General features: G+C 46.8%; 61 protein-coding genes (2 of these 61 only partly in view). 21 read left to right on the top strand and 40 right to left on the bottom strand.

The annotated features are described in order from the left end of the window. Positions 1-467: the 5' portion of a UDP-N-acetylmuramate dehydrogenase gene (gene murB, locus L7D49_RS02475; RefSeq protein ID WP_238079233.1), read on the bottom strand. 445 nt of this gene lie to the left of the window's left edge; only the first 467 of its 912 coding nucleotides appear in the window; it begins with the start codon at positions 465-467; its stop codon lies beyond the left edge, outside the window. Between the two features lie 295 nt (positions 468-762). Continuing rightward, positions 763-1,467 (bottom strand): DsbA family oxidoreductase, encoded by a 705-nt coding sequence (locus L7D49_RS02480; RefSeq protein WP_238079234.1) that lies wholly within the window; start codon positions 1,465-1,467, stop codon positions 763-765. 167 nt (positions 1,468-1,634) lie between these two features. On the opposite strand from L7D49_RS02480, the gene L7D49_RS02485 reads away from it, so the two are divergent. Both L7D49_RS02485 and L7D49_RS02490 read left to right on the top strand, forming a co-directional pair. Beyond that, on the top strand, positions 1,635-3,011 hold the full coding sequence (locus L7D49_RS02485) for an FAD-dependent oxidoreductase (protein WP_238079235.1): 1,377 nt from the start codon (positions 1,635-1,637) through the stop codon (positions 3,009-3,011). Between the two features lie 66 nt (positions 3,012-3,077). Further along, positions 3,078-3,866, top strand: coding sequence for an AAA family ATPase (locus tag L7D49_RS02490; RefSeq protein WP_238079236.1), 789 nt, complete (start codon positions 3,078-3,080; stop codon positions 3,864-3,866). A 49-nt stretch (positions 3,867-3,915) separates the two neighbouring features. On the opposite strand, the gene L7D49_RS02495 is transcribed toward L7D49_RS02490, so the two are convergent. After that, positions 3,916-4,842 (bottom strand): manganese-dependent inorganic pyrophosphatase, encoded by a 927-nt coding sequence (locus L7D49_RS02495; RefSeq protein WP_238079237.1) that lies wholly within the window; start codon positions 4,840-4,842, stop codon positions 3,916-3,918. Between the two features lie 40 nt (positions 4,843-4,882). Then, a complete protein-coding gene (locus L7D49_RS02500; protein WP_238079238.1) occupies positions 4,883-5,326 on the bottom strand; it encodes an RrF2 family transcriptional regulator in 444 nt (147 codons plus the stop codon). Between the two features lie 164 nt (positions 5,327-5,490). Between L7D49_RS02500 and hmpA the strand changes: the two genes are divergently transcribed. Then, positions 5,491-6,678 (top strand): NO-inducible flavohemoprotein, encoded by a 1,188-nt coding sequence (gene hmpA, locus L7D49_RS02505; RefSeq protein ID WP_238079239.1) that lies wholly within the window; start codon positions 5,491-5,493, stop codon positions 6,676-6,678. Between the two features lie 43 nt (positions 6,679-6,721). Here the strand turns inward: hmpA and L7D49_RS02510 are convergent, their stop codons facing one another. The 3 genes from L7D49_RS02510 to L7D49_RS02520 all read right to left on the bottom strand — a co-directional run bounded on the left by L7D49_RS02510 (position 6,722) and on the right by L7D49_RS02520 (position 9,200). Next, positions 6,722-7,777, bottom strand: coding sequence for a YkvI family membrane protein (locus tag L7D49_RS02510; RefSeq protein ID WP_238079240.1), 1,056 nt, complete (start codon positions 7,775-7,777; stop codon positions 6,722-6,724). A 241-nt stretch (positions 7,778-8,018) separates the two neighbouring features. Continuing rightward, positions 8,019-8,534: a type 1 glutamine amidotransferase domain-containing protein gene (locus L7D49_RS02515; protein ID WP_238079241.1), complete on the bottom strand. Its 516-nt coding sequence runs from the start codon at positions 8,532-8,534 to the stop codon at positions 8,019-8,021. Between the two features lie 72 nt (positions 8,535-8,606). Continuing rightward, on the bottom strand, positions 8,607-9,200 hold the full coding sequence (locus tag L7D49_RS02520) for a DNA-3-methyladenine glycosylase (protein ID WP_418895845.1): 594 nt from the start codon (positions 9,198-9,200) through the stop codon (positions 8,607-8,609). Positions 9,201-9,305: 105 nt separating this feature from the next. On the opposite strand from L7D49_RS02520, the gene L7D49_RS02525 reads away from it, so the two are divergent. Together L7D49_RS02525 and L7D49_RS02530 are read left to right on the top strand one after the other, a co-directional pair. Continuing rightward, the gene (locus L7D49_RS02525) at positions 9,306-9,605 is read left to right on the top strand and encodes a nucleotide pyrophosphohydrolase (protein ID WP_238079242.1); all 300 of its coding nucleotides are present in this window, start codon (positions 9,306-9,308) and stop codon (positions 9,603-9,605) included. 119 nt (positions 9,606-9,724) lie between these two features. Continuing rightward, positions 9,725-10,642 carry a serine hydrolase domain-containing protein gene (locus L7D49_RS02530; RefSeq protein ID WP_238079243.1) on the top strand — a complete coding sequence of 306 codons (918 nt, stop codon included), beginning with the start codon at positions 9,725-9,727 and terminating at the stop codon, positions 10,640-10,642. 108 nt (positions 10,643-10,750) lie between these two features. Here L7D49_RS02530 and L7D49_RS02535 read toward each other — a convergent pair whose 3' ends face one another. From L7D49_RS02535 to L7D49_RS02610, 16 genes are all read right to left on the bottom strand, one after another. After that, entirely contained in the window at positions 10,751-12,457 is a 1,707-nt protein-coding gene (locus L7D49_RS02535; RefSeq protein WP_238079366.1) for an ABC transporter ATP-binding protein, read from the bottom strand. A 35-nt stretch (positions 12,458-12,492) separates the two neighbouring features. Beyond that, entirely contained in the window at positions 12,493-13,011 is a 519-nt protein-coding gene (locus tag L7D49_RS02540) for an AAA family ATPase (RefSeq protein WP_238079244.1), read from the bottom strand. A 3-nt stretch (positions 13,012-13,014) separates the two neighbouring features. Further along, on the bottom strand, positions 13,015-13,659 hold the full coding sequence (locus tag L7D49_RS02545; protein ID WP_238079245.1) for a uracil-DNA glycosylase: 645 nt from the start codon (positions 13,657-13,659) through the stop codon (positions 13,015-13,017). Between the two features lie 14 nt (positions 13,660-13,673). Beyond that, positions 13,674-14,621: a phosphotransferase enzyme family protein gene (locus L7D49_RS02550; RefSeq protein WP_238079246.1), complete on the bottom strand. Its 948-nt coding sequence runs from the start codon at positions 14,619-14,621 to the stop codon at positions 13,674-13,676. Continuing rightward, the gene (locus L7D49_RS02555; RefSeq protein WP_238079247.1) at positions 14,611-14,973 is read right to left on the bottom strand and encodes a DUF6054 family protein; all 363 of its coding nucleotides are present in this window, start codon (positions 14,971-14,973) and stop codon (positions 14,611-14,613) included. Before L7D49_RS02555 ends, L7D49_RS02550 begins: the two co-directional genes overlap by 11 nt. 84 nt (positions 14,974-15,057) lie before the next feature. After that, positions 15,058-15,702, bottom strand: a complete 645-nt coding sequence (locus tag L7D49_RS02560) for a hypothetical protein (protein WP_238079248.1) — start codon at positions 15,700-15,702, stop codon at positions 15,058-15,060. 86 nt (positions 15,703-15,788) lie between these two features. Continuing rightward, positions 15,789-16,862 (bottom strand): hypothetical protein, encoded by a 1,074-nt coding sequence (locus L7D49_RS02565; protein ID WP_238079249.1) that lies wholly within the window; start codon positions 16,860-16,862, stop codon positions 15,789-15,791. 450 nt (positions 16,863-17,312) lie between these two features. Next, entirely contained in the window at positions 17,313-18,455 is a 1,143-nt protein-coding gene (locus tag L7D49_RS02570; protein WP_272493159.1) for an MFS transporter, read from the bottom strand. 194 nt (positions 18,456-18,649) lie between these two features. Then, positions 18,650-19,789 carry a FapA family protein gene (locus tag L7D49_RS02575; protein ID WP_238079251.1) on the bottom strand — a complete coding sequence of 380 codons (1,140 nt, stop codon included), beginning with the start codon at positions 19,787-19,789 and terminating at the stop codon, positions 18,650-18,652. A 160-nt stretch (positions 19,790-19,949) separates the two neighbouring features. Beyond that, a complete protein-coding gene (locus L7D49_RS02580) occupies positions 19,950-20,909 on the bottom strand; it encodes a siderophore ABC transporter substrate-binding protein (RefSeq protein ID WP_238079252.1) in 960 nt (319 codons plus the stop codon). A 23-nt stretch (positions 20,910-20,932) separates the two neighbouring features. Continuing rightward, positions 20,933-21,694 (bottom strand): iron ABC transporter ATP-binding protein, encoded by a 762-nt coding sequence (locus L7D49_RS02585; RefSeq protein ID WP_238079253.1) that lies wholly within the window; start codon positions 21,692-21,694, stop codon positions 20,933-20,935. Then, positions 21,691-22,641 carry an iron chelate uptake ABC transporter family permease subunit gene (locus L7D49_RS02590; protein ID WP_238079254.1) on the bottom strand — a complete coding sequence of 317 codons (951 nt, stop codon included), beginning with the start codon at positions 22,639-22,641 and terminating at the stop codon, positions 21,691-21,693. The genes L7D49_RS02585 and L7D49_RS02590 overlap by 4 nt, the downstream gene beginning before the upstream one ends. Beyond that, positions 22,634-23,584 (bottom strand): ABC transporter permease, encoded by a 951-nt coding sequence (locus L7D49_RS02595; RefSeq protein ID WP_184208998.1) that lies wholly within the window; start codon positions 23,582-23,584, stop codon positions 22,634-22,636. The genes L7D49_RS02590 and L7D49_RS02595 overlap by 8 nt, the downstream gene beginning before the upstream one ends. A 523-nt stretch (positions 23,585-24,107) precedes the next feature. After that, positions 24,108-24,959 carry a DUF6612 family protein gene (locus tag L7D49_RS02600; protein ID WP_238079255.1) on the bottom strand — a complete coding sequence of 284 codons (852 nt, stop codon included), beginning with the start codon at positions 24,957-24,959 and terminating at the stop codon, positions 24,108-24,110. 265 nt (positions 24,960-25,224) lie between these two features. Continuing rightward, a complete protein-coding gene (gene hflX / locus L7D49_RS02605) occupies positions 25,225-26,496 on the bottom strand; it encodes a GTPase HflX (protein WP_238079256.1) in 1,272 nt (423 codons plus the stop codon). A 29-nt stretch (positions 26,497-26,525) separates the two neighbouring features. After that, positions 26,526-27,224 carry a VOC family protein gene (locus tag L7D49_RS02610; protein WP_238079257.1) on the bottom strand — a complete coding sequence of 233 codons (699 nt, stop codon included), beginning with the start codon at positions 27,222-27,224 and terminating at the stop codon, positions 26,526-26,528. A gap of 144 nt (positions 27,225-27,368) precedes the next feature. Here L7D49_RS02610 and L7D49_RS02615 point away from each other — a divergent pair, with 144 nt between their 5' ends. Genes L7D49_RS02615 through L7D49_RS02625 form a run of 3 tightly spaced genes read left to right on the top strand, consistent with a single transcriptional unit; the run spans position 27,369 to position 30,662 of the window. After that, positions 27,369-28,211 carry a response regulator gene (locus L7D49_RS02615; RefSeq protein ID WP_238079258.1) on the top strand — a complete coding sequence of 281 codons (843 nt, stop codon included), beginning with the start codon at positions 27,369-27,371 and terminating at the stop codon, positions 28,209-28,211. Then, entirely contained in the window at positions 28,208-29,251 is a 1,044-nt protein-coding gene (locus L7D49_RS02620) for a HEAT repeat domain-containing protein (protein WP_238079259.1), read from the top strand. Before L7D49_RS02615 ends, L7D49_RS02620 begins: the two co-directional genes overlap by 4 nt. Beyond that, positions 29,244-30,662: a glycosyltransferase family 2 protein gene (locus tag L7D49_RS02625; RefSeq protein ID WP_238079260.1), complete on the top strand. Its 1,419-nt coding sequence runs from the start codon at positions 29,244-29,246 to the stop codon at positions 30,660-30,662. The genes L7D49_RS02620 and L7D49_RS02625 overlap by 8 nt, the downstream gene beginning before the upstream one ends. Positions 30,663-30,714: 52 nt before the next feature. On the opposite strand, the gene L7D49_RS02630 is transcribed toward L7D49_RS02625, so the two are convergent. Both L7D49_RS02630 and putP read right to left on the bottom strand, forming a co-directional pair. Then, positions 30,715-33,804 carry a hypothetical protein gene (locus L7D49_RS02630; RefSeq protein ID WP_238079261.1) on the bottom strand — a complete coding sequence of 1,030 codons (3,090 nt, stop codon included), beginning with the start codon at positions 33,802-33,804 and terminating at the stop codon, positions 30,715-30,717. Positions 33,805-34,305: 501 nt separating this feature from the next. After that, on the bottom strand, positions 34,306-35,790 hold the full coding sequence (gene putP / locus L7D49_RS02635; protein ID WP_238079262.1) for a sodium/proline symporter PutP: 1,485 nt from the start codon (positions 35,788-35,790) through the stop codon (positions 34,306-34,308). Between the two features lie 157 nt (positions 35,791-35,947). Here putP and L7D49_RS02640 point away from each other — a divergent pair, with 157 nt between their 5' ends. Both L7D49_RS02640 and L7D49_RS02645 read left to right on the top strand, forming a co-directional pair. Next, positions 35,948-36,418, top strand: a complete 471-nt coding sequence (locus tag L7D49_RS02640) for a nucleoside deaminase (RefSeq protein WP_238079263.1) — start codon at positions 35,948-35,950, stop codon at positions 36,416-36,418. Positions 36,419-36,467: 49 nt separating this feature from the next. Next, on the top strand, positions 36,468-36,833 hold the full coding sequence (locus L7D49_RS02645; RefSeq protein ID WP_238079264.1) for a DUF2188 domain-containing protein: 366 nt from the start codon (positions 36,468-36,470) through the stop codon (positions 36,831-36,833). A 64-nt stretch (positions 36,834-36,897) separates the two neighbouring features. Here L7D49_RS02645 and L7D49_RS02650 read toward each other — a convergent pair whose 3' ends face one another. Together L7D49_RS02650 and L7D49_RS02655 are read right to left on the bottom strand one after the other, a co-directional pair. After that, entirely contained in the window at positions 36,898-38,538 is a 1,641-nt protein-coding gene (locus tag L7D49_RS02650) for an AMP-binding protein (RefSeq protein WP_238079265.1), read from the bottom strand. 132 nt (positions 38,539-38,670) lie between these two features. Next, positions 38,671-40,230 carry an FMN-binding glutamate synthase family protein gene (locus L7D49_RS02655; protein ID WP_418895843.1) on the bottom strand — a complete coding sequence of 520 codons (1,560 nt, stop codon included), beginning with the start codon at positions 40,228-40,230 and terminating at the stop codon, positions 38,671-38,673. 84 nt (positions 40,231-40,314) lie between these two features. Between L7D49_RS02655 and nfsA the strand changes: the two genes are divergently transcribed. The 5 genes from nfsA (at position 40,315) to L7D49_RS02680 (ending at position 43,359) form a co-directional block, all read left to right on the top strand. Beyond that, the gene (gene nfsA / locus L7D49_RS02660) at positions 40,315-41,046 is read left to right on the top strand and encodes an oxygen-insensitive NADPH nitroreductase (RefSeq protein WP_238079266.1); all 732 of its coding nucleotides are present in this window, start codon (positions 40,315-40,317) and stop codon (positions 41,044-41,046) included. Further along, on the top strand, positions 41,043-41,426 hold the full coding sequence (locus L7D49_RS02665; RefSeq protein WP_238079267.1) for a hypothetical protein: 384 nt from the start codon (positions 41,043-41,045) through the stop codon (positions 41,424-41,426). The genes nfsA and L7D49_RS02665 overlap by 4 nt, the downstream gene beginning before the upstream one ends. Positions 41,427-41,508: 82 nt before the next feature. After that, positions 41,509-42,678 (top strand): class I SAM-dependent methyltransferase, encoded by a 1,170-nt coding sequence (locus tag L7D49_RS02670; RefSeq protein WP_238079268.1) that lies wholly within the window; start codon positions 41,509-41,511, stop codon positions 42,676-42,678. A gap of 126 nt (positions 42,679-42,804) precedes the next feature. Continuing rightward, complete coding sequence (locus tag L7D49_RS02675; protein ID WP_238079269.1) at positions 42,805-43,131, top strand: nucleoside triphosphate pyrophosphohydrolase; 327 nt, start codon at positions 42,805-42,807, stop codon at positions 43,129-43,131. Between the two features lie 33 nt (positions 43,132-43,164). Continuing rightward, the gene (locus tag L7D49_RS02680; RefSeq protein ID WP_238079270.1) at positions 43,165-43,359 is read left to right on the top strand and encodes a hypothetical protein; all 195 of its coding nucleotides are present in this window, start codon (positions 43,165-43,167) and stop codon (positions 43,357-43,359) included. Between the two features lie 50 nt (positions 43,360-43,409). Here the strand turns inward: L7D49_RS02680 and L7D49_RS02685 are convergent, their stop codons facing one another. From L7D49_RS02685 to L7D49_RS02705, 5 genes are all read right to left on the bottom strand, one after another. Then, positions 43,410-43,964 carry an integrase gene (locus L7D49_RS02685; protein WP_238079271.1) on the bottom strand — a complete coding sequence of 185 codons (555 nt, stop codon included), beginning with the start codon at positions 43,962-43,964 and terminating at the stop codon, positions 43,410-43,412. A gap of 138 nt (positions 43,965-44,102) precedes the next feature. Further along, positions 44,103-44,666, bottom strand: a complete 564-nt coding sequence (locus L7D49_RS02690; RefSeq protein ID WP_238079272.1) for a hypothetical protein — start codon at positions 44,664-44,666, stop codon at positions 44,103-44,105. Positions 44,667-44,670: 4 nt separating this feature from the next. Further along, positions 44,671-45,240: a hypothetical protein gene (locus L7D49_RS02695; RefSeq protein ID WP_238079273.1), complete on the bottom strand. Its 570-nt coding sequence runs from the start codon at positions 45,238-45,240 to the stop codon at positions 44,671-44,673. Continuing rightward, positions 45,237-45,866 carry a tetratricopeptide repeat protein gene (locus L7D49_RS02700; protein WP_238079274.1) on the bottom strand — a complete coding sequence of 210 codons (630 nt, stop codon included), beginning with the start codon at positions 45,864-45,866 and terminating at the stop codon, positions 45,237-45,239. The genes L7D49_RS02695 and L7D49_RS02700 overlap by 4 nt, the downstream gene beginning before the upstream one ends. Positions 45,867-45,888: 22 nt before the next feature. Then, positions 45,889-46,563 carry a Dph6-related ATP pyrophosphatase gene (locus L7D49_RS02705; RefSeq protein ID WP_238079275.1) on the bottom strand — a complete coding sequence of 225 codons (675 nt, stop codon included), beginning with the start codon at positions 46,561-46,563 and terminating at the stop codon, positions 45,889-45,891. A gap of 349 nt (positions 46,564-46,912) precedes the next feature. Here L7D49_RS02705 and L7D49_RS02710 point away from each other — a divergent pair, with 349 nt between their 5' ends. From L7D49_RS02710 to L7D49_RS02720, 3 genes are all read left to right on the top strand, one after another. Then, positions 46,913-47,410: an RNA polymerase sigma factor gene (locus L7D49_RS02710; protein WP_238079276.1), complete on the top strand. Its 498-nt coding sequence runs from the start codon at positions 46,913-46,915 to the stop codon at positions 47,408-47,410. After that, positions 47,407-48,273, top strand: a complete 867-nt coding sequence (rsiV, locus tag L7D49_RS02715) for an anti-sigma-V factor RsiV (RefSeq protein WP_238079277.1) — start codon at positions 47,407-47,409, stop codon at positions 48,271-48,273. Before L7D49_RS02710 ends, rsiV begins: the two co-directional genes overlap by 4 nt. Positions 48,274-48,605: 332 nt before the next feature. Then, positions 48,606-48,890: a hypothetical protein gene (locus tag L7D49_RS02720; RefSeq protein ID WP_238079278.1), complete on the top strand. Its 285-nt coding sequence runs from the start codon at positions 48,606-48,608 to the stop codon at positions 48,888-48,890. A 40-nt stretch (positions 48,891-48,930) separates the two neighbouring features. On the opposite strand, the gene L7D49_RS02725 is transcribed toward L7D49_RS02720, so the two are convergent. Beyond that, positions 48,931-49,464, bottom strand: coding sequence for a DinB family protein (locus L7D49_RS02725; protein WP_238079279.1), 534 nt, complete (start codon positions 49,462-49,464; stop codon positions 48,931-48,933). A gap of 202 nt (positions 49,465-49,666) precedes the next feature. After that, on the bottom strand, positions 49,667-50,278 hold the full coding sequence (locus L7D49_RS02730; protein WP_238079280.1) for a GntR family transcriptional regulator: 612 nt from the start codon (positions 50,276-50,278) through the stop codon (positions 49,667-49,669). A gap of 145 nt (positions 50,279-50,423) precedes the next feature. On the opposite strand from L7D49_RS02730, the gene garR reads away from it, so the two are divergent. From garR to L7D49_RS02745, 3 genes are read left to right on the top strand one after another with little or no spacing between them, the layout of a single operon-like run. Beyond that, positions 50,424-51,317: a 2-hydroxy-3-oxopropionate reductase gene (garR, locus tag L7D49_RS02735; protein WP_238079281.1), complete on the top strand. Its 894-nt coding sequence runs from the start codon at positions 50,424-50,426 to the stop codon at positions 51,315-51,317. A 2-nt stretch (positions 51,318-51,319) separates the two neighbouring features. Continuing rightward, complete coding sequence (locus L7D49_RS02740; protein ID WP_238079282.1) at positions 51,320-52,738, top strand: four-carbon acid sugar kinase family protein; 1,419 nt, start codon at positions 51,320-51,322, stop codon at positions 52,736-52,738. A 19-nt stretch (positions 52,739-52,757) separates the two neighbouring features. Continuing rightward, the gene (locus tag L7D49_RS02745) at positions 52,758-54,107 is read left to right on the top strand and encodes a GntP family permease (protein WP_238079283.1); all 1,350 of its coding nucleotides are present in this window, start codon (positions 52,758-52,760) and stop codon (positions 54,105-54,107) included. 46 nt (positions 54,108-54,153) lie between these two features. On the opposite strand, the gene L7D49_RS02750 is transcribed toward L7D49_RS02745, so the two are convergent. From L7D49_RS02750 to fumC, 6 genes are all read right to left on the bottom strand, one after another. After that, a complete protein-coding gene (locus tag L7D49_RS02750; RefSeq protein WP_238079284.1) occupies positions 54,154-55,086 on the bottom strand; it encodes an NAD-dependent epimerase/dehydratase family protein in 933 nt (310 codons plus the stop codon). A gap of 53 nt (positions 55,087-55,139) precedes the next feature. Continuing rightward, the gene (locus L7D49_RS02755) at positions 55,140-55,706 is read right to left on the bottom strand and encodes a TetR/AcrR family transcriptional regulator (RefSeq protein ID WP_238079285.1); all 567 of its coding nucleotides are present in this window, start codon (positions 55,704-55,706) and stop codon (positions 55,140-55,142) included. 70 nt (positions 55,707-55,776) lie between these two features. Next, entirely contained in the window at positions 55,777-56,127 is a 351-nt protein-coding gene (locus tag L7D49_RS02760) for a YrdB family protein (protein ID WP_238079286.1), read from the bottom strand. Positions 56,128-56,255: 128 nt separating this feature from the next. Continuing rightward, the gene (locus L7D49_RS02765) at positions 56,256-56,759 is read right to left on the bottom strand and encodes a PCYCGC domain-containing protein (protein WP_238079287.1); all 504 of its coding nucleotides are present in this window, start codon (positions 56,757-56,759) and stop codon (positions 56,256-56,258) included. Positions 56,760-56,822: 63 nt separating this feature from the next. After that, positions 56,823-57,242, bottom strand: a complete 420-nt coding sequence (locus tag L7D49_RS02770; RefSeq protein WP_238079288.1) for an HIT family protein — start codon at positions 57,240-57,242, stop codon at positions 56,823-56,825. Positions 57,243-57,244: 2 nt separating this feature from the next. Then, positions 57,245-57,544: the final stretch of a class II fumarate hydratase gene (gene fumC / locus L7D49_RS02775; protein ID WP_238079289.1), read on the bottom strand. It continues 1,083 nt past the right edge of the window; 300 of the gene's 1,383 nt are visible here — the last part of the coding sequence; the start codon falls outside the window, past its right edge; the stop codon is at positions 57,245-57,247.

Consider the following 57,544-nt stretch of genomic DNA (forward strand, 5'->3'; position numbering starts at 1 on the left):
ACCGTTGCTTGAACGATTATATCTTTGATCTCTCCGCCATAGGCGCCGGCATTCATCGCCATCGCACCGCCGACAGATCCCGGAATGCCGCATGCGAATTCAAGGCCGGTCAATACCGCTTCTGCCGCTTTCCTGGAGACATCAATAATGTGCGCTCCTGCTTCTGCATGCACTGACGTCCCTGCAATCCGTATGGCATCCAACTTGGCCATATGCAGGACGATTCCCCGTACCCCACCATCACGGACGACCATATTCGATCCATTTCCCAACAGCAAAATCGGTACGTTATTACGGTCTGCATAGGTTACAGCGTATTCCATTTCTTCGATTGTTCCAGGAATGACGAGCAGATCTGCTGCGCCCCCTAGTTTTGTCTTCGTATATTTGCTTAACGGTTCATCCATCAGGACGACCCCTTGCGTTATTTCCTTTTTCAGCTCATCAAACCATTGATGTTTTGCCATCTTCCCACAATCCTTTCCAAGTTAGGTGAGCGAACCATCCTGGTCAACTTCAAACTTATATCTTTGCATCAGGTCTTCCATACTGAACTCGTTTCGTTCTGATGATAAAACCCTTCCAACTTATAAGTATGCGTGCTATCAACATTTTTGACAAGGAATTATTCCTTTCAACTATCTCGATATCAACATATTCTGACGCAGAACGGTCCCTTCAACCTACCCGGAAGAACACGTAACCACTACTGCATAGTTCCTTACTACCCTCTCTATCTAGAAAAGAGAGCTGCAACCATCATCAGATGGAGCAGCTGTCGTCCTTGCAAACCCCTTCCTCTTCATCGCCCAGCACTTGGAATGACGGCTGCACGCCTTCTTCCTGTGCCACTTTACGCAATGCCTCTTCAAAAACTGCAGCAGGCTGAGCGCCAGATATCGCATATTTTCGGTTGATGACAAAGAACGGTACACCCTGGACGCCTAGCTGACCCGCTTCTGTAATATCACGTTTGACATCCTCTGCAAATTCATTCGTATCCAGTGCTTGCTCAGCACGGCTGCCAGCAATACCGGCTTCCTCTGCAATGCGGATCAGTACATCTTTCTTCCCGATCGCTTCCGCATCAATGAAGTGAGCCTTCATGAGACCTTCTGTTACTACAGCAGCCTTCCCTTCCTGTTCCGCTAGCTTCGCAATCTGATGCGCTTTAAACGTATTGGACACTTTCATCTCTTTCGAATAATGAAGCCCGACTGTTTTCGCCTGCTCCGCAACATTCTCTACCATCCGTTCGGCCTCTTGCAGGCTGACACCGTATTTCTTCGCAAGACCTGCTACCATAGATTGATCGGAATCCTCGGGTGTATTCGGATCAAGCTGGAACGCTTTAAACTCGACTTCCGCTTGCCCTGCCAACTGGGTTGACTGAAGAGCTTCCTCCAGACGCCGTTTCCCGATGTAGCAAAACGGACAGACATAATCAGACCATATTTCAATTTTCATACTTTCAGCACCTTTCTTCTATATGCCTCTATGAAACCGTGCTTGTTCCTGAATAGACCACGCTCACGGAGACTTACTTCTTATAAGTTGATTTTAGAATCAATTGAATCTGGTAACAATGTATATGCCTAGTCTATTCAATTAGAGTATCAGATGGAGGGTTGACAATGATCAATTCATTATGGCTGGATACAGCCTATCCCCGGGATCCCTATCCTGCCGTCACAGACGATTTGTCCTGTGATGTCTGCATAATAGGAGGCGGGTTAAGCGGGATCGCAACTGCTTATTTCCTCGCGAAGGAAGGAAAGGATGTTATCCTGGTAGAAAAAGAGATGATTTTAGAAGGTGCAACGGGCAATTCGACCGGTAAATTGACGGTCCAGCATGATCTCGTCTATGCCAATCTCATTAAACAATTCGGCCGGGACAATGCAAGAATTTATTATGAAGTGAATGAGGAAGCGGTTCGGTTTGGCCAATCCATTTCGGAGGGTGATGAATACCGGACTTCGAATTCCGTATTATTTTCCCAGACAAAACTGGGAACAGAACAGCTGCAAGATGAAATGGAAGCTTACAAAGATATCGGCATTCCCGGTGAACTGAACTGGCAATCGGAGTTGCCGATCAAAACAGAGGCCACTCTCGCAATCAAAGGGCAAGGACAGCTTCACCCCGTCCGGTTTGGACAGCATCTTGCGAAACTAGCCGTCAAAGCCGGCGCCCGGATTTTCGAGCACTCGGACATTAGAGCGATGGATTTGAAGAAAAGGCTTCTATTTACACAATCCGGCCATCATATCGAGTTTAATGAGCTCGTATTGTGCACGCATTATCCGATTGAGGCGATCCGTGGACTGCAAGTATTGAAGCTCGTTGTCGACCGGTCCTATATCGTAGCAGGCAAAGCCGATATGCCGCTGAAAGGCCAGTACATTTCCGTCGACAATCCGAAACGGTCGGTCCGTACGGCTGCCATTGATGGAAAGACGTATTTCATGTTGGCTGGCCAAGCCCATCAAGCAGGCATGGAGAAGGACACCCAAGTGCATTATAATATTCTGTCCTCTGAATTGCGGAATACGTTCCACTTGGAGAACTTGACGAATGCCTGGTCTGCCCAAGATCCGTCCACACCGGATTTAGTCCCTTATGCGGGTCCGATTGATTCGAGCATGCCTTATGTCTATTTAAACACCGGCTTTCGGAAATGGGGCATGTCCAACTCGATGGTGTCCGCACGGATTGTCGCCGATCACATCGTTGGAAGGAAAAACAAAGCGTCCTCCCTCTACGCGCCAAATCGGACGGAATTCGGTTCATTCCTCGTACAGGCACTGCGAAATACCGGACTTGTACTGAAGGAATTCACAGGCGGGCATCTCACTCGGACGAATTCTCCAATTTGCACGCATATGGGATGCCGCACCCGCTGGAATGAAGCCGATGAAACGTGGGATTGCCCGTGTCACGGTTCCCGATTCCGAAAAGACGGCTCCGTGCTGGAAGGCCCGGCGACGAAGCCGCTCGATTTGGATTAACACTTCAGAAATCAATGAATTTGTGCACTCCTTTGCGCTATAATAAAAGCGAAAAGGGGTGTTCTTTTGTCTTTACGAGAAATCAGGCGTCGCGGATCTTTTCCGAACGGCGAGTATCCATTCAACACAGACATTGTCCGTAACTTTGATTCCCTGACCATCGAAAGCCCGGTGACCATCATCGCTGGTGATAACGGCTGTGGAAAGACCACATTGTTGGAAGGCATCGCGGCAGCCGCCGAATGCATTCTGATCAGCGGTGAACCGATGGAACGGGAGCAGCGTTTTTCACCCGCCTTTGCGCTTGCGGATGAACTGAAATTGACATGGTCCGTAAAAACGAGAAACGGCTTTTTCTTCCGGGCTGCCGATTATGTAACATACACACGCAACCTGGCGCTCATTAAAGAGGAGGCGAAGGAGAAGGTGGATGAAATCCGTGCGCGGGATCCATTCAGCTTAGAAGTGCTTCCTTACGCCAGGACGTATCACGACTTACATACATTATATGGAGATGGACTGGACAAACTGTCGCATGGCGAGAGTTTCCTCCAACTGTTCCAGGCTCGCTTCCGTCCCGGTGGCTTCTATATATTAGACGAGCCGGAAGCACCTCTGTCTCCACAACGGCAATTGTCATTGCTCGCTTTGATTCATGACTTTGTAAAGGAAGGAGCCACTTTTCTCATTTCGACCCATTCCCCTATATTGATGGCTTACCCGGGAGCAGATCTTTATGAAGTGACGGATGGACAGTTGCAGTCCGTTCGTTACGAGGAGATGGAGCATGTCAGCCTGACAAAGAACTTCCTGAATGAGCCGGAACGGTATTTGCGTTACTTATTGGAATCATGACAGACAAAAAAGGAAGAGCAGCCTACGTTATGGCCACTCTTCCTTTTTTTCATTTCAACGCTTCAGTTAGAATTGGAACGATTTGTTTCTTCCTTGAAACGACACCTTTCAGCGTCGCGCAATTGTTGTCCAATCCTACTTGGAATGCCGCGCACGCACGCTCAGCGGCCGTTCCTAATGCCAAGACAACGGAATCGTTATTGAGAATATCCGTTACAACGAAGAAGAACAGGTCTAATTCCTTCTCCTCAATAATGCTGTTCAATAAAACTTCCAACTCGTCCTGGCGGCTCAGTACATCCGACACATCAACCGCATTCACTTGGGCAATTTCCACTTTCTTATCGCCCATCGTAAATTCTTTCGCATCTAGCGTAATAAGCTCTTCAAGCGATTTTCCGCTCAAGTCAGCCCCCGCTTTAAGCATTTCAAGGCCATATACTGCTGCATCGACTTCTGCAATAGCCGCCAGCTCATCCGCGGCTGCTTGATCCTCAGCTGTGAAGGTAGGCGATTTAAATAGCAGAGAATCGGAAATGATTGCCGACAGCATAAGACCCGCAATATTCTTTGGAATCTCAACGCCGTGCTCTTTGTACAACTTATTCAAAATCGTCGCTGTGCAACCTACCGGCTCTGCGCGGTAGTAAAGCGGATCGCTCGTTTGGAAGTTGGCAATCCGGTGGTGGTCGATTACTTCAATCACTTGAACCTCATCTAAATCATCAACGCTCTGCTGCTTCTCATTATGGTCCACGAGGATGACCTGTGATGCGTCCGGTTTTGCTTTTTCAATTAAACGTGGCGCTTCAAATCCGAACTGCGCAAGCGCATACGCCGTTTCTCCAGAAATGGAACCAAGACGCACTGCTTCCGCGTCCATTCCAATTTGTTGTTTTAAATATGCATAGCTGATTGCTGCTGTAATTGAATCTGTATCAGGATTTTTATGCCCGAATACTAGTACTTTACCCATGCCTGTCCCTCCTGCAATTATCTTTTCAGTTTCTAGTTTATCATAAAGGCCGATCGAACAAAATTGCGGCTATTTCATCACGATTCACGACAAAGTCCGCAATCGTATAGCGATCCAATACGGCGAAGTATGCCAGCAGCGCTTCCTGCAAAACACCCTTTAAACGGCATGCCGGTGCCAATGCGCATAGGTTCGAATCGGAATTGAAGCATTCGACCAAGTAAAAATCGTCTTCCGTCTTGCGGACAAGCTCGCCGATGTTAATGTCCTTCGGATCAACTTTCAGCCGTATGCCGCCACCTCTGCCGCGAATGGTTTCAATCAATCCCATCTTCCCAAGTTCATGGACGACCTTCGTTAAATGGTTTTTCGATATTTGAAAGCTATCGGATATCTCTTGGATCGTCGATAACTCGCCCTCTTCTTTTGCCCCTAAAAAGATGAGAACACGCAATGAAAAATCTGTATACATCGTTAAACGCATAATCTCACCGCTCTTTCTCACACTATTATAGCGACTGTGGCATTTTCGTGAAAGAAATGTGTACAAAATCGTACAGGTGATTTAAACATGTATTTTAAATATAGCTTTAAAGCGTAATCAGGTTTATAGTGAAATTATCAAAAACAAGAAAGGTAGTGCTTCACATGCTTTCGCAAAAAACTATTGATATCGTTAAATCCACCGTACCCGTCCTTGAACAACACGGCAAAACAATTACAACAACTTTTTATAAAAACATGTTCGCAGCTCATCCTGAGCTTCTTGATATTTTTAACCATGCCAATCAATCGAAAGGACGCCAACAGACGGCGCTTGCCAACACAGTCCTCGCTGCCGCCAAATATATCGACAACTTGGAAGCGATTGTACCTGCCGTCGTGCAGATTGGACATAAACACCGCTCACTCGGCATTCAGCCGGAACAATACCCGATTGTCGGCCAGCATTTACTAGGCGCTATTAAAGAAGTGCTTGGAGATGCAGCGACACCAGAAATCCTGGAAGCATGGGGAGAAGCCTATGGCGTGATTGCAGATGCGTTCATTGGCGTGGAACAGCAGATGTATGATGCAGCTGAACAAGCAGAAGGCGGCTGGAGAACATTCAAGGAATTTATTATCGATGAGAAAGTGAAAGAGAGCGATGTTATTACTTCGTTTTATTTAAAACCGGCAGACGGCAAAACATTGCCTGACTACAAACCTGGCCAATATATTACGATCCGTTTCCGCATCCCGGGTGAAGAGCATATTTTGAACCGCCAATACAGCTTGTCGCAAGCTCCTGATGGCGAACGCTTCCGTCTCTCCATTAAACGGGAGGATGAAAACGCACCTGGCGGAAAAGTCTCCGTGTATCTCCATAAAGAAATGAATGTCGGCGACAAAATCGAAGTGAGTGCGCCAGCAGGTGACTTCCATCTTGATACGGAAAGCAGCAGCCCGGTCACATTAATTAGCGGCGGTGTCGGCCTCACACCGATGATGGCCATGTACGATTACATCGCCAAAAATACACCAGAACGCCAAGTCGCCTTCTTGCATTCCGCACGGACCCGCAATCACCAGGCGTTTGATGAAGTATTACGCAAGATGAACAGCGAATTGCCAAATTCGACATATGAAGTGCTTTATTCCGAAGAAGGCGATGGATTTATTACAAAAGACTTCTTGAAAAAGCATGTGATCGACGGAAGCGATGTATACGTATGCGGACCAACTCCATTCATGCAAGCGATCGTCTCCAATCTTTACGACTTGGGCATTTCCCAAGATAAAATCCATTTTGAATTCTTCGGGCCTGCTGAAGAGCTTGAGCTGGTCAAGCCATAAAGAAAAACCGCACCCTCCCTATTATGGGAGCGGTGCGGTATTTTTATCGTCTCACTTTTTCCGGCAAGCGGAAGGAAGCGAAGATGAGTGCAGCTACGAGGAAGAGGCCGACGTAACCGATGAAATTATAGAAATTGGCTACCAGATTTTTAAATCCGACAAAACTCAAGACAAATCCAATCACCAATGTGATTAAGATGAACCACTTGAAGTTCGGCGTACCAATCTTAACGAAGCGTGCGCCGAAAGCGTAAAACATACTGACGGCTGTATTGAAGATCATGCCATACAGAACGAACGCCATGAAAATACCAAATGCCGGAGAGATTTCATTAATGATAACGAGCATTGGCAAATCTGCATCTGCTACAGTTTCCACCTTCGCGAAAATTGCCAAGTGGCTCAATAAGATCAGAACTCCAAGCCCTAAGCCTCCGACAAACCCGCCCCAAGCTGCGACTTTCTCATCCTTCTCGGCACTCCCCATAACGATGGACATTGATGCGCCCACTGCGATATTAAAGGACACATAATTGATTCCCGAAATGAACCAATTCGGCAATGTCGTAGGAACGTCATTCGCAATCGGATTTAACACCGCAAAAGACGTATCCATTGTCGCAAGTGCATAAACCGATACGACAATGACCGCCAGAATAAGAAATGGAGTGATACTTCCAATAACTGCAACAACCTTGTCCACATTCAATAATATCGTCAGGAAGACCAGAACGACCATCAACAGACTGCCGACAAATACCGGCAAGCCGAACTGCTGATTTAAATTCGCTCCTGCTCCCGCCAACATGACGGCTCCAACGCCAAACAACGTGAAAATAATGACATAGTCCACAATAAACCCTATATACTTGCCACTAATTTTATAAATAACATCTTTGTAAGATTCCGTCTGCATCCGGCTTCCAAGCCGTGTCAACACCATTCCTAAATAAGCGAACAGGGCCGTCGATAAAATTGCAGCGGCAATACCCATCAAACCGAAACTAGTAAAATATTGAAGTATTTCCTGACCAGAAGCAAATCCTGCACCGACAATAATTCCGATGAAAGCGCTTCCCATTTTTAAAACCCTTTTCATGGTGTCCCCCCTGTAGTTGAACGATATGTGTGTGATTTGTGCAAAATAATCCGAATATTAAATGCACTTCTTTTTGTCCCGCTTCAATCTACCATGCATTTGATTTGATTTCAACTATTCTTTTAAAAAGTTAGTACATTGTGATTACAAGGACCTCTATTGGTAATAAAACCCATAGAGTATTACCCAAATGAAAAGACCTGGATTCGGCATGATTCCGAACCCAGATCTTCCTTATAGATTACTTTTCTAGCAGTTTCACAGATTCACGGACGAACGCCGGAATGTCATCAGGTGTTCGGCTCGTCACCAGCTGGTTTTGGCAGACGACTACTTCTTTGTCCGCGAATTTGGCGCCGGCGTATTCCATATCGACTTGGATGGATTTGTAGCCTGTCGCATCGCGTCCTTCCAGCGTTTTCGCTGTGATAAGCAATTGTGGGCCATGGCAGATGGCGAATACCGGTTTCTTGTCGTCCATGAAACGCTTCGCAAATTGGACGAAACGGTCATCAGCCCGAAGCTGATCGGGTGAAAAGCCGCCGGGGATGAATAATGCATCAAAGTCATCCGGATTGACGTCATCAATCCCTTTATCAATCTTCACCGTCGATTGTCCTTGTTTTCCTTTTACTTCCTTGCCTGCTTCTTTTTCAATCGTCACGACGTCATGTCCCGCTTCTTTGTAAGCGGACGCCGGTTCCGTATATTCCGAGTCCTCGAATAGATTCGTCAGTACTGTAGCAATCTTTGCCATTTGATTCCACTCTCCTTCAGAATATGCTAATGTCTCACTTTCGTCTATTCCCTTCAGAATAAGGGAATAAACTCAAGGACGGTACTTCGACACATACGGATTATCTGTTTCATAGAAACGCCATGGGTAATGGACCGCTTCCCCCGAGTTACCGATACCGACGCGAGGACCGCTTTCAACTCGCTGTGCTCCCGGACCTTCGGAAATGAAAAGCGGTTCATCTCCCCAGTGATGACCGTAATACTTCATTGTCACTCCAAGCGCCTTCGACAGCTTCCCCGGTCCGTTTGTCCAATCAATCATCCGCAAGTGCTCCCCTCGGTTCCCCTTCATACACTCCAGTCCTTCCACCGGCTCACCCGCGCGGATCAATACGGCATGCGGTGTTCCGATAGGACCGCTGACTACGTTCATTAGTGTATGGGTATGCATCTGGTACGTATAGACCATGCCGGGTTCACCAAACATGACTTCCGTTCGCTTCGTCCGACGGTTGCCAAAACTATGTGCCGCCCGGTCCTCAGGGCCATGATACGCTTCGGTTTCCACGATGCGCGCAACAAGCAAGCCTTCCGGACGTTCGTGAACGATGTACTGTCCGACCAGTTCACGTGCAAGCTGTAAAACAGGCAGTTCAAAAAAATCTTTATCAATTGGCTTGTACAACTTCTCCACTCCAATCATCCAATGTCTTGATCGCGACAAAATATTCAACTTCATTATGGGAAATGTTTCACGTATACTCAAAGAAAACACATAGGGGTGTTGAGTATGAAACAACTGCAAAAAGAAATCCGTCAATTCACAGATGAGCGTGGCTGGACAGGCAATCACGATGCACGAAACCTCGCCATTTCGGTATCGCTTGAAGCGAGTGAACTGCTGGAGCATTTCCAATGGGAGGCTCCTGAAGACGCCATCACGTTGCGGAAAGATGAAATCGCCGAAGAGGCGGCCGATGTGTTCATTTACCTTTTGCAATTCGCGGAGGCAATTGGAATTGACTTGGAGGAAGCAGCCCGGTCCAAAATGGAAAAGAATGCGGCCCGCTTCCCTGTCAAAACAAACTGAACAGCCCTTCTCTCACGATACCCTAAATGGAAAAGTGCGAACCAGAAGATTTGTGCAATTCCTGCGAAAGTACAGGGGAAGGGAGTAAAATTTGCAGTGTTTTTGAAGGGGGAAAAAATTTGAATGAAGCATCCTTTATTGAGTTAGAAAAGAAACTTAAAAGCATTAAAATTGAAGCTTTTGTCATTTATCAAGGGGAAAACCGGATCTTCGAATACTTGAAGAATAAAAAAGTTGCAGAGAAGCCGGCTAAAGTGTATTCGATTACCAAGAGTATAGTTTCTATCTTAATTGGAATTATGGTGGACAAAGGGATGATTACAAATATTCATGAACCGATTCAAAACTATTTCCCAGAACTAGATGCGCTTAAGGATCCACAAAAGAGAGAAATTACGATCTTCCATTTGCTCACCATGACTTCGGGCTTACAAGCCGGACAGTTCCAAGGATCAAAAAATTGGATCAAATTCATTGTAGAACAACCTGTTATACATAAACCAGGCTCCACCTTTCAGTATAATTCAGGAGACTCTCATCTGCTAAGCGCAATCATTCAGAAGATTTCTGGACTTACCACCGCGGCATTTGCTGAAAGACACTTATTTTATCCATTAGGAATACATAAATATATATGGGTGAAGGATCCGCAAGGAATTAATGGTGGTGGTTTTAGTCTCTCATTAAACGTGGAGGATATGGTGAAGATTGGTTCATTATTCTTACACGAAGGAAGGTTTGATTCAAAACAGATTATTTCTTCCAGCTGGCTCAATCAGGCGAAAACTCCATATCAACATTTTGACACCGAAAGAGAAGGTAAAGCTGGATATGGATATCAGCTATGGACTTATGAAAGCACGCTCCACCCCATTGACTACTATTATGCTAATGGTCTTTATGGGCAATATATATTCATAGTGCCGAAGCTAAATATGATGGCCGTCGCCAAAAGCCATCTACAAGATAAGCAGCAACAATCTGCACCTAGACTCTTTTTCGATGAGCTATTAGGCAGTTGGCTGAATAATGACTAGAAGCAGTGGTGCATCAATAAAAAAATGTACACGCCTAAAATTTGGGGTGTACATTTTTCATATACATCAACTCTTATTAAAAATTACAGAATTATGATTTTCTCTTCTTTATGCAAACAACCCTTGCCCTTCAGCAAACTCCCGATATAAGGTATGCTTTGCTGCCAATTCCTCGTGCGTCCCAATACCGGTGATCCGGCCAGCTTCCAGAAAAATAAGTTGATCCGCATGAATGACTGTCGCCAACCGGTGGGCGATAATCAATGTCGTCCGCCCTTCCATCAAACGCTGGAGTGCTTCCTGCACATGCGTTTCGGAGCCGCTGTCCAAATTGGAAGTCGCTTCATCGAGAAGCAGGATCTCCGGATTATGAAGCAATGCACGTGCAATCGCAATCCGCTGGCGCTGGCCGCCCGACAGTTTCATGCCCCGCTCGCCTACAAGAGTATCGAACCCATCCGGCATTTCCTCAATGAAGGCAAGCGCATTGGCCGCCTCTGCCGCCTTCCGTACTTCTTCAAGAGATGGCCGTTGATCCAATCCATAGGCAATGTTATCAATGATTGTTCCGCTTAACAGCGGACTTTCCTGAGAGACATATCCTATTTTCTTTCGCCAATCAGAGAGCGACATATCATGAATCGGGTAAGCACCGAGCCGTATTTCCCCTTCTGTCGGAGAATAGAACCGTTCAATTAACGAAAAGATCGTCGTCTTTCCGCCACCGCTCGGTCCGACAAATGCCGTAACGGTCCCGGGTGCCGCGTTGAACGAGAGGCCTTTCAGCACTTCTTTGCCGGATTCATAGGAGAAGCTGACGTCGTCAAACTGGATGGCTCCGTCCACCGCCAATTGCGTTCCATCAGCCGGCTCGCTCTCCATCTGCAAGATTTGCTGGATCCGGTCCGTAGCTCCGACAGCTTTCTGGAAGATGGTAAAGACTTGCGCCATCTGGGCAAATGGCATGATGATCTGGAACATGAGGAAGATGATCGCTACCAATGTTCCGGCTGATAACTCGCCTCTCGATACTTGCGCTCCGCCATAGCCAAGAATGACGACGAGAATGCCCATCATTACGAGCGTCATTACAGGCGAAATGATCGCCTGGATTTTCGCTTCTTTTAAACCGAAAGAAAAGAGCGAACGAATCGCCTTCCGCCCATTCTCCTCCTCAGCAGGTTCCGCACGATACGCCTTCACTAAACGAATTTCCCCTAGCACACGTCCCAAGTGGCCGGAAAACTTAGCCATTTCTCCTTGCGTGGCCTTCGCAATTTTATGCATGATTCTCCCAAGCGGCATAATGATTGCAAAGCTGACAGGCACGCTAATCAACATAATGAGCGTCATTTTCCAATCAAGGAATAGCAAAATGGCGACCGCTCCGATAATGGAGATGATGCCTGTAATAAAACTGACCATATGATCAGACACAAGCGTCTTCAACATCGTCGTATCCTGCGTAATCCGGCTCATCGTTTCTCCGGTTTCATTGTCATCGTAATAGGAGACTGGGAGCCTTAGGATCTTCGCCCAAAGCCTGCTCCTGAGGTCAGCGACAATGGTCTCCCCAATATAGGCAAGCAGATAGAACGAGACACCGCCGAGTACCGCCTGTAAGATAAAAACGACAAATAGGAAAGCCCCGGTCTGCCAGGTGAAGGACGCTTGTGTCAACGAATCGACAAGCTCCCTTGTGACGAGCGGGACGGCGAGGCTCGCAATGGTTGAAAACAATGCGAGGGTGAGTGCCAGCGCAGTCTTTCCCTTCGGCCAATCCAACTGTTTCAGCAAACTAAAAAATTCTTTCATTGATCCTTTGGCATGTACTTCTTTTTCCAATGCATTCACCCGATCCCTTTCAGATTTTCGAGCCACTTTTTCTGCTCAGCGGGATTCTTCAAAATGAGGATATCCGCATTGCAACGGCCCAGCATCTCAAGGACGCCGGGACGTTTTTTCTTTGGATAGGTCCAGATGAACTTAATGAATTCCCAATCCACTTTCTCAGGACACCCTTCTCCCATATCCGGGCGCGTTGTTCCCCTGTACATCCAGCGCCGTTTCAGCACCCGCGCAGCACAAAGCCAATTCGGGAAGTCGAGGAAGATGACCAAATCCGCATACGCTGCCCGCATTTCGATCGTAGAATTGAAATTGCCATCGATAATCCACTTTGGCTTCTCCAGTTCTTCTTGCAGGGCTGCACGGAATTCCGCCTTAGGAGTTGGCGTCCAGCCTTCCTTCCAAAATAACGCATCTAAATGCAGGACGGGCAAACCTGTTCTCTCCGCCAGCTCCCTGGAAAGCGTTGACTTCCCCGCCCCACTGCTACCGATGATGAGCACTCTCTCATATTGCTGCATGAATTAGCGTCCTTCCAAAAGGCGGCCGATTTCCAGCCAATCCGCCTCCAACCAAGGACGAAGCGAAGGCCGGTAAAAGATGGAGGCCGGATGGAATGTCGGAACAATCGAGTACGTTTTCTCCGTCCATCCAAATGTACTGCCATCTAAACTTTCTAAATGGCGGATTGGCCCTGTGATCAGCTGTCCGTGCAATTCGGTCACTTTCGCCTCTTTTCCGAGCAGACGCTGCAACCCGACATTGCCAAGGGTTACAATTAGTTTCGGCTTCACATGCGTCAGCTCATAATCCAATACGGGGGCATGAGCAATAATTTCCTTCTGCGTAGGAGGCCGGTTGTACTTCCGTTTCACGACCGTGCCATCCCGTTCCTTTTTCGTTCCCCACTTATAGGGCCTGCTGCGGACGGCACTCGTTATGTAGACGTCTTCTCGAGTCAAACCGATTGTCGCAAGTGATTTCATGAGTTCTTTGCCCGCTCGCCCGATAAACGGGATGCCATCCACGATTTCAAATTCCCCCGGCGCTTCGCCAATGAGCATTATTTCGGGGTTTTGCGGTCCTTCTCCGTAAACGAACCCTTCAACAGGAAAGCCTTCAATTCGCTTACGTCCAAGCTCCGCAACCGATTCAGGTATCCGGAACATCAGATCACTCCCTTTCAGGATTGTAATAAAGAAATCGTCTCCTCGATAAATTGCTTTCCTTTGCCCTGTTTAATCTGTTCAATCCCGTTCTCCACCCGATCATACCGGAAAGGCCGGATGACTGCGATCAAATCCGGGATGACCTGTAATTCAAGCTCCGTAAAGGGCCGCTCTCTCGTGTAGGCCGCCAAGAAGGCTTCATACCGCTCTTCTTCAGATTCTTCCCCTTTGAATCCATCATAATGCCAGGCGAGGTAGATAGCACTTGCTACACTAAAATTCACAAAGCGCTCATCACCAGCGATATCATAATCATACACAGCAGATATCCGATTGCCATTAAAAAGCATATTGTACGGTGCCAAATCGCCTTGCGTTGCTCCGATTGGCAGGTCGTCCCAAACTTGTTCGAGTGCCGCTCGCCTAGATTCATATAGACTGCGTATCAAGTACAGTTCCTCCAGGAAGGAACCATTCTCCTCCAGCACCCGCGTCAAGTCCAGAAAGCATAATTCATTTTCGTCGTAATCGCCGAGCGCATCAGTCGCATTGCCGCCGAACATTCCCCAGGAAGTCCCCCTGCCAAGCCGCAGCTCTCGGGAGAGGGAAAGGGCATGTTCCTTCCCCATCAAACAGGCGATCTCTTCTATCTGCCGCAGATTGATTCCTTCCACTTCTGCCCCTTCGCCTTTCCGTTCGAGAATGAACAGCAAGCCCTCATGCTCCACATAATCTGCCCCGTCCAGCGTTTTTTCAGGTCCGATATACGGCAAGCCGGACCTGCTCGCCTCATGGATAAAGGCTATTAACCTTTCAAGGAATGGTTTCTCGATTTTTTCACCCTTCAAATAAAATGTGACTCCATTCACTACGACTTTTGCAACAAGCCTTTCTTTATCTCGCAATATTTCATAGTTCGTGAGCGGCTCCTCTGCGAACTTGCCCATCACTTCAGAAATCAAAGCGATCTTCCCCTCCGATCCGGTGAGGTGCAAGCGCTCTGGCGACGCTATTCGCAAAATTACTGCCAGCGCCCCAGTCAAAACGGAAGAACACACCTTCCGAGCTGCCAGCTGCCACCACATGGACAGTCGTCACGCCATCGAAATTATCAATAGTCGACGTCACCGACGCCCGATTATTGGACCGCATATAATACTTCTCCATGATCAGCACATGCATTTCGTACTCGCCGACCTGACGGGAATAACTGTCAACCAGCGTCCCGCTAATGTTACGCTGCAATATTTCATTTTCAATCAAATCTCTCGCCTCTCTAGGCGATATACTCACTTGAAAAGTTTCTTTTGCCATTGGAATAACCCCCTTCGTTTTATTACGAAAGAAGGCAGGAAGAAGTTTCAAAATGGAAAAAGACCCCTTGAACAGGGGCCTGGCTTAGTCCTTCGAAAACTGCGTATCCTCTCGGTTGGCTACGATAAACTCGTACCAATTCGACTGCTCATAACGCAAAATATAATGGAAGTCTTCCCAATACGATTCCCGATTCGTCCGCTCAAATGCTTCGGACGTCTCTTCTTTGAGGGGATATACTTCATCCAGAATGCGTTGTTTCTCCTCATCATTTAATTCCGGCTGGACAGATTCAATAACCGTCTCCATGAGGACATTCGCATCCTCTCGTGGCGCCTCAATGCCCTCAAGTTCCAGCTTGATTGCTTTGATTTCCTTGTTTTCAGGCATCTCAATGACGCTCAGCAGAACATCTTTATCCAATTGGATGGATGCCGTCCGCATACCATCGTTCTCCAGCCATTCATAATCCTTAATTGTAAAGGGGAGTTTTCGCCTTTCTGCATTGGCATTAAACGCCTCCTCGAATTCGTCCATTGTCAAACCGATCGTCAAGTCATTCTTCACATCTGTGTCCTTGCCGTCTTCCTGTTGGTCCGTACCGGACTGTTCGCCATTCGATGTGTTGCTGTCCTTAGAGGAGTCCGACTCATCGGTTTTATTGCTGCACGCGGCCAGACTCAAGACCAATGCGAAGACAAGCAGGAGAAATGAAACCCGCTTGTTCAATCTGCTCCCTCCTATTCTTCATTCAGAGAAATCTATCCATCTTTACCCGTTCCCTCTGAGATGAATCATAGAGTCCTATTCCGTGCCTACCGTTTTTTAAGGCGTTTGGCATTTCGGCTATTCTTTTGGTTATGCTTCTGCGATTTGTCGTTTAATTTTGGATGCTGCTTCTTTGACTGTTGTTTCTGATACTTCGGCTTCAGCGGCCGCTCGCCTTTATAGTAGGAACCCGTCCGTCTTTTGCGCCGCATCATGATGAACGCTAAGCCGACCAGCCATGTCAAGACGATCGTCACGTAATAAATCATCATCCGAGAATTAAAAGCGAGTTGAACCACGCTCCAGGCATCGATCTTCGATACAAACACATTGTAGGGGTTGTCTTTCATATAACGGATTGGAAGTGTGCCATCCTGCTTGTCGTAAACCGATCCCGTCACCTCTTTGCTAACATGTATCCGTTCGCCATCTTCCGTTTCAAATGTTAGCATCAAGTAATAAATTCTGTTTTCGTATCGATTGCTTCTTCTCTCATAATAAGTATCTCCAACTTCGGCAACTGTCTCCACTTGCTCACCACGCGCAAACCTCTCTGCGACGTTTTGAATGACCGGAATCGCTGTCCAGTAGGAGTACAAGAGACCGATCGCGATAACGCCCAGAAAAATGTATGGAGAAAAAATGTTGAACAGCTTGTCTTGTCGATCCAACCATCGATTGAACGCCGGTATTTTCAACAATATATACAAAAGGTAACCCAGTGGGTAGACCGACCAGATGAGCAACAAAATCGGAAACTCACTGAATGAGCCCTTTACATCCAAATCACTGTAGAAACTTTGCCCAATTTGAAAAACCGGAATGGTTTCGTATACTTCCACTGCTTCGAACTGTTCCTTCGTCAATTGGACAAACGTTCCCGGATCCAGCCTAATCGGATTTCTCCATTGATCCATCATTTGCAGCGTTGCAATATAATCCAGATCACCGAACAAATCCTTCACGCCTGTCTTGCCGTACACCATCGCTTCCGTCTGCTCACCTTTTGATTCTTGTCGTACTTCCAGAAACTCTGTCAAATCTTCAATGAACAAACTGACAAACACATAACAGACAAAAAGCAAGATACCCTCTTTCGCAATCTTCTTCATTAATTTCATCTGATTCTCCTTATACTTTACAACTATGTACCAGTTTGCTAGAAAGTTGGGGTGGATACAAGTGATAACAATTGGGATTGATTTGTTGGGGAGGAGATTTTCTTTTACATGGAGTGTTTTGGTTTGGGGGGACGGTTATGCGCGAGTGAGACCGGGGTATGCGCGGGTGCCCCTGGGTATGCGCGGGTGGCTCGGGCTTATGCGCGGGTGGAACCTAGTTATGCGTGGGTGGCACCCGGTTATGCGCGGGTGGCTCCTGGTTATGCGCGGGTGGCTCCCGGGTATGCGCGGGTGGCAGCCGATTATGCGTGGGTGGCTCCTGGTTATGCGCGGGTGGCTCCCGGGTATGCGTGGGTGCCACCAGACATCTTAGTTTTCGCGAATCTTCTTATTCCTACGTAATTCCGGTTTCTATCCACATAATAAAAGAGCCGCTCCCAGGCGGCTCCTTCATTCCAGTTCCATTTGTTTCGTTTCCGTTCCTAGCGTTAGTACCGCGATAACACCAATTAGTATCGCGCCGCAAAAGATGGAGAAGATGACCCCGAAATCGTAGCCTGCGGTCAGCAGCCAGCCGACAAGCAAGGGACCGAAGATGCCGCCGATCCGTCCGACCGCAGCGGCCATCCCGGAACCCGTGGCACGTACTTCTGTCGGATATTGCTCGGGAGAATAAGCATACAATGCGCCCCATGCACCCAAGTTAAAAAACGACAGGAATGCGCCCGAGGTGAGAAGCCAGACAAGGTGATCGGCATTGCCGAAGAAGAACGCGCTGGCCGCTGTTCCCAGAAGATAGGTGGCCAGCACAAATTTCCTTCCTGCCCGTTCGATCAGCCAAGCGGCCGTGAAGTATCCCGGCAGTTGAGCCAATGTCATCAAAAGTACATAGCCGAAGCTTTTGATCATATCAAACCCTTTGAGGACCATGACGCTCGGCAGCCACAGGAACATGCCATAGTAGGAAAAGACAACGGTGAACCAGACAATCCACAGCATGAGCGTCCGGCGTCCATATGGCTTGATCCAAATAGATTTTATTTTGAACCAGACCGATTGCTTCGGCTTGCCTTCTGCCTCAAACTTCGGGGAGTCCGGCAAGTTTCGCCGCAAATAAATTGCGTAGAATGCAGGCAGTGCCGTTAGCACTAATGCCACCCGCCAGCCGAATTCCGGAATGATAAAGTATGCAATCAACGCGGCAATCAGCCAACCGACCGCCCAAAAGCTTTCCAGCAGGACGACCACCCGGCCCCGTTCATGTGCCTTTACACTTTCAGAGACTAGCGTGGAGGCGACCGGCAATTCTCCGCCAAGCCCCGCCCCTACGAGAAACCGGAGTAGTAAAAAGATAAGCAGCGTGGAAGTGAGGGCCGACAAGCCGCTCGCCACGGAAAAGAGGACGAGGGTCATCATAAATACTGACTTCCGCCCAATCCGATCCGCCAGCAAACCGAATGCAAATGCGCCGACCGCCATCCCGATCGAGTTAACACTGCCGATCCAGCCCATCTCCGCAGGGGATAAATGCCACTCCACCGCGACTGCAGCGATGACAAAGGACAAGATCCCCACATCCATTGCATCAAACATCCAACCCGTTCCGGCGATGGCTAACAGCCGGTTACGGGATAATTTCTTTGTTGTTTTCAAGTGAAAAAATCTCCTCGCTTGTAAGTGTCTTGACACGTGTAATTATAGTTCGAGATTCACAACTTAACAAGAAGATTTTTTCCAAAGAGGCTCCTTTTCATTCTAGAAGATCGTTCTTCCCTACGTATTCATGCTTATACAATCAGCTTCCCATCCACCATTCTTGCAAAAACACCGACCTGATCCTTCTCTACCAAATGACATTCAGTCCCTACCCACAGTTCAGTGCCTGCTCTCGCCATTCCGATGGTGATTGTGCCTGACTCACTCGTTTTCAAAACTGTCTTCCCACCTGTCGATGAACCAGATTCTAAGACGGAAATTTTTTGATCCGCATACATCTCTCCGCCCCTGCAGATGCCTTCCACGTAGACATCTCTTCTAGCGGATACGGAACAATTGCAAAGACCTCTATCTGTCACCGTAATCGTTCCGTTGCAAGTGAGGACACTATTGAGTGCATATGGCAACTCCAGAAGGGAATCGAGCTTTCCATCCTCTGCATGGCGGTCATGCATCTGTCTTGCCTCTCTCACAAGCCGGGAAAAATCCTGGGCATTTCGGACGCCAGACTTCACAGTATCGGACAAAACATTGTACAGGTGGTCGGCTAATACCTCCCAATCATCCGAAAGCTGCGATGTATGTTTTTTCACCTTTTGAATAAACTCCTGTTTCATCCTCTGGAATGGAAGGAACTTCTCCTCCAGAATCCAGTGGAAGAGACGGTTCAGTTCCGCCGCATCAATCTCCTCAGGAGACCTGTCCCGTACAACAAGAATTTCACTGATCGCCCGGTCGATGCGTTCCAAGTAGTGGACGACCCCTTCCAGCCGTAGAGACAATTCATTTTCCAATGCATCGCGGACGCCAACATGAATGGCAGAGGACAGCACATTGCCGCTAATCCGTACTGTCCTTTCCCCTTCCACAATTGCTTTTTGAACAGTGCCTCCGATCATAATGCTTCCGACTGATTCAATGAACAGAGAGGGTTGGACATTGCCTGTAATGTGAAGATCTCCGCTTGATCTGAGATTTCCGGTACTGCGATCCACGTCGCCATTCATCATCAAAGCCGTGCCTTCACTGTTCGCCAAGTCTTCCGTTTGTTGACGCCGGAACGCCTTCAATTCTACCGCCTGGCCAGGCACATACAATTCCGTCAGCAATTCAATGTCCATCTCTTTTCTCTTTTTCAAACCCAGTTCCACAAGCGCCTGCTCAATTGCCTCTTCCAATGTTGACGCCTTGACTACGACAGACTCCACCATACCTCGTCCCTTCTTCCCGGCTCCTTTTTTTCTATCGTAGCATAGACGCCTTCCCGGCGCGCTCGGCTAAAGGTAATGAAAACACAAATAGCTATTAAATTACCTTATTTTCCGGTAAAAAAAGATCCACCTACCTTGATGGTAGATGGATCTTGTGATTTTATAGTCCTGCTTCTACTTCCGAAATCATTTCTTTCATTGAAATCAAACCGCCACCGGACAAGTACCAGTACTCACCGTTCAAGTAAACGATTTTTCCGTTTTGATACGCATTTGTCTTTTTGACAAGGTCGTTCTCGATGGAACCTTTTGCGCTCGCCCCGTTGCCGATAGCCGCATCGCGGTCAACGACATAAAGGATGTCTGGATTCTTTTCTAAAATATATTCAAATGTAATGTTTTGGCCGTGTGTAGAGATTTCAATTTTTTCGTCTGCCGGCTGGACGCCAAACACGTCATGGATCAAGCCGAAGCGTGAACTTGGGCCGTATGCGCTCACTTTACCTTCTGTTGCAAGCACGATCAATCCTTTTGCATCCAAACCTTCAGTTTTTTCTTTGACTGCTTCAATACGCTTATCGATGTCTTCCAGTTCCGCTTTCACTTGATCTTCTTTGCCGAAAATCTCACCCATCAATTCCGCATTATGCTTGAACGATTCCATGTAGTTCGCTGTATCCAAGCCAACATAGACAGTTGGAGCGATTTCAGCAAATTGGTCATACAAATCCGCTTGACGAGCCGAAATGAAAATGACATCCGGCTTCAACGCGTGGATCGCTTCGAAATCAGGTTCCTTCAAGCTGCCTAGGTTTGCATACTTGTCATCATCATATTTGGACAGGTAACCTGGTACGTTAGCGCGTGGCAGACCTGCTACTTCAACGCCTAGATCATCTAAAGTATCGAGAGTACCGAAGTCGAACACGACAACTTTTTCAGGATTTTTTGGAACTTCCACGTCTCCATATTCATGTTTGACAGAAACTGTTTCCGATTGTGCAGGCTCTGAAGAACCATTGGAATCTTTTGATGACGATTTGTCGTCTGATTTGCTTCCGCAAGCGGCAAGTACAAGCATTAATGCTGCAAGCAGCAGCGTAATTGAGAACTTTTTCATCCTAAACCATCCTTTTATCGTTTTTATGAATTAAAGTACACACAAATATTACAGTTGTTCATCTTTTGTATCGGGATATCCATGTCATAAATTTCTTTTAGCGCGTCCGAATTGATAATTTCCTCTGTCGGACCGTCTTTGACGACACGGCCATCCTTCAGAGCGACAATCCGGTCGGAATAAACCGATGCGAAATTGATATCATGCAAAACGATGACAACTGTTTTCCCAAGATCCTCAACGAGACGTCGCAAAATCTTCATTATTTGAACCGAGTGTTTCATATCGAGATTGTTGAGTGGTTCGTCAAGCAAGATATAATCCGTATCCTGGGCGATAACCATGGCAATAAATGCCCTTTGGCGCTGCCCGCCTGATAATTCATCCAAATATTCATGTTGCATATCCATTAGTTCCATATACTCCATCGCCTGTTCGACGATTCGGATATCCTCGGCATTTAAATGGCCCTTGGAATGAGGGAAACGGCCAAACGAAACAAGCTCTCGTATGGTCAAACGGACATTCATGTAGTTGGATTGCCGCAGGATTGATACCCGCTTTGAAAAATCATTGGACTTCATTTTCTTGACGTTATCATTGTCGACTAGCACTTCACCTGTATCTGCATCAAGCAGACGGCTTACCATCGAAAGGAGTGTCGATTTTCCCGCACCATTCGGACCGATGAAAGAAGTGATTTTACCGCGGTGAATATTGACATTCACCTTTTCCACAACCGCTTTCTTCCCATAAAACTTCGACAGCTCACGAACTTGAATCATGAAGATCGACTCTCCTTTAACAGTAGATAGATGAAGTACACGCCACCGACAAAATTGATAATGACACTAAGCGTAGTAGAGAATGTGAAGACTCGCTCCACAACCCATTGACCGCCGACAAGCGCGATAATACTCATGATCGAAGCGCCTGCAATCAGGACCGAATGCTTGTAAGTCTTGAAAAACTGATAGGACAAGTTGGCAACGATGAGGCCGAAAAATGTAATAGGGCCAACGAGTGCTGTTGAAACCGAAATCAGCACAGCCGCAATGACAAGCATCAGTTTGACGACTTTGTCATAGGAAACCCCTAAATTAATCGCCGTATCCCTTCCGAGGGAAAGAACATCCAGTTCATTGAACGACCGCATGCCGATCAGGAACATGAGAATGACAATTGCCAAAGCCCACCAAACGAGCTCGCCGCTAACATTATTAAAGCTGGCGAACATTTTATCCTGCACCCGAAGGAACTCATTCGGATCAATCAGCACTTGCAGGAATGTCGAGATGCTCTGGAAGAATGTCCCGATAATGATCCCGACCAGCAGCAAGAAGTAAATCGGTTGCTTTCCTCTTTTAAATAAAAACTGATAGAGAATCAAAGCGAAAACAACCATAGTCGCAACAGATAGAATAAAGTTCACATGCCGGTTCACAATTGTAATATGGCTGGAACCGAGGAAAAAGATAACGACTGTTTGAAGCAATATATAGAGTGAATCCAATCCCATAATGCTTGGAGTGAGGATCCGGTTATGTGTAATCGTCTGGAATATGACGGTCGAGTAAGCGATCGCCACTCCAGTGAGCGCCATAGCTAGTACCTTGGTGCCTCGGCGCGGCAATGCATAATCATAGCTTCCATTCAATTCATGGAATAAATACAGTCCGCAGAACAGAGCAGCGAGCGATGCCAGAATGATCATTTTATTTGAGTTACGCATAGGCTTTCCTCCTAAATAACAGATAGAGGAAGATTCCGCTGCCGATTACTCCGACCATCAAACTGATGGATATTTCATAAGGGTAAATGAGAACCCGACCAAGAATATCACAAATCAGCAGGAAAATAGCTCCTAACAACGCTGTGTGCGGTAATGTTTTTTGCAAGTGATCCCCTTTGAAGATCGAGACGATATTCGGAATGATTAATCCTAGGAACGGGATCATCCCGACTGTCAAAACGACCGTCGTTGTAATTAAGGCAACGAGGATCAAACCGATGTTGACAATCCGTTTGTAAGCAAGGCCCAGATTTTTCGAAAAATCTTCGCCCATTCCGGCAACCGTAAACCGGTTGGCATACAGATACGTAATGATAAGCACCGGGATGCTTATGTATAAAAGCTCATAACGACCCTTCATGATCATCGAAAAGTCCCCTTGCAGCCAAGCCGACATATTCTGGATGACATTCGATTTATACGCAAAGAACGTTGTGATCGACGATAGAATATTCCCAAACATCAGACCGACCAGCGGAATGAAAATCGCATCCTTGAACTTGATCCGGTCAAGGATTTGCATAAACAGCAAAGTGCCGGCAAGTGCAAATGCAAACGCGACAGCCATTTTTTCCAGCATGGAGGCGTTCGTGAATAATAGCATCGAAACGAGTATGCCCAAACGAGTGGCATCGAGTGTACCTGCTGTCGTTGGCGAAACAAACTTATTCCGGCTCAGCTGCTGCATGATGAGGCCAGCGATGCTCATGCCGGCGCCGGCGAGTAAAATGGCGACTAGTCTCGGCAAACGGCTGATCAGGAATATTTCAGTTTCCTCCGACTTAAAATCTAGCAGATCCATCGGTGTTATATGGCTCACCCCTACAAAGAGCGATAGGAATGAGAGCAAGATGAGTGCGATGATCAAATAGCGTTTCTTCATGAAGATAAAATCCCCGATATCGAATATTTGCTTCTAATTGAGAAACATCAGATGAAAACGATTATCAATTAGCTGCAAATTCAATTATAGCAGGAATGAATGGAGTGTCAACCTGTAACTGAAAATGATTATCACTGAATAAGAAAGTGCTCCCCTTCCAGCATGCAATGGGTTGGGCAAAGCGCTTCGTTATGAAGTTTGAGGCATTTGTGACGGGATTTTAACATCTGGCGGCAGAGGTTTGATTGGAGGAAAAATCGGTGCGGCAGTGAGAATGAAGAAAAAATGTGAGGTGCTGATTTCAGCTTTCAGGTGGACTCCATTGAACTAAAAACGCATTGCTCTCGCATTCGGCTATCCCATCTATATGTCCCCCTCCCACCTCCCATTCTTCACAATAGGAAAGAATTCAAATCTTATAGGTTTACATGCGTGCTTCCGTGGGAATACTACTACCATCCCACCCCTTTCTTTTATAAAAAAAGCACTGCCCACGACATTTCTGTCAGGCAGTGCTGTTTTTTTATTCACCCATTAATTCGCTCATATCAACTGCATTGTCAACAACATCTTGTGGGACTGTCACTTCAACTTCGTTGATTTTCGTGATAACAGCCTTCACTTTTTGATCTGTGTTGACTGTTTCCCCATCGATAACCATATCGAGGCTCATGTCCATATTGAAAGCAGTTGTGTAGAAAGTTTCTTTATCGATGTAGATTTCAAAGTAGACATCATGCAATGTCATTTCTTCCGCTTCAGCTTCCGCACCGCTTGCTTGATCTTCTTCCATTTGCTTCAAGAGCTTTTCAAACTTTTCGCCAGACGCTTTTAATTTTAGGATATAGGAGTCATCTGTCTGTTCGAATTTGAACTCATCAACATAGTCCTTGAATAACTTCATGTCTAATGTTGGATCTTCACCGGCCAACTCTTCAAACATTTCAGCAGCAAATTCCTCAGGGAACTTGATCCACTGACCAGTTTCAGCATCGTTCATGTAAACTTCTTTTTCAGAGATATACATTTCCATTTCATTCTGACCGTATTCACCCATATCCATTTTCATTGTTTGGTGAATCGTCATCGGCTCAACTACTGCATCCATATTCAACGTAATTTTACTATTAACTGTCTCGCCGCCGGATTTCATGACTTGCTCAATATCCATGTCCGTATGCATGCTCTTTTGCTCTTGGCTGACTGCCATTGCCTTCTCGTATACTTCTTGAGCCGTCATTTTGCTAATATCTGTAGTTTCCTTTTCCTTGCCTGTCTCGGCATCGACCGTTGTTTTCGGTTCTGCTTGGCTACCGCAAGCGGCTAGCGAGAATGCCAATACTCCGGCTCCAATTACTTTTAACCATTTCTTCAAATGTAACGCTTCCTTTCGGATGATAATTTGTGTTGCTGTGTTACATACGACAGGTTTCTACATTAGTTTCATAATCTATTAAAATCACGACATTCGACTTATAATCTATCCACTTTCCGGGATTTTTTGCCCAAATAATTAAAAGAGTCCTTACTCACGTATATTCTTCCTATGAAAGGGTATACTCTTTATATCCCACCCCCCTTTCTCTTATATCATAAAAGCGGCACCGCTACTGGTTGATCCAGTGCGGTGCCTATTTTTGTTAATGACTGATTATATAGGGATCGAAACGAGACTTCAGGGCTTCCGGCATTTCTACCGTCAGGACCGTCCCGTCTTCCTCATACTCTGTCCGCTTGACAGTCGCTTTTTCATTCAGAAACGAAACAAGATCGCCACGATCAAAGGGAAGCCGTAATTTGCATGTTATATACTGTTCAAAGATATGCTTTTTGATCAGTGCAATCAATTCATCCAGCCCTTCGCCTTCTTTAGCCGAGATCCAAACATTATCGCCATGAACCCGTGGATATTCGATCATCGCCATATCTGATTTGTTATAGATATGAAGGGTCTGTATATTCTCTACTCCGACGTCCTCCAATGTTTCCTCCGTAACTTTCATCATATAATCATGCTCTGGATTGGAGACATCCACGACATGCAAGAGGAGATCTGCTTCCCGCGCCTCCTCCAACGTCGAGCGGAAAGCCTTGACTAAATGATGTGGCAGCTTGGAAACAAAGCCGACAGTATCTGTTAGAAGGAATTCTTTATGATCTTGAAGACGGACCTTGCGCACAGATGTATCAAGCGTCGCAAACAGCATATCCTTTTCAAAAACTTGCTTGGCATTGGACTCATCCATCCGAAGCAATAACTGATTCAGCAACGTCGATTTGCCGGCGTTTGTATAGCCGACAATGGAAACGACCGGGATGCCGCTTTTCTTTCGTTGCTTCCGCTGCGTTTCCCGTTGATCTTTTGCGTGTTCCAAGTCTCTTCGAAGCTTGGCAATCTGGTCCTCGATCTTCCGGCGGTCGAGCTCCAATTTCGTCTCCCCGGCCCCTTTATTCTGGAAACCTCCGCCTGTGCCGCCGCCTTGCCTGCTCAGAGAAGCTCGCAAACCGACAAGCCGCGGCAGCGTATATTGCAATTGCGCCAGTTCCACTTGCATGCGTGCCTCGTGCGTCCGGGCGCGCCGGGCAAAAATATCGAGGATGAGCATCGTCCGGTCAATCACCTTCACTTCCAGCTCGGCTTCCAAGTTTCGGATTTGAGAGGGCGTCAGTTCATCATTAAAGATGACTAGATTCGCATCTGTCGTTTCATACATGTGGCGGATCTCATCGACTTTTCCCTTTCCGACATAATGTGTCGGATTGCGTCGTTCCAAGTTTTGCGTCACACTCCCGACTACTGTCACGTCGATTGCTTCCGCCAAGTTTTTCAGTTCTTCCATTTCATATTCGAAATGCTCATCATCCGCTTCTTTCACTCCGACGAGCACTGCATATTCCACTAAGATATCCATAGATGGCCCCTTTCAGTTGTTACCTGCTTTTATGCTTCAGTTTTGCCAATGATGACGTCTGCCAATCTTTCTTTTCCCTCATCCTGTTGATGAAATGACAACTTTACGTTTTCCAAACGGATGGAATGATCATCCCCTACTTTCTGTGAAAGGAGAACCGCCCACTCACCTGTCTCTTTTAATGGATCTTGCACATGAAAGATGCATTCCCGGATGTCCAGCTTTTCATTTTCAGGAGACAGTGCACCTTCTTTTTTTAATTTCTCCATGCGGACATCTTCTGGCTCATCCCATTCAATGAAAAACGGATAAGGGAGCTCATCGGTGACCGGCTGGTCGATAAAAAGCATCTTCCACTTTTTCAATTCTCCTTGGGCCGTTCGACGCTGGGCTTCCAACACTCCCGATGTTTGAAATCCTTTATTTTCGACTTCTTCCTGAAACTCTTCGATGCCTTCCACCGAGAGACAGAGTGTCCCCCAGCCTTCGCCATCCGGAAGATCGTACAAGAGAAGACGCGTCAGCGGGTGGTCCACTTGACTGGCAAGCTCCGGCTTCTCGACTGCCAGCCATTCCACATACGCATTACCAACATATAATAACGCATTATGCGTTCCCCATTTCTCATGACGGCCTCCTTCAACAGCATGCCGTCCTTCTTCCGCTTGCCGCCGGACAACTTCAACCGGACTATTTTGTGTGAAATATACGACATGATCCAATTTCATACCCCAAACTCCTCCTCTTTATAGTGGCTATCTATTACTCTACATGATAGCATCAAGTTGTTGAATTGCATTGCATTGCATGTGTTAATTAAATAAGGGTACTCATACAATATATTTTATATTTATCGAAAGGAAGGTGTTTGCATGGATACCCCCTTTGTTCTTCATATCAGTAGTTCGTCATCGGAAACCGAGTGGATATCAGAACTTCTGGACTCGGAGCAGCTGCCTGGCGCAACGGTAAAATCAATCCAAGAAGGTCTGGACCGCCTCGATGTCCTGCATCCATCCGTCATTGTACTTTCTCTCCCATCTATGGCTGCTATGACATTGCTCTCGGAAATTAATGAGCTGGCTGAACAAGCATTGAATCGCCTGATTCCATTGCTCATCATCGGTGAACCGCCATCGAACTTCGGCAAGGAAAAATTATTCGAGCAAGGCGCATTCGATTTCGTGGCTCGGCCTGTGGATCAGCAAGCTTTCCACCATCTTTTGCAGTCACGAATCGCTTTCAAACGAAAAGTAGACCAATTCTTATCTTCACGCAAACATTCCGATGAAAAGTTAGCGGAACCTCTATCTTCCCGGACAGTAGAAATTATTCTAATCGACGATGATCCGATCGCATTAGAAATAATGAAGCAACAATTCTCTACCATACAAATAGAAGATAGCGAGATAAAGATTATCACATTTAAGAATGGGGTAGACTTCGTTGCCGCCGATTGGTATGATTCTAAAAATTATTATGCCATCATTCTGGATGGCATCATGCCGAAGATGACCGGGTTTGAAGTACTCTCTCATATCCGTTCCACCTATTCGAATAAAAACATCCTTATTTTCATGTTGACGTCCAGATCTGGCTCCTTGGACATGGAGCATGCATTGGAAGCCGGTGCAGATGATTACATCACCAAGCCGTTCCGTCCAAAAGAAGTAGCGCTTCGCGTGCAGCGGCTTATGACGAGGTTATTCAAATGAATGTGGATCTGTCGATTATTGGTTGGACCATCAGCATTTTAGCAGCCCTGCAAGTCATCCTCCTCGCCATATTGATTTGGCGCAAAGTGCGGCGAAACCGCGCAGAACGGAAGGAGCAGCAACGCTATGCCGAGCTGCTGCCAGAATTCGTTTCCTATTTATACGGCGAGTCAGATCTGGATGTCGCCAAACTGAAAAATGATTATCGTGTTGCACAACGATTGGCTAGTGATATTATGTCTTCCACGCGTGACGATGCCATTCAAGAGAAAGTCCGTTCAACCGCTTTCGCTGCTTTGCACAAACCTTATGAACGTGCATTGGAAGACCCTTCATGGCCTGTCCGCATGAATGTACTGTATTATATCCAATCGTTCCAAATGAAAGGGCTTGCACCTCTCTTACAATCCAAGTTTCAGAAGATGCCCTTGTGGAATGAAGAGAAAAAACAGATGGCCCGCACACTGGCTTCTCTTGGCGATACATCCATACTGCCTGCTGTCTATTCAGGAAATCAGCATTCCCAGAAATTTTACCGGGATGTCTTATTGCGCTTTCCCGCGGAAGCCGACTTACAGTTGCTTGCCTTTTATGAGGAGACCGACAATCCATCCTATCAATGCGCCTATTTGCAACGGATCGGCGACCGAGAAGTACAGGAACAGATTGCCCAGGTGGAAGCGGCGCTGGCAAGTGATCTCCCGGAAGTTCGTATTCAGGCGTTAAAAACGATTGGCAACCTGTACTATATGCACGCGCCGGAGCTGTTGCGCCCATTTTTCTTTTCGGACCAATGGCAAGAGCGGATGTTGGTCGCTCAAACTGTTCGGAAACTTGACATACACCAGTTTTCGGAAGAGCTCGGCCAATTACTCGGCGATACTGAATGGTGGGTCCGATACGCTGCCGCAGAAACAATCCTGGAAGTAGAGGGGGCTGAGAAATTGATGTACTACGTGAAGAACCATCCGGATTCCTTCGCCCGTGACATGGCAAGTCAATGGCTCAGTACGGAAAGCAGGTCGAATGCTTATGCATAATGCACTCTTCATCGCACTCAGCAGTTTATCAGCTTTTGTTATCCTTTTTATGGCGGGGACAGCGATCAGCTATTTATTTCTTTTCCTATCCTCCATGCGGAAAGTAATGCGGGAAGGTAAATTGGAGAAACGATCCATTCTAGATGATCTTTCGTTGAAGGATCGGACCTACCCTGTGTCCATCCTTGTACCTGCCTACAATGAGGAAGTCGGCGTCATTTCTACGGTTCGTTCACTATTGACTTTGGATTACCCGGAGTATGAAATTGTCGTCATTGACGACGGCTCCAAAGACCAGACATTGGCCAAGCTGATCAGCGCTTTCCAGATGAGACAAGTGAATCATGCGACAAGGCTCACGCTACCATCAAAGCCCATTAAAGGGATTTATCAATCGGCAGCTTATCCAACGGTGAAAGTGATTTCAAAAGAAAATGGCGGGAAAGCGGATGCCCTTAATTGCGGCATCAACGCGTCTGTTTATCCATATTTTTGCGCCATCGACGGTGATTCCATTTTAGAGCAGGATGCGCTAATGAAAACGATGAAACCGATCATCGATTCGGAAGAGGAAGTCATTGCAGTAGGAGGTTCCGTCCGTATCGCGAATGGCATCACCATTTCGCGCAGCCAAGTCGAAAAAATCGATTTGCCACACAAGCCGATCGTCATCATGCAGATCATCGAATATTTGCGCGCATTTTTGATAGGACGTCTTGGTTTCAGCCGATTCAATCAGCTGCTCATCGTCTCAGGAGCGTTCGGATTGTTCAATAAAGGCGCTGTCATCCATGCCGGCGGCTATACAGAAGGCCTAATCGGAGAAGACATGGAACTGATCGTCCGGCTTCATCGGGTCAATATCGAGAACAAACTGAAGAAACGGATTGAGTATATCCCGGATCCCGTCTGCTGGACGGAAGCACCGGACACGTTCAGCGTGTTACGAAAACAACGGGTCCGCTGGCAGCGTGGGCTTGCGGAAACATTGCTGGCACATAAGAAAATGCTGTTCAATCCAGCCTATGGTGCCGTGGGGCTGGTGACCTTCCCTTATTTCCTATTTGTCGAATTACTCGGCTCTGTTGTGGAACTGATCGGTTTCCTCATTATTATTATCGGTGTCTTTTTTGATATCCTGAACCCAGTCATTGTCGGAACGATCTTTGCTGTTTCCATCCTGTACGGTTCGTTTATATCTTCTCTCGCGGTGCTGCTTGAGGAACTGACATTACACAAATACCCTAAAGTTCGGCATTTGATTGTCTTGTTCGTCTGGGCTTTGACCGAATCACTTTGGTATCGCCCGCTACTCGTTCTTTGGCGAATCGAAGGGTTAGTGAATACCTTCAAGAAAAAGGCTGAATGGGGGAACATGGAACGTAAAGGCATTTCTTCAAATGAAGGATGATTTATATGAGAATATACAAGGAACCCCCGTCACACGATGACGGGGGTTCTTGCTATTCTATCGTTTTAAAAAGCTGCTGCAAAATCGTGTAGGATTGCTTCAAGCGTTCTGTATGCGGTGGTTCTTCCCAAGTGTCCCACGTATACCGGTAGCCATCTTTTGCATTAGGCGCTAGTTGAAGCAGTTTCCCCTTATCATTCATGGCAGCCAGATACACACCGATATCGTCAATGGTCCGGCTGCTGGCCAGGCCTTTCCCGTCATATAAATTCCCCATTACTTCTCGCTGGCTCGGGTCTTTAAAATTCAGCAGAAGCCACGGCAAACGGACCTCCAGTACCTTGCCGTCCTCTGAAACCGCAAAGTCCGTCAAGGAATTGTACGAAGTGGCATCTGGATTTCCATTGCCAAACTGCAGCTTCCCTGTCTCGTAATAAGAAAACGGCATGACTTCTCCCGTGTCTGGACGTGTCATTTCTTTATTCAACGCGAAGCGGATCGGATGAAAGCTCACATCTCCTTGTTTCGGCAACGGACCATCCATTTTCAACATATTCAGCTCGACGCCATACATGTAATAAAAAGGATCATACGCTGCTTGCACAAATGCCTTGCTGTCATCCTTGGACGTCAAGCTGATGTGGAAATCAGCTGTCGGTTTCGCCAGCTCCACACCGGGCAGCTGATTGGATGAACGGCTTCCCTGTTCCGGAGCAGTATCCAAAAGAAAATGTGCCTCGGTATCCTCCAGCCAGCGTCCCGCATTTTTTTTCAAATCTGCTCTCAAATACAGATAGGCTTCATCATAATGAACATACATTTTCTCAATTTCGCCGTCAGACGATTCAAAGGCAGGAGCGATTCCCTTCCAATCCTCCGTCTCCCCGTCCACCTGGATCGACAACGTATTAAAGCTCAGCAATCCAAAGTTCTGTTCGTTTGTTTGGACATTCGACCAGAATGGACGCCTGTCGGGATTATCTAGGTCCATCGTATTCCACGTCCGTTTAAACCATTCATCCTGCCACGTGAAAACGAGACCGCCCATCAATCCCTCGTGAATGATATCTTCATAGAGCCTGCTTAATATATGACCTTGTTCCTCCTCGGAATGAAAGCCCTGGTTCCAGCCGTTCACATTCTCATGCGTCATCCCTCGGGAAGCCGGCAACCCAAATTCCGCAATTAAAATTGGTGTTTTAGTCGACTGATGCAAATCATTTAAATAGCCGGCATAATTATTCTTTTCACCACGATAGTCAATAAACTCGGTATACTTTTTCTCCAAATTCAAGAAATCCGGATAATACGGATATACGTGATAGGAAGCGAACATGCCTGCCTCCTGTTCCTCCCGGATAAACTGGATATGGTCAGGATGAACGCTAGCCATGTCTTCCTGCTCGCTCGGCTCGGCCGGCTGTTCCAGGTGATCCGTCGTCACCCAATTCGTATAGCTGATCGGACGGGTCCAGCCGTACGTATCTGCCTCGTAGGATAGCAAATTGTCCATTCGTTCAGCGAGCCAAAGCTCAAATCCTTCTCCCCCATTCGTACGAATATGCTTTCCTTCGTACTGTGGACGTTCGGCGTACACTTCTTTCATATTGGCGACCATATGAGGATACCACTCGATCCCGATAACCCAGCCCGAGACATATTCAGACACATCGGATGCGTAGACACCTGAAGCATGGCCTGGCCGTGGCTTCACAGTTGCATTTCCATGGATTACATCGGCAATCCGTTTCATCTCTTCCTCAAACGTTTGGACGATTTCAGGTGTGAAGGCATCGAGCGTCTCCTCCAAAGGTGCCTCATCCGCCCAAATGCCATGCAGGACATAGAGCTTTTGATCATGAGTTTCGTTGTACTCCAGCAACGCATCATAGAAGGCAGGCGGATGCAAGGTGTACACCCGGATTGTGTTGGCATTCATTTCCCCAATCTGCTTAAACCATCTGCTATATTCCTCTTTCGTGATGGCAGCCTCTCCTGGAAATGAACCCGGCCGACCCATGCCGAGGTTGACTCCTTTCACCGTCATTGGCTTCCAAGCTCCATTTTGTAATACTTCAAACTTGCCTTCTTCAATCCGGGAAGAATAGGTTAGGCCAGACACAGTCTTCTCGAGCACTTTATTCTCTTTCTTTTTTGGGGCCTCCTTATCTAGATGGTCTTTTAAGATCGCTTGCATGACCGGCACATACGTACGCCAGAAAAATGCACGATCTGACGAAGAATCAAAACCAGAAACCCATTGATGCATTTTTGCATAGCCAGCATACTGATAAATGGACGGAACCTCTTCCACAGTACTGAACTCACCAGACAAATAATAATTTCCTCTATTTTGCACAATTGCCGGGAAGCTTGCAGGAAGCCCGGCTGCTTTTGCTTGTTCTTTTCCTTTCGCAGTAAGACCTAGCGAAAACTCTGCCATGGCCTCCCCTTCATCTCCGATTGCTTCCACCACGTCGAACCACCCTTCATAGAGAGGGCTTTCCGTAATGCCAAAAACCGTTTTCCCTTTTTCGGTAAAACGAAGAATGTTGCCTGTACTTTCGATATCCCCCTTTTCCTCTGAAAATACAACGACTTCTTCTGTATTTTCATTCACAAACAAGTAGCCCGGTCCGGTAAATGACCAGGATTGGCCGGATGTCTTTTCGTATCCGCCAACAGACCATTCAGGCAAATCCTCATTGCTTTTTGATAAATCCTTCACATAGCGGCCATTCCAACCCGTCTGGCGGATACCGACCAACTCGGAGGCAGCCGATTGAATATCAGAATCCATACTGGACGACAGCGAATCAAATTCAAAGACGACTGTCGCATGTCGTTTACTCATGGCTGTCCTGATTCCATTCAGGGTTTCCATGTCCATTTGCACAGCTTGATTCGTTGTAGAAGGCACATAAATAACATCCGCCTCCTCAAAATCCGTTGCATCCTTCACCCGTTCCGGTCCGGGAATTTTCATATAGCGCAAGAGCCATGATACCCCTTGAATAGATGCTTCTTCCCCAGACGTTTCCCATACGGCAAACTTTATCTTTTTATCAGATTGCACTTGCCAAACAAACCAAGGCAACAGAACAATCACCAGTACCACGGCACCGATTTTCAAGTATTTCACGCATGCACCCTCTCTCCTAAACTCTCATACTCGTATCATACCAAGTAGATATATTCCATGAAAGAAATTGCACAAAAAAAGACCGCCCCGAAGGACGGTCTCAGAACTGCTTGGTCCGTTCGTCTTTGTTGACGATGATCGTATGTTCGATTTGAGCGACGGGTGAATTTGCAGGAGTACCCGATTAAACTGGGGAGGACTTGTCAAATTTCGAACCGCTCGATTAAGTTAGACGACCACTCGTATATTCATAATACCTCTCGATTAAGTTGGACAACCGCTCGTATATTTCGCATACCTCTCGATTATTGAAAAGACCGCTCGTATGTTGCTCCGAACCTCTCGTATATCCTCGCCAACCGCTCGTATGTTTTCCTGAACCTCACGATTAAGCCACAACACACTCAAATTCCATCGACAAATAAAAGACTGTAGGCAAACTCCGTAATTTCTCGAGTTTGCCTACAGTCTGAGACCGCCCCAAAGGACGGTCACATTCACTTATCTTTCCTTCTCAAGCAATTCCATCGCTTCTGAGAATTCCCTGTTAATTTCTTTGTTAGGACGATATGTGATCAAACTGACAATTACTGTCACGATCAGACAGATCGCAAAACCTGGAACAATTTCATAGAGCGTATCTGACAACGCTTTAATGTTGCCCCACACGCCAACCGTGATCGCTCCTGCTACCATACCCCACAATGCGCCGGCTGCCGTAATTTTACGCCAGTACAACGACAAGATAATGATTGGACCGAACGCTCCGCCAAAACCAGCCCATGCGAATGAAACGAGCTTCAAGATGGATTCTTTGTTCGGCCAAGCAAGCGCCATCGCGATTAGAGAAACAACTAGAACTGCCATTCTTCCAAGGAAAACGTACTGTTTGTCCGATGCATCCGTTTTGATGACTGCCTTATACAAGTCTTCAATCAAAGCGGAAGAGGTTACGATCAATTGAGATGAAATCGTACTCATAACAGCTGCCAGAACCGCAGCTAACATAATCCCTGCAATGAAAGGATGGAAAATGATTTGACCAAGGGAGATGAAAACTGTTTCCGCATCGACCAATTCCACATTCGTATTTTGGTGATAGTAAGCAATCCCAACTAAAGCAGTTGCAATCGCTCCGAACAAGCTGAGAATCATCCAGCCAATTCCAATTCGGCGGGCACTCTTCGTTTCCTTGACGGATTTGATGGCCATGAAACGCACGATAATATGCGGTTGCCCGAAATAGCCGAGACCCCAAGCAACGGAAGAAATAACTCCGACGAGCGTGACCCCTTTGACAAGGCTTAGCATGTCAGGATTCACTTCCCGGATTGTCGCAGTCGTCTCCGGTATACCTCCTGTAATGAATACGCCTACAATCGGTACAAGAAGCAATGCTAAGAACATGATAAGGCCTTGTACAAAATCAGTGTAACTAACTGCCAAAAATCCTCCGAACAGCGTATAAGCGATAACAACGGCGGACACAATCAATAGGCCGACATGGTAATCAAGTCCGAAAGAACTCAAGAAAAATTTGCCGCCTGCAACCATTCCGGATGAAACATAAAATGTGAAGAAAACTAAAATGATAATACCGGATGCAATCCGCAATAATCTGGATTTATCCTTTAGACGATTTTCCAAGTAACTAGGAATTGTAATGGAATCATTGGAAACTTGTGTATATACACGAAGACGAGGTGCAACCAATAGCCAGTTCAAGTAGGCACCGATTGTCAGCCCCACCGCAATCCAAGCTTCACCTAGTCCGTTCAGGTAAATAGCACCAGGCAATCCCATGAGCAACCAGCCGGACATATCCGCGGCTCCCGCACTCAATGCTGTAACAGCAGGACCTAACGAGCGTCCGCCCAGCATGTAATCCGTCAAATTTGCTGTCCGTCTGAATGAATACCAGCCGATGAACAGCATTGCCGCCATGTATAAAATAATGGCAATTAGTTGATATACATCATTTGACATAGAATCTCCCCTTTCTTATTTAATTTATCATATCATTGTCAACACAAAAAGAAAGCAGGAATTTTCTGCTCTGTCCCGAATAGTATGGATGACAAAATATTTATTATTCCGGAGTATTTCCCGGGAAATGCTGAATATTCGACAGGAGGTTTTTATATTGACACACGAGGAATGGTTATCCGTAACAATTGAAATGGCAGTGGAAAATGTAAAGAGTGGAGGCGGCCCTTTTGCCGCTATCGTAGTGCGTGACGGAAAGATCATTGGTAAAGGGACAAACCAAGTACATGTACTGCATGATCCTTCTGCTCACGCAGAAATGTCGGCAATTCGCGAAGCATGCGAAGCGCAGCAATCGATTGACTTGTCGGATTGTGTCCTGTATGCAAGCGGCGAGCCTTGCCCGATGTGTTTAGGAGCAGCGTATTGGTCAACTGTCGGTCACATCTATTATTCCTGCAGCAAACAAGAAGCTTCTGAGGAGGCCAGTTTTCCAAACCCGCTGGAACGCTATTTTACCGACCAGGATTTGCCCGGTGAACAACGACTTGTCCCCTTCATCCAAGTAGCATGCGAAAATGCACTGGAACCATTTTTCGAGTGGCAAAAGACAACGGGGCGCAAATAGGTTTACAGAAAGAGCGCATCGGGAATTGGCTCGTAAGGAGGCGATTTGTATGCCATGGGACGAGCATGATTACCCCGCATCATTTAAGAATTTGGATAAAGAGGTACGCCATAAAGCAATCGAAATTGCAAATGCCTTGCTAGAAGAGAAGTACGACGAAGGTCGTGCCATAGCAATCGCCATTTCGAAAGCACGGGAGTATGTGCATGGCGATGACAACAGCCGGACCACATATGAGGTGAAGCCAAAGGAAGAAGATTGGATCCTGGTGGAAAAGGGCGGAGACCGTGCAATTTATAAGGAAGCTGCGAAAGAGGATCTGCTCGATAAGGCAAAGCCTTATGTAAATGACAAAGATGGTATCTTAGAGATATACCATGCAGATGGTTCTCTTCAAGATACACTTTACAAATAAAGAAGAGGCAGTCGAATGACTCTGCCTCTTCTTTATTTTGCTATCTTTAATCAATCGCGATAGATCATTGGCGCATAAGCGCCTCTTCTACTGCCATCTCCCGCAACTTGAACTTTTGGATTTTGCCCGACGCCGTCATCGGGTACTCTTTAGTAAACATGATGTATTTCGGAATTTTATGATAGGAGATATTGCCTTTACAAAATTCCCGGACGGACACTTCATCCAGTTTGGCACCTTCTTTTGGAATAATCCAAGCCATCAGCTCTTCCCCGTATTTCGGGTCTGGCACACCAACAATTTGCACATCTGAAATGCCAGGGTGCTGATACAGGAATTCCTCCACCTCACGCGGATAAATATTCTCCCCTCCGCGGATGATAACGTCTTTAATCCTACCGGTAATATCGATATAACCTTCTTCATCCATCACCGCAATATCTCCTGTGTGCAGCCAGCCTTCCGGATCGATGGCGTCCTGCGTTGCTTCCTCGTTGTTATAGTAGCCTTTCATCACATGATAACCGCGTGTGCACAGTTCTCCAGGGGTCCCAATCGGCACTTCTTCCCCTGTAAGCGGGTCGATGATCTTTACTTCGACATGAGGATGCGGTTTGCCAACTGTTGACACACGCTTTTCAATCGGATCATCCGTCCTTGTTTGCGTGATGACCGGTGACGATTCCGTCTGGCCATAACAGATCGTAATTTCACTCGCGCCCATATCATGGATTACTTGCTTCATGACTTCAATTGGACAAGTCGATCCGGCCATGATTCCCGTCCGAAGCGATGAAGTATCATACTTTTTAAAGTCCGGATGGTTGAGTTCCGCAATAAACATCGTAGGAACTCCGTGCAGGGCGGTACATCTTTCATCCTGAACTGCCTCCAGCACAGCCAACGGATCAAATTGCTCCACAATGACCATAGTTGTGCCGTGAGTAACAGCAGCCATGGTGCCAAGCACACAGCCGAAACAGTGGAAGAACGGTACAGGAATGCACATCCGGTCTGCCTCGGACAAGTTCATATAATCACCGATTAGTTTTCCGTTATTCACGACATTATAATGAGTCAGCATGACACCCTTCGGGAACCCGGTTGTCCCCGAGGTATACTGAATATTGATCACATCTTGCGGGTCTAACGTGGTGAATCTCCACTCCAATTCATCGTCTGATACACCGGCGGCATGCGCTAAAAACTCAGACCATTTGTAAATGCCCGGCTCTGCCCGATCTGTCATTAGGATGACCCGTTTCAGCTTCGGAAGCTTGGCACTTTCGATCCGGCCATTCCGGCTGTCGAGCAGCTCAGGGCATATCGTCCGAATAATGTCGATATAACTCGTCCCCTTAAAGCCCTCATCTAAAATTAATGTCGTTGCATCCGACTGTTTTAATAAATACTCTAGTTCTGCAGCTTGATAGTTCGTATTGACTGTGACTAACACCGCGCCCATCTTGCCAGTAGCAAACTGGCTCAGCAGCCATTCTCTCTTATTATCCGACCAAATGGCGACATGCTCTCCTTTTTGGATGCCCATGCCGATGAATGCCTTTGCCAATTCGTCTGTCTCTTTGTCGAATTGAGCGTAATTCCGCCGGATATTCAGTTCGGGATAGACATAGGCTTCCTGTTCAGGATGCATCTTAGCGCGTTCTCTTATGATTTGCCCAACGGTTTGATTCACTAAAGACATCGTCATGCTCCCTTCCCTAAATATTTCTCCCCTTACTTTCCATATTATCACAAAGCTTAGACAAACGAAACAAAAGATTCTGAGTCTTCATAATCAAAAAGCCATTCCGCTAAATAGGCGGAATGGCTTACATTATTCAACCGGGTACACTCGGCCCCGTTCATCTTTGTATACAATATGATGCCGCTCGAGTTTTGTCGGAGAATCAAGGCCGGCTGCTGCTGCAATTCGAAATAATCCTTCACGCATCGTCAAAATATAATTGGTCACACGGAATTTTTTCTCTTCGACAACCAATCCTTTCTGCAGTTTCGGGTCTGTCGTCGCGACTCCGGCCGGGCAATCATTCGTATGGCAGCGCTGGGCCATGATGCAGCCAACCGAAATCATGAATCCGCGGGCCACTTGTACTAGATCCGCACCCATTGCCAAGGCGATCGCCGCTTTGTCAGGCGTCGTGATTTTGCCGGAGGCGATCACTTTCACCCGATCCCGAACTTCATATTTCCGGAGGGCATCATCCAGCAAGATGAGTGACGAACGAAGTGGCAAACCGACACTGTCTGCCAGATCCTGATAAGTGGCCCCTGAACCGCCTTCCGCTCCGTCCAGTGAAATGAAATCGGGACCTTTCCCCGTTTCCTGCATGAAAGAGGCGAGTTCTTCTGCATCCTGCTTGCCGCCGATCACAATTTTAATGCCTACCGGCTTGCCCGTATGGTCTCGGATCTTTTCAATGAAATCAAACAACGTCGGGTAATCCGAAAATTGTTTGAAACGGTTTGGACTGTTGATGGTCGTATAAGGAGTGACATTCCGGATCTTCGCAATTTCTTCTGTTACCTTCTCCCCTTCTACATGGCCTCCGCGCATCTTGGCACCTTGCGCCATTTTAATTTCAAATGCCTTCACTTGCGGAAGCTCTGCCTTTTCCGTCAGCCGTTCCCAACTAAATTCTCCATCTTCTGTCCGAAAGCCGAATAAACCGGAACCTATTTGGGCAATAATATGAGCATCCCCCGCAAGATGATACGGTGAGAGCCCCCCCTCTCCCGTATTCATCCATGCTTCTTTCGCCATCCCAATCCCTTTTGACAGGGCGGTGATGGCATTTTGTCCGAGAGCGCCATAACTCATCGCCGACTGGCCGAGCAGACTGCGGACATGAAAAGGATGCCGGCAATCCGGCCCGATGACAATCGCATCCTCTTCCGGCAATAACCATGGCAAAGCAGGCACCTCTTCCCGATGTTCATGTCTGGAGAGAAGCCCTTCCTCGTCGATATGGTATCGCATCGTTGTAACTAAATCCTCATTATCCACCCGCATCTCTTCATTCTGCTTCGTAAACATCGCATTGCGGATATAAAAGCCTGCCCCTTCAAAATCACGCTTGGACCCAAAACCGATGATGCCGCTTAAGTATTTCCCCGGCAGCACCATATGCAAGTACTCCGCACGACTGAACGGCTTTCCTTCATTATCACCTTCAAATAAATATTGCCTTAATTCAGGTCCCGCTTTTTCCGTCGTGTAACGAAGCCTCCCCAAAATCGGGTAATTCCGCAAAATCGCATGCTGCTTCTGACGCTTGTCATAGAAAAAAATGAAAATAGCTATGGAGATTGGCACGACGACAAGCACCAATACGAGGATCGTTGTTGTCATCGAAATTCCTTCCAACCAGTTCACAAGACACACCCCTTTTCAAAACATATGGTAATGTCATATACATACCCTGATTTCACAAAAATAAATGTATTTGGAGGGATAAATATGGTCATGGAACTACTAACATCCCATGCATCTGTAAGAAAATACAAAGACGTACAACTGTCTTACGAAGAAGTTCGGGAATTGGTCCACGCAGGTCAGCATGCCGCAAGCTCCCATTTTGTTCAAGCCTACTCCGTCATCCATGTGACAGATACAACTAAGCGTGAGAAACTGGCGGAGCTTTCAAAGAACAAACGGCAATTTTTATCAGCCGGCGCCATCCTCATCTTTTGTGCCGACTATGCACGCTTAGAAAGAGCCGCTGCACTTCACGACAAGACAATTGATTACTCGTTTGCTGAAAATCTGCTTGTTGGTTCTATCGACGTCGCGCTCTTTGCCCAAAATGTCGCCATTGCCGCTGAATCGAAAGGATACGGCATCTGCTACATTGGCGGTGTTCGGAATGCACCTGAAGAAATCAGCGAGCTGCTCGACTTGCCAAAAGGTGTCGCTCCCATGTTCGCCATGTCCATCGGTGTACCTGATGAGGCAAATGAAGTTAAACCGAGACTGCCGGTGGAAGCCATCATTCATGAAAACAGCTACGATGCTTCCAAATACGATGATCTCTTGCAAGCCTATGACCAAACGATGCACGACTATTACTTGCACCGAGGTTCCAACCAAAAAGACACGGCCTGGAGCCAGCAGATGGCAGAGTTCCTCCACGAACCGAAACGGACGTATATGAGGGAGTTTTTGGAGAAACGCGGGTTTGAGATGAAATGAGAATAGGTTTGGCAATCCTGTTTGGAATCATGCTCCTTGTATCCGCCTGCAGCAACGAATTATCTATACAAGAAGTCCAACCTGAGAAGGCCGATTCGGAATTGCTGGAATCAATTCAACCAGCCACCTCTGAAAACGTTCAAATGATTACCGATCAAAAGAGACAGCGCTATATTGTCGTTTATGCATATAGTGCGGTCACCATGTCGGTCAAAGATGAGGGGGCGACCCTCGCACTTCACATAAAGAACAGCCCCGATGATGAAGCGGGAATGCTGAAACGATATATTTTCAAATTAACTGCAGATCGTGACTTTGACAACATCCAGCTCTACCGCAATGCAAAGGAAATTCCTTTTGACCACATTACTTCTTATTAATAAGCATGCAAGGGGTTAGCAATTGCTGGCCCCTTTTGCTATTCTGTGGATACAGAATTTGACCGTAAAGGAGTCCACCTAAATGGAATTTGAACAATTGATCAACGAACTGGCGGAACGGCTGTCAAACGGCCAACTGATCCGAGCAACCGCCAGCCAGCCGCGCCATAAATCGGAAGGCTTGTCTAAAGTAAAGCTCAAGCCTGTTGAAATAAAAAACGAATTGCACATCCAATTCGAATATCACTATGAACGGATCCTCAAACATGACAACGTAAAAATTGGCGATATCCGCAGTGCACTTCAACAGCTGATGGAGCAATTTAAGCAAATGCAAGCCGAATTTACCGAGGAGAATGTACATATCCAGCTCTCCAAAAAATTCAAGGTCTCTTGGAAATCGGAAAAAACAGCGGAACGCAAGGTGGCGGATCTTTCTCATAACCGAAAGAAAAATTACTTATTGGATGAATCCACACCTTATCCGTTCCTGATCCGGTTAGGCGTTCAGACAGCAGAAGGCAAAGTAAAAAAGCAGAAGTATGATAAATTCCGGCAAATCAATCGCTTTATCGAATTTATTGACGATGCACTCGAGTACTTGCCAAAGGACCGTCCAGTACGGATTCTAGATTTCGGCTCTGGAAAATCCTATCTCACGTTCGCCCTGTATCATTATTTGCATATCGAAAAAGGGCTCGACATCCGGGTCACGGGCCTCGATCTAAAAAAGGAAGTCATTGAAGAATGCAATAGTATCGCCCAAGACCTCGATTACAAGCAACTGGAGTTTCTCGTCGGGGATATTAATGACTACAACGAGGAAACAGCGGTCGACATGGTCGTCACCTTGCATGCGTGCGACGTGGCAACGGATATGGCCCTTGCCCGCGCAGTGAAATGGGGAGCCGAAGTCATTTTAAGCGTTCCGTGCTGCCAGCATGAACTCTTTTCCCAAGTGGCCGCGCCTGAACTCGACGTCATGCTGCAGCATGGATTGATCAAAGAGCGTTTTTCTGCACTTGCAACCGATTCGATTCGGGCTGAACTGCTCACACTTGTCGGCTACGATGCCCAGCTGCTTGAATTCATTGATCTGGCACATACGCCAAAGAATATCCTGATTCGTGCCTATCGGACCCGCAAGACACCGACAAGCGCAGACGTTGGCCGGTATGAAGCTTTCCGCGACATGCTTCACACCAAACCGTTTCTTGAAAAGGAATTAAAGGAGTATGGGTTCCTGACTTGAGGTCAGGCATAAGTTGGCTGGCAACAGAGCAGGTAAGTAACCAATTATCAAAAAGAGTTTTCGGGAAGGAGCATCCATCCCTTTTGTAGAATGTAGGCAATAGCCGAATGAAATAGGAGTGGTTTTATGCCGACATACAATAAACTCGTTCGAGATCTCATTCCAAAGGTCATTCAGGATGCCGGTCAAGTATGCCATACCCGGCTCCTCGGTGATGAGGAGTACATAACAGAACTGAACAAGAAAATGCACGAAGAACTGGCCGAATACGAAGCGGCCGAAAATGCCGAGGATGCCATCGAGGAAATGGCCGATTTACTTGAGCTCATTCATGCAGCTGCTTCTTACTATGAAATCTCATTTGATGAGTTGGAAAAGATCCGTGCGCAAAAAGCAGAGAAGCGCGGCGGTTTCGAGGAACGTATTTTCTTGGTGGATGTGGAGGAAGCCTAACAAGAAAAATAGCTGAGTGAAGGAGTAAAGTCATTGGAGAGACGATTATTTTACGCCATGGTAGGGATATTGCTCTTTTTCATTCTTGGTACCGTTTTAGCGGTAATCGAGCAATATTCATTTTTTATCAAAATGCATTCGGCAGGCATTGTCATCACCTTATTTTCTTCTTGGATTCATTATAAAAGAATGAAAAAGGCTGAGGTTGCCCGCTCTAGTTCTACTTGACCAAAAAGACCGTCGCCGATAATCGGCAGACGGTCTTTTTGCAATAATAATTAAATGATAGCTAATGAATCCTGCGTGACTTTCCTTTCTTGATAGATGGCCAAATCCTTTTCATAGGACGTCTGGTAGGAGGCCAAGCTATGCTCCTTCACCTTCAAGAAATCATGCCAATCGATAATCTCGTAGTAACGGTTCAACAGTTCTGCATTTACCCAAGCCGTTTCTTCAAAGACGATGTCCCGTTCATGCTCTTCAATTAGCATTTCCAGAAACGGCAAATCGCGATCGCGCTTTTCCGCACAAGCCTGTTTCTTCGATTTGATTATTTCCACAGCGCGGTCCAACGAGGCAAGCAACGCTTCCCGGTCCATCGCATGGCCGAGTTCATGAATGGTCAATGTGCGGATATAGGTTTCGAAAGGCATGGATTCATGAAGTTCCCCGTACGCCTTTCGTATGCGTTCCATATCGATGAGGACTTCATGTTTGATGAAATCGTACATCATATTGACCCCTGTTGCCTCCTGCTTTACAGCGACCTCCATTTCCACATCTCGAATCGTTTGTTCTACTACATCCTGAATCTGCCGAGCTGGTCTTCTCATTCTCTCCCCTGACTTCCTTTTTAATGTTTCACAGTCTATTGAATCGGGTATATAATCTAGTTAATAAAAACCAAGGAGTTCATTATATGAAAATAAAAAAAGGCTTTCAAGCAGACGGGCGCTTGGTCGCTTGCCATGCTAGTCAGCCTTCGCCTTCCGTTCAACTTTCAGCAGAAAGAGTCGGCCATTCTCCTTCAGCGGCTCTATGCCAATAGCCCGCTTCGGCACAATGGTGATACGGTCATCTTGTGAGCCGACCCAGAAAGCTAGATAGATTGGCTTCTCCAGGTGAAGTTGTTTTTTCCCGTCATGGAGTGCATCCCCTCCATAACTGCCATACAGCCCCTCTATGATCACCGATTCCATTTCATCTGCCGGTCCCAGTGATATCGTTTGCTGTTCCTCGTAGATGTCATTCTTCACGATAAAACTCATCTTTCGGTATTCCTTTAGATTTCCAGCTAACGGGAGAACCATCGGATCTCTCATTTTGTTTCCTTCCTCATATTGCTCGACTGTGAATACTAGCTCTTCATTCTCTTCCAAGTTTCCGTAAAGTGAAAGCTGTACATTGTTCTTTTTCATCGTATTGTCCGTTTCATCGTTCACCATGTTCGCCTTGATGTACATCTTTCCACCCACAGCGCAGCCACTTAGCATCAGCACTAAACTCAATAGGACAGATAACTGTAGTTTTTTCACTGGCTCACTCCCGGTTAGTATTGGACCACTTTTGGCGTTCCACCTTTACGAGAAAACATTGCTTGTTTTTTAGTAATGAAGCATACCCTTCTTCCTTCGGAGAGGAAAAGTGAAATGTCCCATCGTCTGATCCGATCCAGTATGCTATATAGACAGATTCTTCAAGCGGAATATCAATCTTGCCCTTAAGCATCGTTCCGATAGTACCAAATTCGGTAGTGCCATCAATTGTTATAGAGGTGGCTTCATTCGGTTTCTGGAAGGAAAACGTCAAACAGTCTTGTTGGAGGTCACTTGTCACGCCGAACGCCATATCCGCTTTTGCTGTCAAATCCCCAAACATTAAGACTGAGTCACCTATACTTTGCCCGTCAACGTAGCGTTCTATAGTGAAAACATATATTTCATCATCCGGTACTTTTCCTTCTATTCGAAAGGGAATGACGTCAGTGGCTTCTATTGTTTCGTTTGCCTGCACATTTCCCAGTTGAATTGTGGGGTAACCTGATCCATGACATGCTCCAACTGTGGGCAGTGTAAACACCAATAAACAAAGGAACAGGATCCGCTTCACTCTGCCATACTCCTTGCCTCAGCGGCGGCCCGTGCATCTCCACCCTTTTCAAACGCTTCAGCGCTCCGCATGAAATGACTGCGCGATTGCTCCAATCCCCCTGTTTCTTTATATGTTTGGCCAAGCCCCTGATGAGCACACCCGATACAAATGCCACAACCGGCTAGTTCGCCTTGCCGCAAGGCTTCCTCAAAACAGCGGAATGCTTCCTGAATCCGTTTTTCAGTCAATGCTATGAGACCCAGCTCATAAGCGACAGCGGAAAAGCCAACGTGATTCTCAGGCAATCTTGCGTTGCGATGCGCAAGCTCTTGAGTAAATGCCTCTTTGGCAAGATCATATGCGCCGCGCATTCGATGTACCATGCCGATTTGATGAAGTGCAATCGCTTCATCTGAAATATCGCGCTCTTCCACTGCCCAGCTATGCAGTTTCTCGTAGCACTCCAGTGCCTCTTGCCACTCTTCCTTCATCGCAAGGGCAAAACCAAGTCCATGCAACGCACTCTGTTCGTCCTCCCTGTTTTCCGCCTGTTCCAGGCATTGCCGGTAAATCGATTTACTCTCCTCTAACTCGCCTGCGTCAAAAAGTCGAAACGCTTCCCCCAGCGCTTGTTTGACGTCCATTCCCCCCTCCCCCTTTCTATCGTTATGCCTCCAACTGCACTTCCAGAAATACATAGCCGTCCCGTTCATGTTGCTGTTTAAATACGATTGGCACCCGCTTGCTAAAAATCGGTCCATCGACGACAACGGTATGAAATTCACCTGACTCCCCGCATGCATCAATGCCGAGCGCCTCCAGTTCATCCATTAGTTCAATCGTAAATTCCCGGCCGATGAACTCTGCAGGCATCATTTTTGTGTTCACTACCACAATATATGCTTCAAATCCGGCTTGAACGAATTCCTCCAGCAACGCCCTGCGCGGCTCCATCCATAATGGATGCACAGCCTCCATCCCGACCTTGGCGCACGTCTGTTGCACCCACTTCAAATGGTCTTCCAGATCAATGTCACCGAAGACTCCAGTCGTAACGCCTGCGTCGACACATTCTTTCATCGCATCAAGAAATTGTGCTTCGTACCCATTCCAGTCTGAGCCCCGCGTCATGAACGAAACCCCAATGCTCTCCGCTTGCGCTTGCACTACCGCAAATGGCAAGGCATGTGATTTGGAACGCTCCTCATCCGTTTCAAACATCGTCCACATCCGTTTCGGTTCCCCGCCTGCCTCTACCGCACGGTAAAAAGCGAGTGCCGAATCCTTTCCGCCGCTCCATGAGGCGACAAATGGCCGATTGTCCAACTTCAAATCCTTCATTGTTTGCTCATCTCCTGTTCTACAAGTTCTAGTACATCATTCTTCATTTGTTCTTTCTTTTGCATCAGATGGAATGTCAATTGTTGACACTTAGACATTTCCTATTTCTTCTTCAGGTGCATACTAAGCGTTTATAATAAAGACAGTTACGAATGGCAAGAAATAGATAGAATCTCACGTTTCCACTCTTCCTCCGAGCTAATTGTAAGAAAATTATACCATGAGCCTTACGTTAATGTTTTACTAATTATGATTTGATAGCTCCAAACTATTTCTCTCCCAACTCCGTCCAACTTTATGAGACGCAAGCGCGCTGGCGTTATTTCTATAGAAGGTGATTTGATTTGTCATGACAAAAGATGAAAAGTTCAAATTGGTAGAGGATTTTATTGTGGAACACCAGCAAGCCCACTACCGACTTGCTTATAGCTATGTAAAAAACAAGGACAATGCACTGGATATCGTGCAGGAGTCGATCTTGAAAGCTCTCCGCTCCGTGGACCGGCTGGAGGAAGTGAAATACCTGAAGACCTGGTTTTACCGGATCGTCGTGAATACAGCCATTGATTTTCTGCGTAAAAACGGGCGGATTTCTGTCATGGATGATGAAATCCTAGGTACGCATCTTCCTGCCTCTACAGATGGCAAGGCCGACCTCGACTTGCGGGATGCAATTGATGAGTTGCCGGCCGTGCATAAGACCATCATTATTTTACGCTTTTTTGAGGACCTAAAAATCGATGAAATTGCCGCTATCACGGGAGACAATGTAAACACGGTGAAAACCCGGTTATATGCGGCTTTGCGGAAGTTACGAGTGGAAATGGGAGAGGAGTACAACGTATGAGTAAATTTGACGAATTGAAAAAGGAATATGAGTCTGTAGACATTCCAGAAGAGCTGGCGGGTGTAGTAAAGCGATCCATCCGTGAAGCGAAACAGAAAAAAGCGAAACGGCCAATGATGAGGAACTGGTTAATTGGCACAGCTGCGGCGGCTGCCCTTTTCGTCGGAAGCATCAATGTCAGCCCTGATTTGGCTAAGGCCATGGCGAAAGTGCCTGTTCTCGGATCACTTGTTGAAGTGTTAACCGTCCAACAGATTTCATTCAACGAAAAAACATATGATGCAGACGTTTCCACACCGGGCATTACAGGACTTGGCGACAAGGACTTGGAGGCTGCTTTGAATGAAAAATATTTGAACGAAAACAAAGCATTATACGAGCAGTTCCAAAAAGACATCGCCGAGCTGGAGAAAACGGGAGGCGGCCATATGGGAATGGACGTCGGCTACGAAGTCAAAACGGACAACGACCGCATTCTGTCCATCGCGCGCTACGAAGTCAATACCGTCGCTTCTTCCTCCACTGTCATGAAATATGACACAGTGGATAAGGTGGACAATGTTTTGATTACGTTGCCAAGCCTCTTCAAAAACGATCAATATATCGAAGCAATCAACAATTACATTGCAGGCGAAATGAAACGACAAATGGCAGAAGACGAAAACATCTCCTATTTCGGAGCAGACCTTGACGGCTTCACAACAATCAAACCCGATCAATCCTTCTACATTAGCGACGAAGGCAAACTCATTATCTCCTTCGATAAATACGAGGTGGCCCCCGGCTATATGGGAATTGTAACATTTGAAATTCCAACCGACGTGATTCAAAAACACTTGGTGAGTGATGTGTATATTCACTGATAAGCATCCCCGTGCATTGTGCATGGGGATTTTTTATGTGAAGTGTTGAGGAGCGGATGTTCATTGAGTAGAGGCAGGAACCGTGTGAATTCGCTCTAATGTCTATCACCGGGTAAATTCCTTCTATCACCGGCTGAATCGTTCCAATCACCGGGTAATCCCCTTCTATCACCGCCTAAATTATTTCTATCACCGGGTCAACTCTTTCTATCCCCGTCTAATTTGAATTGATCACCCCTTCGTTACAATTCCGCAAAGAAAATTCTATGCTCTGGGAACATCCTTTTTCATGTTACGTTCTAGTAAAAAAGAAAAGTATAGGAGGTTCTTACATGAAATTCACCTTATGGATTGCCTTACTATTTGCCATGATCGGGGGACTCTTCGGTTATTTCTTCCAAGACATGTTTTATTGGACCGGTCATTCTTTCTTATGGTTTAACGCCGGAGCTGGGTTCGCTGTTCTTTTTTCACTAGCAGCGATTATGTTAGTCATATTCAAGCACTTCAAAAAGGGCTCTACATCACAAGATGCGCTTTTGCTAGTAATCATTCTTCCGGTTGCGATTGCGACTTTATTTTGGACGATTTTCGTTTATGCTATGTGGCAAGGTTAATTCCCATAAAAAAAATCCCAATGCTTTAATCGCATTGGGATCAGTCGTTCCGTCCACCGACTGGCTCGAAAGGACGGTTCTCCATTTTCAATTCGTCAATTGTCTTCCGGAGACGCTTTAAATGGCATTTTTCGTAGAGTCCGATGAACGGAAACCATTGGATGAGCGGGAGATGCCCGTAGTTCGGATGGGCAAATGATTTGTCCCGCAATGCATCTTTGCAGCTGGCATCATATACGTCTAGCAGATAGATTCTAGAATTATGAAGCTCTTCTTTTAAATCTGCAATTGTTTTATAGTGGTCCGTCGGATGTGTCTGCTCCGGCAGGTTCACGTTTACGACCCGGTCGCTCGCCAATAGGATGAGCTTTTTAGAAGCCCGGAGGCTATCCGGGTTTTTCATTTCCCTCAATATCTTTGTTGCTATATAAGTTTCCATCAACGTCAGATGCTCCAGGATCTGTTTAGGGGACCAGCCGCCGCCAGATGGTTTGCCGTTAAATTCTTCATCTGTTAATCCTTCGAGTGCCTGATAGATTTTTCTCCGGATTTTACTATTGCCTTCGAAAACCATTTCATCTCTCCCTCATTTGCTAATGAAATAGAGTGTCATCCGGTACGACTATGCACCGGTTATCCAAATTCATTCCCACATCATAAACCCTTTTGCAGGAAATTTAAAGTCCTACGCACAAATTCAGAAAAGTGAATGTCAGTTTGTCAATCAAAGCGACTCAGCGCCTTCTTGGCTTATCCTAAAATGAATCAAACCGGTCCTATTTGACGATATTTAAAGTGAACTCCAAATCTGCTTTCAAATGCTGCTCCATTAACCGTCCGGCTTCCTCGATTTCCCGATTGCGGATGGCCTCGCAAATTTGTTCATGCTCCTCGAGCAGAAACGGACGTTTGTGGAAGACAACAGCCCTGCTGAACAAATAGATGATGGACTGCATTTTATCTACGGTTTCAATCATGATCGGGTTTCGGCTCTCCTTGACAATCAAGTCATGGAATCGTTTATTCGCCTTGACAATTTCATCATGTGTCCCGGTTTTCGCCTGTTCAATGGAGGCTTTCAACTTCTCGATGTCTTCTTCCACCATGTACGTCGCAGCCATCTTGGCGGCATGACTTTCAATGAGCATCCTCATTTGGAAAATGTGGCGCATGTCCTGTTCTGTCGGTTTGATCACCTTTTTTCGTTTGATCAACCCTTCCTGCTCCAGGCGGCGGATGGCTTCACGAATCGGAGTTCGGCTTACTCCAATCTCCTCAGCCAATCGTTCCTCCACCAGCTTCATGCCGCCGGGATACGAACCCGTAACAATTTGCTCCCGAATCGTTTCGTACGCCAGCAACTGTGCGGTTCCCGCATGCTGTTCCATGTCGCACCCCCTGTTCTTACCCATAGTATACAGGATGATGGACAAGAACAGGTTATTGTATGCAATTATAATCGTATTGTATACAAGTCAGAATTATTATTGTATACTCAAATTGCAATTCGACAGATACGAAGGAGGCTTTCCCATGAAAGTTGGTTTTGTTGGTCTAGGAATCATGGGCCGTCCGATGGTCCTCAATTTGCTGAAGGCCGGTTTTGAAGTTCGCGCGTTCGACGTGAGTGAAGAAGCACGAAAGGCCGTTGTTATAGAGGGTGCCCAAGAGGCAAAAACGCCAAGAGAGGCGGCAGATGGAAGCGATTTCATCATTACAATGCTGCCGAACGCTAAAATTGTGGAACACGTATTATTTGGCCCTGAAGGTGTCGCAGAAGGTTTGCAGGCGGGTTCCATTGTCATTGATATGAGCTCAGTATCCCCTGTCGACTCAGTTGCCTGCGCGGAGAAATTGAAGGCATATGACGCTTCCTTCCTCGATGCTCCGGTAAGCGGTGGCCAGCCGAAAGCAGAAGACGGCACTCTGTCCATTATGGTAGGCGGCGACGAAGAGGCACTCGCTAAAAGCCGTCCAGTACTGGAAGCGATGGGAAGCGATGTAACGCATGTTGGCGGTAGCGGAAGCGGCTCTACGACAAAGCTCGCGAATCAAATCCTAGTGAACGTCACAATGGCCGCAATGTCCGAAGCGGTTGTGCTTGCTGCCAAAGCTGGCGTTGATATTGAAAAAATGTACCAAGCGATCCGTGGCGGACTTGCCGGAAGTGCGGTACTCGATGCCAAAATCCCGCTGATCCTGGAACGAAATTTTGCACCAGGCGGACGGATTGATATTAATATGAAAGATTTAACGAATGTCGTGAACGCAGGCCGTGACATTGGCGTGCCGATGCCGCTCACATCAAATGTCCTTGAAATGTTCCATGCGCTTAAAGTGGATGGTAAAGAGACAGATGACCATTCGGGTGTCATCCAGTATTACGAGAAGTTGGCGAATTTCGAAGTGCCGAAAGGCGGGAAATAATCGTGGCGAATATAGCGGAACAGGTCCAGCAGCTCCCGAACTATAGCGAGGAACTTGAAAAGTTATGGCAGCAGGAACGTCCTTCATTCACCCAAAAGATCATTGTGCTCGACGATGATCCAACGGGTGTCCAGACGGTGCATGGCATTCCGGTCTTTACGGACTGGTCACTGGAAACGATTCGTGCAGTGTTCCACGAAGAACGCCAAATGGTGTTTCTATTAACTAACTCGAGATCCTTTTCGCCTGATGAGACAAGAAAAGTGCATACGGATATCGCTGAACGGATTGCGAAGGTTTCGACAGAAATGAAGCTGCCTTTCCTGTTGATCAGTCGCGGGGATTCCACGTTGCGCGGCCATTACCCACTCGAAACGGAAGTATTGCGAGAAACGTTGGAAAGCAATATGGGACAAGAGATCGACGGAGAGATTATTTTGCCGTTCTTTAAAGAAGGCGGCCGGGAAACAATCGGTGATATCCATTACGTTAAGCAAGGCGGCGACTATGTGCCTGCCGGAGAGACCGAATTTGCGAAAGACCGGATGTTCGGCTTCCAAAGCAACGATTTGAAACAATGGATAGCCGAAAAAACCGAAGGCGCTTATCCGGCAGATAACGTTGTATCCATTTCCTTGGAGGAATTGCGCTCGCTCTCCATTGATTTGATTGCTGATAAATTATTCCGTCTAAGTAGCTTTCAAAAAGTAGTCGTCAACGCCGTCTCTGAAGACGATGTCAAAGCCTTTTCCATTGCCCTCTTGCGGGCGATTGCAAAAGGGAAACGGTTTTTATTCCGTACGGCTGCTTCCTTTACGAAAGTCATTGGCGACGTTTCAAGCAAACCGTATTTGACCAAGAGCGAACTGGTCAATGAAGCCTCCAACAACGGTGGATTGATCATCGTCGGCTCTCACGTACAGAAGACAACCGATCAGCTGAATGAGCTTCGTCATGTATCGGGCATTCATTTCATCGAATTTGATTGCCATCTCGTCCAAAACGGCAATGAGTTTACAGACGAACAAGCGCGCATTCAGCAACTCATCAATCAGAAAATCAGTGAGGGCCAGACGGTTTGTGTTTACACATCCCGACAGCGGCTCGACTTGGGTGAAGGCCGGAAAGAGGAAGAGCTGGCTTTGTCCGTCTCCATTTCCGATGCGATGACGCGGTTCGTCCACAATTGTAATCCGAGCCCATCCTATGTAATCGCGAAAGGCGGCATCACGTCAAGCGACGTTGGGACAAAAGGGTTAGGTGTAAAGAAAGCGGAAGTGATGGGGCAGGTCGCTCCTGGTGTTCCTGTTTGGCAGACAGGTCCGGAGAGTCGTTTCCCGGGCATCCCTTATATTATCTTCCCGGGTAACGTCGGTGAAGTAGATACATTAAAGAAAGTCGTTCAAGAATTGGAATCTTAAAGAGAAAAGGGGTTATGAAATGGTTGAAGGCAATATGCTCATTGTGATTTTCCTCCTGGCGTTGGCCGCATTGTTTTTCTTGATTCTCAAATTAAAAGTTGAGCCGTTCATTTCACTGATCAGCGTGGCTCTCGTTGCTGCCCTGGCACTCGGCTTCCCGCTTGCGGATATTCCGAAAACCGTCGCGACGGGCTTCGGGAATACGTTAACTGGCGTCGGGATTCTTATCGGTCTCGGTGTCGTCTTCGGACAATTCTTAGGTGTTTCGGGTGCAATTGAGAAGATTGCCCAAGCCGTGTTGCGTGTGTTCGGCATCAAACGGTCGGCGGCAGGACTGTCCTTGACAGGGGTCGCCGTATCGATTCCCGTTTTCTTTGACGCTGCATTTGTCATTTTGAGCGGATTAGTCAGAAGCTTGTCCAGAAGAACTGGCATCTCGATTGTCACTTTCGTTACGGCACTCGGTATCGGTTTGATTGTCTCTCATAGTATGATCGCACCGACGCCTGGACCGCTCGTCGTTGCGGAAAACACGGGGGCAGATCTCGGCCTCTTCATTCTGTACGGAATCATTTGTGCGATCCCTGCCGCTATGGTGGGCGGGTACTTGTACGGCACATTCATCGGTAAGCGAATCAAAACGGACGCAGATGTTACGGAAGAAGAAATGATTGCCGATCCGGTCGCTGCACCGCGGAAAGAAATTTCCACTGGCTTATCGTTTTTCATGCTCGGCTTGCCGATCATTTTGATCCTATTGAATACCGTGACCCAATTATGGCTGGAGGAAGGGACACTATCCCACATCCTCGGGTTCATCGGGGATAAAAACGTTGCCTTGCTCATTAGTGTAATTGTCGCGCTTATTGTATTGCGCCCTTATATTTCGGTTCCATACAAGGATCTCTATGACGAAGCCATCAACTCTGCCGGGATGATTATTCTCGTTACCGGCGCAGGTGGAGCATTCGGCACCGTCATTAACCAAAGCGGCATCGGCGATTACTTGATTGGCACGATGCAAGGATGGAGCATTCCTGTGCTCGTTCTGGCATTCATTTTTTCTCAGATTCTACGGGCTTCCCTCGGTTCTGCGACAGTCGCGCTCGTTACGACTTCCTCTATTTTGGGACCGATGGCCGTCGAACTCGGCGCCTCTCCGATTTTACTCGGACTCGCCATCTGTGCAGGGGCAATCGGATTGTCCTTGCCGAACGACTCGGGCTTTTGGGTTGTTAATAAATTCGGGCGTCTCACGATTCCCCAAACGATTCAAGCCTGGTCTGTCGGCGGCTTCATCGCCGGCCTGACTGCGCTTGCCATGGTCTACCTACTCAGTTTGTTCAGTGGCATCTTGCCAGGTATCTGATGTTAAAAGTCGGTAAGAGAAGGCACTCCTTCCCTTACCGGCATTTTTAATTTACTTCGGCTGCTTGAAAAGCCAGTGTCTGCCTGAGCCCTTCCTCATACGGCGTTCTCGGGAGAGCCCCGATCTCCCTTTCATATTTGCGGCCATCAAGTTGGAATGGATGCTCGTATAAATAGGACAGTTCAAGAAATTCCCGCATAAATGGATTGAAGAGGCCGGCTAATCGGATCATTCGCTTTGTAACCGAGCTGACTTTTTTATCATAGCCAGTCAGACTACGGATCATATCGACGAGTTCATTTCCCGTCACCAGACGCTCGCCGGGAATATTCCAGTTTTGGCCGTATGCGCTCTCGTTCATCGCCAGTTCTACAAGCGCCTTGGCGCCGTCCGGAGTAAAAATGAATTCCCGTGGGATATCCAAACTGCCTACATACCCCGATTTTTTATTTAATAGGACACTTTTAAGTGTATGATGGAGAATCGTATTGCCAGCATGCGGTCCATAGAAGTCTGGAAAATGAGCAATGATATAAGGAATTTCGGATGCTTTTAGCTCCTGCTCCAACGCCAAGCGTAGCTTTCCCTTTTTTGTGTGCGGATTTTTCTCGGTCTCCTCTGAAACTCTTTTGCCATCTTGCCTGCCGTAAGCATAGACATTGTCCACTACGACAAGCTTACGTCCTTTTGCCACATCCATCACATTCCTCATAATGCGCGGCAGTTTTTCATTCCACTGCTCATAGGAAATGCTCACGGAATGGAAGACTGTATCGACATCTGCTGACGCCATGTACACCACTTCCCTGTCCAGTACATCCCCAGGCTGGATTCTGACGAATGGATTTGAAGCAAACAATGACTGCAGCTTCGCTTCGTTTCTTGCAAATGCAACTACCTCTATACCTCTTCCAGTCAATTCATTGACAAGAGAATATCCCATTCCTCCTGAAGCTCCAAGGACAATCGCTTTTTTCATTCTTATTCCTCCTTTTAATTAACCACTGTTCAATTAAATTCAAAAAGGGACCATTACATCCCCTTCATCAAGAAAGCCACATGCGCCTCCGCTAAAACCTGCACATCGTCAAATGTTTGGGAGGTGTAGCAATAATACGATACAAATCCATGCAGTGATAAAAACAAACACCACATATTTTTAATGGTCATCTGGCCATTCGTCAGCAAATGCAAGGCGTCCGCAAACTTCTCGTAGCTTTGATTCGGATGATCCTGCAAATAGCCTTGCACTTCTTGATCCTTCAGCATGAACATCATTTCATAATGGCTTTTGTTTTGAAGGCCGAACTTGATATACTTCAATAAAATCTCACGGCATTTTTCCAGAGGCTGCGAGTCAGTTGCCATGATCTCATCAATGAGAATATCCAACTTTGAAAAATCATATGAGACGACCGCTTGGAATAAATCCGCCTTGTTCTTGAAATGATAATAAATGGCGCCATGACTGCACTTTAATTCGGTTGCCACTTGCCTCATCGATGTTTTGTCATACCCATTTTCAATGAACAGCTGCCGGGCCGTGTCCAGTATGGCTTCCCTCGTCAGCTCTTCATTGGCCGTTCTTCTTGCAGACATTTGAGCTCCTCCTTGATTGACCACTGTTCAATTCAGAGTAAAACAAACGCCTACTTTTCGCAAGAATCACCTACTGCTCCCAAACCGATATGAAAATCCGGTTCACTACAACAAGTAGCCCATACCCCCATCCAAGCACTCCTTTCCCAATAAAAAGAAGTAACACTGCCGGAGTTAGAAAAATAATGCCCTCTAGTACTGCATGAAGGCTCGCTGGTACCTGTACTGCTGCTTGAGGAGAACCGAATAATCCCCAAATGACTGCAACGCTGAAAGGCAGCCCTATAGATAATCCAATTTTCATCATTGGTGTTGCCCCTAATTTATACCCTGCATATCCATAGATGGCCAGCCCGAACAGCTCTAACAGAAAGCGCAGCATGATGTTGATTGTTTGCAACCCTACTAGAATGTAAATCACCTCCTGGCATTTATTTGACCACTGTTCAATTAAGTATATTCGCTTGTCTTCTTTCATGCAACTGAGATGTTACAATAAACAAAAAAACGGCAAGTCTTTGTTTAGACTTGCCGGGAACACCAGTCACCTTATGCAGGCATCGGTGTGTCGGTTGGTTCAGCATAACCCTCACTATATGTGCTATCAATGTATTCACGGATTTCCTTCATTGATTTGCCTTCTTGCTTCATTTGGACAGATTTCGCCGCAATTTCCAAGCAGACGAGGCAACGAGTGCCGTGATCGTCCCATACAACAGATCCATCCTCGCGAATTTCATCGACGAAGCAATTTAAATTGCTGCCGTGGCCCGCGCTTTCACCACAACCGCAATAGCAAGGCATGTAAGCCAAGACATCTTCAGCATTAGCCGCCACTTGGTACACAAGCCGCATATCTTCCGGTTTGTCATCCAAGAACTTCGGCAGCACTGCAGCCGATTCCGTTACTTCCTGCAAATCACCGTTCGGCAAATGCTTTTCATGACCGACTTCCATCTCTTTATGGGCCGAGCCGTTTTCTTTCGACTTGTCTCCGCATGCGGAAAGGACAAGCACAAGTATCGCAATGATAGGCATGAGCTTTTTCATCATTCATGTCTACTCCTTTATATTGTAATGTCCTTCCATCATAACGGAGTTCCGGATGCAAGAGGGTTACAACTTTGTGGACAATCCATGCATTTTCCGTGCATTTTTGTCTTGTTTGATCCAATACCTGATCCCCTTTCCCGCAAACGGCTCATCCGAAAAACGAGGGATCACATGCAAATGCGCATGCATGATGGACTGTCCCCCGACTTCACCCGTGTTCCAGCCGACGGTATAACCTTCATGGTCATACCGCTCTTCCAAATAATCCTTCGCCTTTAAAAGCAGCTCCTGCGTATCCCGCCATTCGTTTTCTGTCAGCCCGAACACGTCTTGTACATGACGCTTCGGGACAATTAACCCGCTGCCTTCCAAAACGGTCTGCTCAGAAGCCTTCTGGATATAGGCACATGTCTCGTTTTCGAATAGGATCTGCTGCTCGGGATCTTCGGTCAAATGACAGTAGGGGCATAATGACTTCTCCATGCTTACCGGCCGATCATTTTGGACGGATCGACATATTCATCGAACTGCTCTTCCGTCAATAAACCCGTTTTGAGCGCCGCCTCTTTCAATGTTGTACCTTCCTTATGAGCCGTCTTTGCGATTTTAGCCGCATTTTCGTAACCGATATGCGGATTCAATGCTGTTACGAGCATAAGCGAGTTCTTCACTTTGCGATCAATTTCCTCGCGGTTCGGCTCGATGCCGACTGCACAATTATCATTGAAGCTATGCATACCGTCTGCGAGCAACTTCGCGGATTGTAGGAAGTTGTAAATGATGAC

This window comes from Sporosarcina cyprini, assembly GCF_022048975.1.
Classification (GTDB): Bacteria; Bacillota; Bacilli; order Bacillales_A; family Planococcaceae; genus Sporosarcina; species Sporosarcina cyprini.

Excerpts from the sequence above, each read along its gene's own strand:
- garR (WP_238079281.1), top strand. The coding sequence starts at position 50,424 with ATGAAAGTTGGTTTTGTTGGTCTAGGAATCATGGGCCGTCCGATGGTC.
- L7D49_RS02535 (WP_238079366.1), bottom strand. The coding sequence starts at position 12,457 with ATGAAAGAATTTTTTAGTTTGCTGAAACAGTTGGATTGGCCGAAGGGA.
- L7D49_RS02650 (WP_238079265.1), bottom strand. The coding sequence starts at position 38,538 with ATGTCTTTAGTGAATCAAACCGTTGGGCAAATCATAAGAGAACGCGCT.
- hmpA (WP_238079239.1), top strand. The coding sequence starts at position 5,491 with ATGCTTTCGCAAAAAACTATTGATATCGTTAAATCCACCGTACCCGTC.
- L7D49_RS02485 (WP_238079235.1), top strand. The coding sequence starts at position 1,635 with ATGATCAATTCATTATGGCTGGATACAGCCTATCCCCGGGATCCCTAT.
- L7D49_RS02620 (WP_238079259.1), top strand. The coding sequence starts at position 28,208 with ATGAATGTGGATCTGTCGATTATTGGTTGGACCATCAGCATTTTAGCA.
- nfsA (WP_238079266.1), top strand. The coding sequence starts at position 40,315 with ATGGTCATGGAACTACTAACATCCCATGCATCTGTAAGAAAATACAAA.
- L7D49_RS02670 (WP_238079268.1), top strand. The coding sequence starts at position 41,509 with ATGGAATTTGAACAATTGATCAACGAACTGGCGGAACGGCTGTCAAAC.
- L7D49_RS02510 (WP_238079240.1), bottom strand. The coding sequence starts at position 7,777 with ATGAAAAGGGTTTTAAAAATGGGAAGCGCTTTCATCGGAATTATTGTC.
- L7D49_RS02700 (WP_238079274.1), bottom strand. The coding sequence starts at position 45,866 with ATGGACGTCAAACAAGCGCTGGGGGAAGCGTTTCGACTTTTTGACGCA.
- L7D49_RS02750 (WP_238079284.1), bottom strand. The coding sequence starts at position 55,086 with ATGAAAAAAGCGATTGTCCTTGGAGCTTCAGGAGGAATGGGATATTCT.
- L7D49_RS02755 (WP_238079285.1), bottom strand. The coding sequence starts at position 55,706 with ATGTCTGCAAGAAGAACGGCCAATGAAGAGCTGACGAGGGAAGCCATA.
- L7D49_RS02675 (WP_238079269.1), top strand. The coding sequence starts at position 42,805 with ATGCCGACATACAATAAACTCGTTCGAGATCTCATTCCAAAGGTCATT.
- L7D49_RS02770 (WP_238079288.1), bottom strand. The coding sequence starts at position 57,242 with ATGGAGAAGTCATTATGCCCCTACTGTCATTTGACCGAAGATCCCGAG.
- L7D49_RS02665 (WP_238079267.1), top strand. The coding sequence starts at position 41,043 with ATGAGAATAGGTTTGGCAATCCTGTTTGGAATCATGCTCCTTGTATCC.
- L7D49_RS02590 (WP_238079254.1), bottom strand. The coding sequence starts at position 22,641 with ATGCGTAACTCAAATAAAATGATCATTCTGGCATCGCTCGCTGCTCTG.
- L7D49_RS02725 (WP_238079279.1), bottom strand. The coding sequence starts at position 49,464 with ATGGTTTTCGAAGGCAATAGTAAAATCCGGAGAAAAATCTATCAGGCA.
- L7D49_RS02645 (WP_238079264.1), top strand. The coding sequence starts at position 36,468 with ATGCCATGGGACGAGCATGATTACCCCGCATCATTTAAGAATTTGGAT.
- L7D49_RS02525 (WP_238079242.1), top strand. The coding sequence starts at position 9,306 with ATGAAACAACTGCAAAAAGAAATCCGTCAATTCACAGATGAGCGTGGC.
- L7D49_RS02745 (WP_238079283.1), top strand. The coding sequence starts at position 52,758 with ATGGTTGAAGGCAATATGCTCATTGTGATTTTCCTCCTGGCGTTGGCC.
- L7D49_RS02610 (WP_238079257.1), bottom strand. The coding sequence starts at position 27,224 with ATGAAATTGGATCATGTCGTATATTTCACACAAAATAGTCCGGTTGAA.
- L7D49_RS02575 (WP_238079251.1), bottom strand. The coding sequence starts at position 19,789 with ATGGTGGAGTCTGTCGTAGTCAAGGCGTCAACATTGGAAGAGGCAATT.
- L7D49_RS02625 (WP_238079260.1), top strand. The coding sequence starts at position 29,244 with ATGCATAATGCACTCTTCATCGCACTCAGCAGTTTATCAGCTTTTGTT.
- rsiV (WP_238079277.1), top strand. The coding sequence starts at position 47,407 with ATGAGTAAATTTGACGAATTGAAAAAGGAATATGAGTCTGTAGACATT.
- L7D49_RS02615 (WP_238079258.1), top strand. The coding sequence starts at position 27,369 with ATGGATACCCCCTTTGTTCTTCATATCAGTAGTTCGTCATCGGAAACC.
- L7D49_RS02500 (WP_238079238.1), bottom strand. The coding sequence starts at position 5,326 with ATGCGTTTAACGATGTATACAGATTTTTCATTGCGTGTTCTCATCTTT.
- hflX (WP_238079256.1), bottom strand. The coding sequence starts at position 26,496 with ATGGATATCTTAGTGGAATATGCAGTGCTCGTCGGAGTGAAAGAAGCG.
- putP (WP_238079262.1), bottom strand. The coding sequence starts at position 35,790 with ATGTCAAATGATGTATATCAACTAATTGCCATTATTTTATACATGGCG.
- L7D49_RS02570 (WP_272493159.1), bottom strand. The coding sequence starts at position 18,455 with ATGTTTGATGCAATGGATGTGGGGATCTTGTCCTTTGTCATCGCTGCA.
- L7D49_RS02515 (WP_238079241.1), bottom strand. The coding sequence starts at position 8,534 with ATGGCAAAGATTGCTACAGTACTGACGAATCTATTCGAGGACTCGGAA.
- L7D49_RS02710 (WP_238079276.1), top strand. The coding sequence starts at position 46,913 with ATGACAAAAGATGAAAAGTTCAAATTGGTAGAGGATTTTATTGTGGAA.
- L7D49_RS02720 (WP_238079278.1), top strand. The coding sequence starts at position 48,606 with ATGAAATTCACCTTATGGATTGCCTTACTATTTGCCATGATCGGGGGA.
- L7D49_RS02495 (WP_238079237.1), bottom strand. The coding sequence starts at position 4,842 with ATGGGTAAAGTACTAGTATTCGGGCATAAAAATCCTGATACAGATTCA.
- L7D49_RS02730 (WP_238079280.1), bottom strand. The coding sequence starts at position 50,278 with ATGGAACAGCATGCGGGAACCGCACAGTTGCTGGCGTACGAAACGATT.
- L7D49_RS02595 (WP_184208998.1), bottom strand. The coding sequence starts at position 23,584 with ATGAAGAAACGCTATTTGATCATCGCACTCATCTTGCTCTCATTCCTA.
- L7D49_RS02685 (WP_238079271.1), bottom strand. The coding sequence starts at position 43,964 with ATGAGAAGACCAGCTCGGCAGATTCAGGATGTAGTAGAACAAACGATT.
- L7D49_RS02480 (WP_238079234.1), bottom strand. The coding sequence starts at position 1,467 with ATGAAAATTGAAATATGGTCTGATTATGTCTGTCCGTTTTGCTACATC.
- L7D49_RS02705 (WP_238079275.1), bottom strand. The coding sequence starts at position 46,563 with ATGAAGGATTTGAAGTTGGACAATCGGCCATTTGTCGCCTCATGGAGC.
- L7D49_RS02545 (WP_238079245.1), bottom strand. The coding sequence starts at position 13,659 with ATGTTCCGGATACCTGAATCGGTTGCGGAGCTTGGACGTAAGCGAATT.
- L7D49_RS02765 (WP_238079287.1), bottom strand. The coding sequence starts at position 56,759 with ATGATGAAAAAGCTCATGCCTATCATTGCGATACTTGTGCTTGTCCTT.
- L7D49_RS02565 (WP_238079249.1), bottom strand. The coding sequence starts at position 16,862 with ATGAAATTAATGAAGAAGATTGCGAAAGAGGGTATCTTGCTTTTTGTC.
- L7D49_RS02585 (WP_238079253.1), bottom strand. The coding sequence starts at position 21,694 with ATGATTCAAGTTCGTGAGCTGTCGAAGTTTTATGGGAAGAAAGCGGTT.
- L7D49_RS02540 (WP_238079244.1), bottom strand. The coding sequence starts at position 13,011 with ATGCAGCAATATGAGAGAGTGCTCATCATCGGTAGCAGTGGGGCGGGG.
- L7D49_RS02580 (WP_238079252.1), bottom strand. The coding sequence starts at position 20,909 with ATGAAAAAGTTCTCAATTACGCTGCTGCTTGCAGCATTAATGCTTGTA.
- L7D49_RS02555 (WP_238079247.1), bottom strand. The coding sequence starts at position 14,973 with ATGGCAAAAGAAACTTTTCAAGTGAGTATATCGCCTAGAGAGGCGAGA.